The following is a 57,671-nucleotide window of genomic DNA, read 5'->3' on the forward strand; positions in this document are numbered from 1 at the left end:
CGATTTGTTAGACTTTACACAAAAGGTTGGGTGCCTTGATTTTTGAAACAGAGAAAAGGAGGAAGAAAAATGGGAAATATTCTTGAAGGTATTATTAATAAACTCAACTTTCGCAGCGCGAAAATCTGTTCAAACTCAGTCTACTACTGGATTAGGCTAAAAATATTTTGTTCATTGACAGAAAAACACCTTTCGAATTGGTAAAATGGAAGTGACCAAACAACCATAATTTCCAAAACAGAAAGGTGCGTATCTCCATGTTACAACACAACTCTCTGCCTGAACAGCATCAAAATCAGCTTTCTTTAATTTTTTCTTCCCTTAAGCTTAGTCAGCTGCTTCGAGCCGCTGGGATCCGCAAGTCCTATGGGGTTTCAAGCTTCGTTGTCTTCCAAATCATTTTCCAACTCGTTTTTCAAGGTCGAAATCTGTTTCGGCTGTTAGAAGGAAGCCGGGCAGAATCTCTTCCAGGTAAAGATGTTGTTTATCGGTTTCTCAATGACTCTCGGTATAACTGGAGGCGTTTTTACCAGTTACTCAGCCTCAAGATGGTCGGACGCTTTGAAAAGCTCACCTCTGCGCAGCGTATCCGTGTTTTTATCGTAGATGATTCTGTAATGGAGCGCGAACGAAGCAAGAAAGTTGAACTCTTAGCCCGAGTGTTTGACCATGTTTCGGGCCGCTTTGTTCGCGGTTACACCTTACTAACCTTGGGCTGGTCTGACGGGTTCAGCTTCGCACCCCTTGATTTTACATTGATGAGTTCTGCAAAAGCTAAAAATCGTCTTTGTGAAATGAGAGAGGACTTAGACAAACGCTCCGTAGGCTATAAGCGTCGCCTGGAAGCGATGAGCCCTAAACCGGACACCGTGGTTCAAATGCTTGAACGAGCTCTCAAAGCCGGATTCTCAGCGGATTACGTCCTAATGGATAGTTGGTTTACCCATGCTCCACTTTTGCAAAAGCTAAGGGATAAGGAGCTTCACGTTATTGGAATGGTTAAAGAACTTAAGCAGCGTTATCTCTTTGAAGGAAAATCACTCAGTTTACGAGAGCTCTACGCGAGAGTCCCAAAGAACCCGAAAGCAGAAATACTGGGTTCAGTGCGTGTTCATACCCCTTCAGGCTTAGCTTTAAAAGTTGTTTTCGTCCAGAATCGAAACAACCGAAGAGAGTGGTTAGCGATCTTAACCACCGATCTTTCCTTAGAAACTACTGAAGTCGTAAGAATTTACGGGATGCGTTGGAGTATCGAAACGTTTTTCAAAATGGCCAAATCGCATTTGAAGCTAGGAACTGAATTTCAGGGCCGATCCTTCGATATGATGGTTAGTCACACAACCATAGTCTTTACCCGTTACCTCATCCTGGAGTGGGAACGAAGAGAAAACAATGATGAACGCTCTCTTGGGGGACTCTTTTATCTTTTTGCTGATGAGGTTATGGATTTAGACTTGAAAACAGCACTACGTCAGTTAATGACGTTTGTTCTTAATCTACTACCCAATAAACCAGAGAATAACGAATCACTCAGTCAATTACAAAAGTGGATTGCTGCATTACCCAGTTATATCAAGGCTCTATTCCCTCAACTGGGGTGCGAAAGTTGAGTAATAAACAAATAAATCGCAGGAATTTTCTGAAGGCCAGTGCCATCGGCGCTGCCGGTTTGGCTTTACCCGGCTGTAGTTCCACGCTCACCAATGCCGGAGTTGACGCAACGGCTGACGGCAATGAGGGTCAATGGATTACGGCAGCTTGCTGGCATAACTGTGGCGGACGCTGTCTGAACAAAGCTTTAGTGGTGGATGGAGTGGTTGTTCGGCAAAAAACGGACGATACCCATGAAGATAGTCCGGACTTCCCTCAGCAAAGAGGCTGTGCCCGCGGCCGTTCTCACCGCAAAATGGTGATGGGCGCCGATCGTCTCAAATACCCTATGAAACGCAAAAACTGGGCGCCGGGGGGCGGCAACAAAGAACTTCGCGGCCAAGACGAATGGGTGCGCATTTCTTGGGATGAAGCCCTTGATATTATGGCTTCTGAATTAACGCGGATTAAGGATGCCTATGGCAACCGCGCCATTTTTGCACCTGTAGGCGGCTCCGACAGTCTTCAAGCTGTGCCCCGTCTGCTCAGTGCTTTTGGCGGTTATACGGCCCGTTGGGGAAGTGTGTCCTGGGGATCATGGCCTACAGTCTATTCCAAGGTTACCGGCCAGCCTCACAACGGAGCCAGCGACGGCAACGATCGTTTCCGCTTGAGAGAGTCCAAGCTGATCATTCTCTGGGGAGCTAATCCCGCTCAATCCAGTCAGGGTTTGCCGGCTTATAATTATCTCCAAGCGAAAAAAGCAGGGGTTAAATTTATCGTTATTGACCCGATCTACTCTGAATCGGCGAGAGTTTTGGCCGATGAATGGATTCCCATCCGTCCGGCTACAGATACAGCATTAATCTTAGGGATGGCCTACTACATCATTAAAAATAATCTGCTTGACCAAAATTTCCTGGATAACTGCACAATTGGCTTTGATGCCGATCACCTGCCGGAGGGTGCCGATCCCAAAGACAATTTCAAAGATTATGTTCTGGGAACCTATGACAATACGCCCAAGACTCCGGAGTGGGCTGCCGAAATCTGTGGTGTTCCTGCTGTCAAGATCGCCGAATTTGCCCAGGAGTATGCAACCACGAAACCGGCGGCGATTATTTCCGGCGGAGCCCCGGCCCGGATCAATAATGGCGAGCATTTGCCCCATGCCATGATGACCTTGGCCTATATGGTAGGAAACGTGGGTATTCCCGGTGCCGGTGTCAGCCCGAATATGCATAATTCGGCCACCAACGCCGGACCGGCTTTGGTTAAAGCGGGAGGCAACGGTCTGCCGAAAATAGTCAATCCCATTGATGACAGTATCAATAGCGGCGAAATGTATGACGCCATTCTTAATGGCAAATACATCAAGCAAAAAGGAGAAATCAGAGACATCAACATCCAGATGATCTGGACCTGGTTCAGCCATAACCTTAATCAAAGGGCAGGGTCCAGCCAGGGTATAGATGCGTATCGGAAGGTTGAGTTCGTGGTCGCTCAGAACATGTTTTTAACAGCTGACGCCCAATATGCCGATCTGGTGCTCCCCGTGACCTCCGAATGGGAACGGCTGGGCGGCCTCCTGACAGGCAACCGGGAAATCCTCATCCATTATCGCCAGATTGTCGAGCCCCAATATGAAGCCAAGAGTGATCTGTGGATTGTCAAGGAGATTGGCAAAAAGCTGGGCATCGATCCGACGAAAGTTTGTCCCGTATCTGAAGAACAGCAAATGTACAATCAGCTGGCAGGGGCTGAAGTCATCAAAGAAGACGGTTCAGGATATGAAAAGCTGCTCACCCTGACCGCCGAAGACATCAAGGCCTTGGGTGCCGAGGGCGAACCACAGACCGGCCGCATCACTTACCAGGAATTTAAGGAAAAGGGCATTTATCAAGTTCCCCGTCACAAAGGAGATAAGTTGGAATTTACCAGCTTTGAAGATTTTGTCGCCGATCCCGCCAATCATAAAGTGAATACTCCCAGCGGTAAATTTGAAATTTACTGCAAATCTCTGGCGGACAATATCGAAAAGGTGGGCTTCACCAGCAAATCCCCCATTCCTAAATATGAACCTTCTGTGGAAGGTTACGAAGATGGCCAGAAAAACGGCTATCCCTTCCAATTGATCACGATTCATTACTTCAGAAGATCCCACTCAACTCTGGATAATGTAACCTGGCTCAGAGAGGCTTTCAACCAGGAATGCCGCCTGAATGCCCAGGATGCGGCTGAATTGGGAATCAAAACCGGCGATATTGTCAAAGTGACCAGCCAGCATGGTTCTGTCATTCGTCCTGTCTATGTCACCGAAACCATTACCCCCGGTGTCGTATCCCTTGGGGAAGGGGCCTGGATTGATATGGATGAAGGCAATGGCGTGGATAAAGCAGGCTGTACCGGAATTCTCAACGGGCCGATTGCCACAGGTCAAGGCCACACCGGTTACAACTCCTGTAATGTGAAGGTGGAGAAATACGATAAGCCCCTTGCCCTCGATGTCAACTGGCCCCAACGGATAATTTTATAGGAGGTGTTAATCAATGGGACAGCTAGGATTTTATTATGACCAAACAGCTTGTGTAGGCTGTAAAACCTGCCAAATAGCTTGTAAAGATAGAAACAATTTGGAAGTGGGGACTCTCTTCCGCCGTGTCCACGAATTTGAAGGCGGCAAGTTTCCCAAGCCCTATGCCTATTACCTCTCCATGAGCTGCAACCACTGCAAGGAAGCCAAATGTGTTAAAGGATGCCCCACCGGAGCCATGCATTTCGGTGAAGACGGCACTGTTCAACATGATAAAGATATGTGTATTGGCTGCAAGTATTGCGTTTGGAACTGCCCTTACAGCGTCCCCCAATATTTGGAGGCCAAAAATATTGTGGGAAAATGTGATTCCTGTAAGGATTTGCGGGCAGATGGACAAAATCCCGCCTGTGTGGACGCCTGTGTCATGCGCTGTTTAAAATTCGGCGATTTGGATGAGCTGAAAGCGGAATATGGCAATGATCTGGTCAGAGAACTGCCCGTTCTTCCCAGCGCCTCTCAAACCAACCCATCCTTCTTAATTAAGCCCAAAAACGAAGCCCTCAATCAAACCTATAAGAAAAGGGAGGTGTAATCCATGGGTGAACATTTTGCTTTGACCTTGTTTTCCATCTGTATCCAAGCTGCCGTAGGCATCATGCTCTTTGTGGCCATCGGCCGGCTCATGAACAAAGAAGGGGTATTCAAAAACGCCGTGATCACAGCAGCAGGCCTGGGGATCATCGGTATGCTGGCCTCACTGCTGCACTTGGGACGTCCTTTAAGCGCCATGAATGCTCTGTTTCAATTCGGGAGCTCCTGGCTCAGCCGTGAGATCTGGTTTACGGCGATTTTCGTGGGGTTAACCGTTGTAGCGGCTGTACTCCTTTATGTTAAACCTCAAGCCTCAGGAGCCGTCACCGGCTTATCCGCAGGAGCTGCCCTGGTGGGTCTGATCGATGCCTTTGCCATGGCCAAGATTTACAGCTCGGCCAGTGTGCCGGTATGGCAAGGCGCTGCCACCACCATCGAATTCTATGCCGCCGCCTTATCCATGGGAGCCATGCTTTTCTTGGTGCTGAGCGGAAAAGAAGCGGGAAAGCTGAAGAAAATCGTGGCTTTGACTGTGGCAGCCGTGGTGACTGTTCAGGTAGCGGTGGTCGTCCCCTACTTCATCTCTTTAGGGGCCGGTACCGGCACCGCTCTGCAAGCCAGTCTGATGATTCTCGGCAGTCTGAAAACAGCCGTGGCCATCAAATGGCTGTTCATTCTTGCCGGAGCCGGATTGGTGCTTTGGCAGGCCAAGGATGAACAGAGCAAATCCGTATCCGGTGTTGTTGCCGGGGGTGCGGCCTTGATTCTGGTCGGCCAGGTGGTGGGAAGATATGTATTCTACGCCGCCATGGTGGTATCGGGAGTAGGGTTGACTTAATTTCCTTTGCCAATATGAGAACAATGAGTAAGAGCCAAAAGGAGTATCGGGAGAGATACTCCTTTTTGGCAATAAACTGCTATAATGAAACTACATTGAAACTGCCGGGGGGTGAAAAGGTTGGGCCTCAGCAATGTTCGGATCAGAACCCGCTTTGTTATATTATTGGTAGGTATTTTGGCGGTTTCGCTGCTTATGAATGTAGTCTGGATTTGGATGACTCAGCAAAAGCAAGCTGAAAGGGAAATGCATGAAAAGGCCTATGTCCTCTCCCAGCAGATGGAGGCGGCCTGGGAATTCATGGTGATCAATCAGGATGTTATTAATTATGACGCCAATGGGGAATATAATTTTAAGAAACTCCATTGTTCCCTGGTTGGCAAGAGCATTGGCAAACTATTTGGCAAAAAAACAGGGTATACTATACGCTATACGAATTTTAATCCCCGCAATAAAGCCGATATCCCTGATCAGTTTGAATTGGAAGCCCTCACCCTCTTTGCCGCTGATGTGAAGACAAGCGAATTCTATAAAGTGTCGGAATACGCGGGGAAAGGCGCTTTCCGTTATACCGCACCCATGCGTATCGAAGAAAATTGTCTGGAATGCCATGGTGAACCCGCCGGTGAGCTGGATATTCTGGGCTATCCTAAAGAGGGCTGGAAAATAGGAGACTTAGCCGGCATTGTCAGTATTGTCATGCCCACAGCTATGTATACGGAAAATATTCAATCCAATGTGGTCAAACAAGTCGGCTATATTTCCTTGCTTACCTTGAGCATTATCATGGTTATCTATTACGCCATGTCCAAGCTGGTGACCAGACCCCTCAATCAGCTGAAGGATGCCATGGGACATGTTAAAACAGGAGACTTAAAGGTTGATTTAAAAGATATTGATGCTCAGGGGGAAATCCGGGATTTGTCGGACCATTTTGAGATCATGACCCAGGAACTGCAGACCTTATATGACGACCTGGAGAACAAGGTGGAGCTGAGGACCCAGGATTTAGCCCGGGCCAACGATATTCTGGAATCCCAGCAGATCCAGCTGGAGGAAGCCAATCGGCGCTTGCGTGAAGATAATCAATATAAATCGGATTTTCTGGCCATTATCAGCCATGAGCTGCGCACTCCTTTGACTTCGATCATTGCTTTTGCCGAGGTTCTGGAAAAAGCAAGTGAAGACAAATGTCCTAAAGAACAGAAAATCACCCAGGAGATTAGAGCCAATAGCCAGGTTCTTTTGCGCATGATCAACAATATCCTGGAAATCGCCCGGATCGAAGCGGGGAAACAAGAACTGATCATCGAACCCATCGATCTCGTCGATGTGATCAACGCCGTGGAAAGTGTCATTGAGCCCTTAATCGAGAAGAAGAGTATTCAGTATTCCAGTGTCCTGCACTCGGACGTTCCTGTTATTGAGGGAGACAGGGAAGGATTAAGACGGATTGTGGAGAACCTGCTCAGCAATGCCCTGAAATTTACCCCTGAGGGCGGGGAGATCAAAGTCTGGGTGGCCTATGACCAGGAGCGGAATGAAGTGCTGATCAATGTTCAGGATAATGGCATTGGCATCCGCAAAGAGGATCAGCCCTATATCTTCGAAAAATTTGTGCAGAGCGATTCCTCCATCCACCGTCAGTATAATGGCAGTGGTTTAGGCCTGGCTTTGGCTAAAGAGTTGGCGGAACTGCACGGGGGCTGGATCAAAGTCGTCAGTGAGCTGGACAAAGGAAGCTTATTTACAGTAGGAATTCCCGCCGGGGAGGGTAAGGAAGACTGGCTTCACCTGGACTTCTAAGCACGGGTGTCCGGTTAGGATGGAGCAGAGAAAGGGGCGATAGAGGATGAAGATTATGCTGGCTGATGATGAAGAGAGCATACGTATTGTCGTGGAGCATATTGTCACAGAGGACGGCTATGATTTCTGCTATGCAGCGGATGGTGCGGAGGCCTTGGTTGTATTTGAAGCGGAAAATCCCGACCTGGTGATTCTGGATGTCATGATGCCGAAGCTCAATGGCTTTGATGTGTGCACCCAACTGCGCAAAAAGGGCAGCAATGTTCCCATCATCATTTTATCTGCCAAAGGAGATATTGTGGACAAAAGCGTGGGCTTTAAGGCGGGAGCCGATGATTATCTCGTCAAGCCCTTCAGCACTTTGGAGTTATCCCTGCGCATCGAGGCTTTGCTCCGCCGGCGGGAGCATCAAACCGGCGGAGCCGGTGAGGCAGAGAAAGAAAGCGTCAAGCTGGGGGATCTGGAGATCCTTTTCAAGCGTTATGAGGCCCGCTTGAAAGGCAAGCGTGTGGAGCTGACACCCAAAGAATTTAAGATCCTGGCCTATATGGCCGGCCATCCCGGCGAAGTGTTTACCCGGGAGCAGCTTCTGACCTATGTGTGGGGGGAAGACTATGTGGGCGAGCTGACCGGCATTGCTGTTTTTATCCGCAAGATCCGGGAGAAGATCGAGGAGGATCCCTCCAAGCCCAAATACCTGCAGACCGTCTGGGGCGTGGGCTATAAATTCGGTGAGAAAGAGTGAGCAGGATGCCAGGTCCTGACAAGTTGAAGCCGCGACAGGTGTTGAAAGTGGACAGGGAACATTATAATATAGGAAAGTAAGGACATTGTGGACTCACAGTAAGAGGATTAAGATGGATAGGTGGTATTAGAAATGAATCAACAAAATGAGGCAATCGCAATCCTGCTGGCCAACCGAAGTTATCTCTATAGATTATTGCAGCGGATCTTCGGCGGAGAACCCCAGGCCGAAGTATTAAAGGTTGTGACAGACCCCCACACCAGGGAAGCCCTGCAGCTCCTGCTTCAGGAAGATGAACACCTCTTTGACAAGCATTTTGAGGTTTTAAGTGAGGTGGCCCGGGCCTTGGCGGCTGAACCTGAGCAGACTATGGACAAACTGAAAAGTGAATATACTTATTTGTTCATTGGCCCCAACAGCCTGCCTGCCCCTCCCTGGGAATCGGTTTATCTCACCAAGGAGCGGGTTCTGTTCCAGGAAAGCACCTTAAATGTCCGCCGCGCTTATTTGAAATACAGTTTCCTGCCCTCCAACTACCCCCATGAAGCCGATGATCATCTTGGTCTGGAGCTGGATTTTATGGCTCATCTGGCTCAAGTGGCTCAGGACCATTTCGAGAATGGCCGGCTGGAGGAGATGAAAGGGATCCTCGAAGACCAGCAAGCCTTTTTGCGTGATCATCTGCTTCTCTGGATTGGGGAGTTCGCTCAGGATATTCAAAAAAGCAAGACCCATTACTTCTATCCGCCCCTGGCCGATCTGACCAAGCATATCGTCAAGATAGATGCCGAACTTTTGGAGGAGTTAATGGCACTTTAAAGTTGCGCAAATTCCCGTGATGAAAGCAGACAGCAAAGGGATCCTTTCCAAAGGAAGGGGTCCCTTTTCCTGTCTGCTTATAATCATTTACAAAAATTAATCAAAGTGAAACCTTTTTTAAATAGAATTAGGGCTTGCTATTTGTTACTATCTACACATGCAAAGCCTAGCATCATGGGTGGGATGCGATAAAAACATAAATTGAAGGAAGGCGATCCATGGTCCTTGAGGGCGAACAATGAATTTCTGACTAGTTTAAGGGAGGTTTAAAAGTGTATGGCTGATTTTGTAGGCAAAGCTGCTGGTTTAAGTATTAGCCGGAGAAATTTTATTAAAGCGAGTGCCGCGGCTGCTGCCAGTCTATCTTTAGCTGGCTGCAGCAATTCATTAAGCACTGTAGGCGTAGATGCCGCCTTGGATAATGGCGAGAAATGGGTGTCTTCTGCTTGTTGGCATAACTGCGGCGGCCGCTGCGTCAATAAGGCTCTGGTGAAAGATGGCATGGTCATCCGTCAAAAAACCGACGATACGCACCCTGACAGTCCCGAATACCCACAGCAAAGAGCCTGTTTGCGCGGCCGTTCGCAGCAGCAGGATGTTTTGGGTGCCGATCGGATCAAATATCCTTTAAAAAGAAAGAACTGGCAGCCTGGCGGCGGAGACAAGAGCCTGCGTGGCAAAGATGAATGGGAACGTATCTCCTGGGATGAAGCCCTGGACTATGTGGCGGCAGAGATCAAAAAGGCGAAGGAAAATTATGGCCCCCAATCTATTATGAGCTTTGCCCGTACCGGTTGGACGAAAAATGTGTTGTATGCGTACGGGGGAACAACGACCCATTGGGATACGACTTCCTTTGGCTCATATCGTTTCCCGTGGGAAAAGATTGGTATGGGTCAATATGATAACTATTCTGTCAATGACCGCTTTGATCTTAAGAATTCCGATACAGTTATTTTGGTAGGGGGGAATTCCGCCTGGTCTGCCCCAGGTCTGTATTCTTATTTCTTTTTGCAGGCTAAAAAGGCTGGTGCTGAATTTATCTCCGTCGGCCCCAATTATAATGCGATTGCGGCCACTTTGGATGCCAGGTGGATTCCTGTTCATGCAGGCACAGACACCGCCTTTTTATTAGCGGTTGCCCATACCTTGATTGCGGAGGATGATCCTGTCAGTAATCCTCTCATTGACTGGGACTGCCTGAACCGATGTACCTTAGGATTTGATGCCGAACATATGCCTGAGGGTGCAAAGCTTAAGGAAAACTTCAAGGACTATGTTCTTGGTGAATATGACGGAGTTCCAAAAACAGCCGCTTGGGCAAGTAAGATATGCGGCACTCCTGTTGAGGATATTCTTTTCTATGCCAGAAAGATACGTAAGGACAACAAGGTTGCCATGTACCATGATTATGCACCCGCCAGATGTATTGGAGCTGAAGACTTTCCTCATATATTTGCTACAATCGGCTTTATGACCGGGCATATGGGTAAGCCGGGCCATGCCTGTGGAAATATCCATAAAGAGCAGGTGAATGCGGGTCCCGCTTTGGTAAAAGCAGGCGGCTCAGGACTGCCCAAAATCAGCAACCCTGTCAAGGACTGCATCAATAGTCCGAGTTTATGGAAATCCATTCTTGATGGAAAATATCTTTATACAGGAAGCTTCCAATGGTTGCCCGGAGAATGGAAGGATATAGATATCCGTGTTCTTTATACGGAAGATAAAGCAGTGCTTCAGGGCCTTCCGGCCATGACCCATGGCATTGAAGTGCACCGCAAGGTAGACTTTGTTGTTACGCAAGCCTTTAATTACAATACCCAGGCTAAGTACTCCGATATTATTTTACCGGTCACCACGCAATGGGAAAGGCCGGGCATGGTGATGACTCGTGACAAAGAAGCAGTCCTTGTCTATTCCCAGGTTATCGAGCCCCTTTATGAAGCAAAGTCAGACCAATGGATTGCCGTTGAATTGGCCAAGCGTTTAGGCGTCGATGTCGAGCAGGTTTTCCCCATTGATGAAAAACAACAATTTTTTAATCAAATAGCCGGTTGCACTGTTATTTCTGAAGATGGGAAATCATACAGCCCCCTTGTAACGATCACAGCAGATGATATTGCAAAGTGGGAAGTAAAGGGTGAGCCCCAGTCCGGGAAAATTGGCTTGCAGGAACTTATCGATCGGGGCGTTTATCAGGTCGAGCGGCATGAAGGAGATAATTACGGATATTATGCCTATGAAAACTTTATAAAAGATCCGGAAAACCATCCTTTGACATCACCAAGCGGCAAGTTTGAGATTTATAGTGACTGGAAAGCGGATACCCTTAATAATACAGGTATCGCTAATATGACTTTTAAGCCTTATCCTTCCTATACGGTAGCGCCTGAATGTTATGAAGCGACCTTTAGTGATTGGGAAAATCAGGTGAAAGGTGAATACCCTTATGTCGTGACGAATCCTCATTATCTGCGGCGCACCCATTGCAACCAGGATAATGTGCCATGGCTCAGAGAGGCCTGCCATAATCCGGTATTCCTTAACAGACAGGATGCTGAGAAAAAAGGCATCAAAACAGGAGATACAGTGCTTATTTGGAACGCCCATGGCAAGACTTTGCGCCAAGCCAGTGTATCTGATACTACTATGCCCGGCATAGTGGAATTGCCTCATGGCAGATGGATCGATATGGATGAAAAAACAGGCATTGACAGGGCGGGCACGGATAATATACTATGCGGCCCGGTGGCCAGTAACATGGGTGTGAGCGGCTATAACAACTACACCTGTGATTTTAAAAAATATGATGGCGAGCCGTTGATTCCTGACCATCTGATTCCTGCTCAGACGGCGAAGGTGCTTTAAGAAAGGAGCGTGAAAGAGTATGGGAAGATTAGGATTTTATTTTGATGTGACAGCCTGTATTGGCTGCCGCACGTGTCAGATTGCTTGTAAAGACAAAAACCGCTTGGATGTAGGTATTATTTTCCGCAATGTAAGAACCTTTCAAACGGGTGCCTATCCAACGCCCTTTGTATTTCACTATTCCGGATCGTGCAATCATTGTGAAGAGGCAAAATGTGTGCGGGGATGTCCGACCGGTGCTATGCATTTTGGTGACGACGGTACCGTCCAACATGATAAAGATATGTGCATAGGCTGTCGGTATTGTGTGTGGAATTGTCCATACAGCGTTCCACAATATATCGAAGAAAAGAATGTTGTTGGTAAATGCGACTCATGCAAGGATTTGCGGGACAAAGGCGAAAATCCAGTATGCGTTGATGCCTGCCTTATGCGTTGTCTTAAATTTGGTGATTTAGATCAATTAAAAATGGAATATGGGCCCGGATTGGTGAATGAGATTCCAGTCCTGCCGCCAGCGGCTATGACAAAACCTTCTGTGCTGATTAAGCCCAAAGACTGTGCCCTTGATTCGAAATTTACTGTGATGGAGGTGTAAACAATGGACCATTTTGCCTTGACAGCGTTCTCCATCTGCATTCAGGCTGCCGTTGGGATGATACTCTTTGTAGCCATTGGCAGATTATCCACACAAAATAGTACGTTCAAACGTGCTATAATCAGCGCGGCAGGTCTAGGTACTGCCGGAATGATTGCTTCACTGCTGCACTTAGGCCGCCCCTTACATGCCATCAACGCTCTGTTTCAATTCGGTACCTCTTGGCTCAGCCGCGAAATATGGTTCACCGCAATGTTCGTCGGGTTAACCGTTCTGACTGCCGTACTCCTCTATATTAAGCCTCAAGCAAGCGGAGTCATCACCGGTTTATCGGCAACGGCTGCCCTGGTGGGTCTGATCGATGTCTTTGCTATGGCGAAGATTTACAGCTCGGCCAGTGTACCTGTATGGCAAAGTGCTACGACCACTGTAGAGTTTTATGCAGCGGCACTATCCATGGGAGCCATGCTTTTCTTCGTTCTCAGTATGAAAGAAGCGGGCAAGATGAAGAAATTCGTGGCCTTAGCGGTAGCGGTTGTTGTGGCTATTCAAGTAGCTGCTGTAGTCCCATACTTCATTTCTTTAGGGGCCAGCACCAGTACCGCATTGCAGGCCAGCCTTGTTATTCTTGGCGGCTTGAAGCCGGCCCTGGCTATTAAATGGTTGTTTATCCTTGCTGGAGCCGGATTGATTCTGTGGCTGGCTAAAGATGAACTGAGCAAATCCGTATCCGGTGCTGTTGTCGGCGGTGCAGTGTTGATTCTGGTCGGTCAAGTGATCGGAAGATATATATTTTACGCAACAATGGTTATCTCCGGAGTGGGATTGACTTAATTTTCGCTCACCCAGGCACGATGAGTACCCAAAAGGAGTATCCGCCAAGATACTCCTTTTTACAATCAGAGGGCTCAATCAAGATCATCATGAAGTGCTCATTAATGTTCGGGGTAATGGCATTGTAGAGGATCAGCCTTAGCCAAGGCAGGCTCCACCTGAATTTTTAAACCCTAGGGGATACCCGGTTAGGATGGGGCGGGGAAAGGGGCGATAGAAGATGAAGATTATGCTGGCTGATGATGAAGAGAGCATACGTATTGTCGTGGAGTATATCGTCACAGAGGACGGCTATGATTTTTGCTATGCAGCGGATGGTGCGGAGGCCTTGGCTGTTTTTGAAGCAGAGAATCCCAACCTGGTGATTTTGGACGTTATGATGCCGAAACTCAATGGCTTTGATGTGTGTGCCCAGCTTCGCAAAAAGGGCAGTAATGTCCCCATTATCATTTTATCTGCCAAAGGAGACATCGTGGACAAAAGTGTGGGCTTTAAAGCGGGAGCCGATGATTATCTCGTCAAGCCTTTCAGCTCTTTGGAATTATCTTTGCGCATCGAGGCTTTGCTGCGCCGGCGGGATCACCAGGCCGGTGAAACAGAGGAGAGAGAAAGCATCAAGCTGGGAGATTTGGAGATCTTTTTTAAGCGTTATGAGGCCCGCTTGAAAGGCAAGCGTGTGGAGCTCACACCCAAAGAGTTTAAGATCCTGGCTTATATGGCCAGCCATCCCGGCAAAGTGTATACCCGGAAGCAGCTTCTGACCTATGTGTGGGGGGAGGATTATGTGGGGGAGCTGACCGGTATTGCCGTTTTTATCTGCAAGATTCGGGAGAAGATTGAGGAGGATCCCGCCAAGCCTAAATATCTGCAGACAGTCTGGGGCGTGGGCTATAAATTCGGTGAGAAAGAGTGAGCAGGATGCCAAGTCCCGGCAAGATGAAGCCGTGACAGATGTTGAAAGTGGTCGGCGAACATTATAATATAGGCAGTAATGACAAAATTGTGGATGAACAAGGTAGGTCCATTAAGACGGCAGGTGGTATAAGAAATGAAGTGAGGGATCCTTTCCAAAATGGAGGGCTCCCTTTTTTGTCTTAATCTGTTATGCTGTTATTAATGTGTTCCATAAGCAATCCAGCGGAGGGATTTTGTGAGTGATTTCTTTGAACAAGTATATGCTATTGTCGGCAGGATTCCTTACGGCAAGGTGGTGTCATACGGCGAAATTTCCTGGATGTTGGGACGGCCTCGTTCAGCACGTGAGGTTGGGCGGGCCATGCGATTCTGTCCAGAGAAGCTGCCCTGTCACCGAGTGGTCAGAGCGGACGGCTCTATCGCGGGTGGCCCCCATGCAGAGGTAAGGAAAATACTTTTGGAAAATGAAGGAATTGTCTTCCTGCCAGGGGGGCGTGTGGACATGAAAATCCATCGCTGGTCTGGATGAAAGCTGCTTGAACTGGAAGGCATCGCTCTGTCACAATTTTTTGTTCTCCCTAAAGGTACGGCACTCTAAGGCAGAACGCAGCTGGGGTTGGCATGATATACATGAACGGCTTAACAGCTTGCCGGCAAACTTACCCATCAGCAAAGGGATCCTTTCCAAATGAAAGGGTCCCTTTTCTTGTCTTCAGAAATAAGGGGCTATGGGTGAATAAAAAGTGGCAAAAAACAAAAAATAATGCAAATATGATATTGAAAATCATTATCAATTATAGTATAGTTAGAGCAGGCTCATTAAATGACCAGTGCTGAGGATAAGGAAAAAGGAGTGTGGGATTCAATGTCGATATTACTGATTGGCGGGCTGGATCGTATGGAAAAGGATTATATACATATCGGCTCAAAACGTGGGCATAATGTAAAGGTCTATACGCAGCTGCCAACACGTTTTGAAAAAGTAATGGGGGAGCCGGATGGAATCGTACTTTTTACCGGAACCGTATCCCATGCTATGGTTAAAGTCGCCGTAAAGGTAGCCAAAAACCGCAACATTCCCATCATCCGCAGTCATAGCAGCAGTTTAAAAGCCTTGGAACGGGAATTATGTAAGTTGGAAGAATGTGCATGTTGATTAACTAAGGGATTTTTCTCAGGAGGTGGCAGGAATGAGCAAGGCCTGTGTTCATGATTTTTTCAGAGCTTTAGACCGCTTTGAAGATCGGGATTTTCTTCTTTATAAAATTCAATATGATATTGCTCCGACTTTAGCCGAGATTAAGCCATCCTCTTTGATGACCTTTGTTAACCATAAGCGGGAGATGCTGACTCTTTGGGATCGCTATAAAGAGGGAATCTGTCAACAGCTCCAGGTACGTTACTGTGAGCTGCGGCGCAAAGATGATCGGGTGATTGTTTTATTCTATCGGGATGAGACGTTGGCCAACTGTCTGGCGGTCTGGAAGAACCAAAACTTCCTTAAAGGGCAGGGTTATGCTGATCTGCCTAAGGTAGAAGACAGCCTCTGTCTGTTAAGGCAACGGTTTGAGGAGGAATGTCCTCATGAACTGGGGATTTTTCTGGGTTATCCCGTGGAAGATGTGACCGCTTTTATGGAGGGCAAGGGGGCACCCTGCCTGGCCTGCAAGTACTGGAAGGTTTATCAGGATGTGGAAAACGCCCTGAAGACCTTTGAAGCCTATGATGAAGAACGGGAAAAAGTGGTTCAGGCTGTCCTCAGCATCCAAAGAAAAAGCGCATAGAGCAAAATGAAGTTTAAGGAGGCAAATGCCTCCTTTTTTATATGCTCTCAAGTTTTTCAACGGTCTTATCGTTAATGACGTTGCCGGTGTTTAAGGTGCTTTTGGGTTCTATTAAAAGCACATGGACTTCTTCCGGGGCAACGGGCATATGCTCGGTTCCTTTTGGAATAATAATGAGTTCCCCTTCATGCAAGTGGATGTCTTTATCTTTAAATTTTATTGTTAATATACCTTTAACCACGTAGAACATTTCATCTTCATTGTCATGAACATGCCAAGTAAATTCTCCTTTAAATTTAGCAACTTTTACATAGAAATCATTGATTTCTCCGATAATTTTAGGACTCCAGTATTCATTAAAAAGTTGAAGTTTTTCTTCTAAATTGATTTTTTCCATTTTGGTACCTCCCAGTGTTAGTATAGTTGCTTCTTTATTTTCGTTGCCACCCGGCAAGGCAAGCCTGTTATTTCTGCCTATTTTACAGGATAAGTGTCAGCAATAAACTCCTACTGCTTTTGTGCAAAATAGTTTCATTGTCATATTAAGAGTTTAGAACATTTAGCCTTTATTGCGCAACCCCTGGCTGGGCCCATAGTCTTTAGAGGCCTGGAGCAAACTCCCCGCTGCACGGATTGAAGTGATTATTTCTAACAAAAAATTGCTTTATGCATAGGATAAAGGGATGGATGGAGGTGATCGATTGAATTTTGGCAAGAATTTAAGTGATTCTTTAGATAAAGCTCAAACCTATGTGTCTGAGGGTGTAGAGCAGATTTTAGCGGATAAGCTTGATCAGGACCATGGTGTTTCCCCCAGCCCCGGGGCGACGGCCTTGGCCTCCCTGGCCCTGCTGGCTCTGGGCCGGGAGTTCAAGGGGGCCCAACAGCGGGGGATTCAGTGGTTATGGCAGAATAATCGCGGGGGCTGGGGGAAGGTCCCCGGAGGCCAGCCTGATGAAGAAATCACGAAGATTGCCCGCCTGGCTCTGCAGGGGAGCCAAGGAGGATGGATGGCCAAGCTCCAGGTGCTCTCCCAGGCCAGGCAGTTTTCCCAAATGATTTTGACCTTGGGCCAGCGGGTGGTTCCCGGACTGGAAGGCCCGACCCCTGAAGAAATCATTCTTCCCAACATTCTGGAAGAAAGTGTGCTGGCCAAATTGCCCCTCTATGGCCGGCCGGTAGTGGTGGCGGCTTCCCTGCTCGCTACGGAATCCCAGGAGGGGCTGAATAGGGGAATCCGATATCTCCTCGATACTCAGATGGAGGACGGTTCCTGGTCGGAGGATATTATCGCCACCAGCCTGGCCATTCTGGGGATTATGCGTTTGGGGGGGTACCCGGAGCCATGCCAGCGGGCCGGGCGTTGGCTGATGCAGAAACAGTATGCTACCGGAGCCTGGCCGGCCTTTGATCAACTCAAGAACTGGGCTATGGGGTGGGCGGTCTGCATCGCCGGGGAAACCGGCAGGAGGTGGAGGGGTAACTCCTGGTTGGAGCCGGGAGTCGCTTGGCTGAAAGAGGCGCAGAATGCCGACGGCAGCTATGGCAGCACTCCCCCCTATACTCATCCTGATTTGGACGACACGGCAGTTGCTTTGAACGGCTTTTATCAGGTTGGAGTGGAAAATTCCCCGGGGGCCCAGCTCCTCAAAAGGCTGCAAAACAAAGACGGAAGCTGGAGTACTTTCCCCAGCTTTACCGGTATACCACCCCGGATAACCTCAGAGTTCCCTGTGTATATTCCCAGTGTCGATGTCACCATTCATGCTCTGGAAGCATTATGGCGACGGGGACGCTCCCAGGAAGACTTCGTCTATAGGGGGTTAAGATGGCTGTTATCCCAGCAGGATGCTCAAGGGGCTTTCTCCTCATCCTGGTATGAAGGGTCGGTCTACAGCACGGCCCAGGCCCTGGAACTTTTCAGCAAGTGGAAATTTAATTGGCAGCAGCTCTATATGTCCCGGGATATCCTGGAGGCGAGGCAAAAAGCCATTCAATTTATCCTGGCGTCCCAACAAGAGGACGGCGGCTGGGGCTCCACAGTTGAAACAGGATTGGCTTTGTCCGGACTGCTGAGGTATGGCGGTGCTGTTCCCCGGGAAGTGCTGGATAAGGGCTGCCTGAATCTTATGGATGCCCAGCATCCCAATGGTTCGTTTAAACCCTCCTATAAGGCCATCTATGCCAAGGGGTGGGACTATGAGGAGCCTATAAGTACGGCACTCACTGCCGTGCGGGCCTTAAGCCGGTATGAACAGCTGTTCAGGAAATGAATGTAAAAGCCAAGGGGTGTTAATAAGGAACCCCCTTGGTATTTTTCTTTTAGGCCTTTGGTTTAGCTTAGCATCTTTAGTATAATTAAGCAGGGAGGGGTCATCCGTGGAAAGGGGGCCAGCCTAATCTTTGCCTGTGAGGGGAAAACCATGAAGAAGTACATCCTTGCCTTAGACCAGGGGACAACCAGTTGCCGGGCCATCCTGTTTGATCGGGAAAGCCAAATCGTCGGCGTGGCCCAAAAGGAATTTACGCAAATTTACCCTCAGCCCGGCTGGGTAGAGCATGATCCGGAAGAGGTATGGAGCACTCAATACGGGGTCATTGCCGAGCTGCTGGCCCGCTATCAGGTAAACAGCGAAGAGATTGCCGGAATCGGCATTACCAACCAGCGGGAAACCACGGTGGTTTGGGATAAACATACAGGAAAGCCTGTAACCAATGCCATTGTCTGGCAGTGCCGCAGAACCGCGCCTCTTTGTGACGAACTGAAGCTGAAAGGGTTAGAGCCTTTGTTCAAAGAAAGAACAGGTTTAGTTCTGGACGCCTATTTTTCGGGCACGAAAATCCGCTGGATCTTAGATCAGGTGCCGGGTGCTCAGGAAAGGGCCGCCAAGGGCGAGCTGCTCTTTGGCACCATGGATACCTGGCTGGTGTGGAATCTGACCAAGGGCCGCATTCATGCCACGGATTACTCCAATGCTTCCCGCACTCTCCTTTATAATATTAAGACCCTGGCCTGGGACCCGGATCTGCTTCAGGCCCTCAATATTCCTTCAGCCATGCTCCCGGAGGTAAAGCCCTCCAGCGCTATCTACGGAGAGACAGCCGCCGAGGGGCTCTTCGGGCAGCCTATTCCGATTGCCGGGATTGCCGGGGATCAGCAGGCCGCTCTCTTCGGCCAGGCCTGCTTTGAACCGGGGATGGCCAAGAATACCTATGGCACCGGCTGCTTTATGCTGCTCAATACAGGAGAAGAACTCTATGAATCCCAGCATGGCCTCATCAGTACCATTGCCTGGGGGCTTGATGAAAAAGTAATCTATGCCTTGGAGGGCAGTGTCTTTATGGCCGGAGCGGTGATGCAATGGCTGCGGGATGAGTTAAAGCTGATCGAAACCGCCGGGGATTCAGAATACTTTGCTGGAAAGGTTGCCGACAATGGCGGAGTTTACCTGGTGCCTGCTTTTACGGGGCTGGGGGCGCCTTACTGGGATATGGACGCCCGGGGGGCCATGGTGGGTTTGACCCGCGGCAGCAATAAAAACCATCTCATTCGTGCCGCTTTGGAGTCCATGGCTTATCAGACCAGGGACATTCTGGAGGCTATGGAGGCGGACTCCCGCTTGCCTCTCCAACTGCTCAAAGTGGACGGGGGAGCGGTGGTCAACAACCTCCTGATGCAGTTTCAAGCCGATATTCTGGGTGTGGAAGTGGAACGCCCTGAGTGTATTGAAACCACAGCCCTGGGGGCGGCCTATCTGGCCGGGCTGGCCACGGGATTCTGGAGCAGCAAAGAGGAATTGAAAGGCAAGGCGAAAATCGAACGCTCCTTTAAACCCCGGATGGCGGCCGAGCTCAAAGAAAAGTACTATCAAGGCTGGCTGAAAGCCGTCAGACAGATCATGTAAAAAATATTTTTTGAAAAATATTAAAAAGGATCTTTGAACGACCGTTCTCTTTGGGGGATTCCTCAAGTGAACGGTCGTTGTTGTAACTAGGGAGTTGTGAGAACGGCAAATCCTTTAGGCAGTGGCCTGAAAGATAAACCAGCCATCCTTGACTGAAAACTGAAATACTCCGCCATGCTTTTCCACGATATGGGCCATGCTTTTGGTGCCAAAGCCATGCCCCTCTGCTTTGGATACAGGCAGGTCCTGATGAAAGACCGGTTCTGTCTGATAACGGTTGCGAATGTCAAGGCACAGCTTCGTATTCTTGGCATACACACGCAGCCGGATAAGGCGTTTGCTGCTGTCGGCTATCTGTGCGGAGGCTTGTATAGCGTTTTCCAAAGCATTGGACAAGAGGGAACAAAGCTCGGTATCGCTGAAGGGAAGGGAGTCCGGCAGCCTGGCATCCATCGTCAACAGGATGCCCCCTTGTTTTGCCTTGGTGGCAAAAGCGGACAAAATCAGATTGACGGTTTCGTTTTCGCAAAAGCGGGTGGGCGTGATGGCGTCTATGTCGGACTGGGCAGTCCGCAGATACTCCCTTAGCTCCTCTATGCGTCCCTCGGCGGCCAGCCCATGCAAAAGGGAGAAATGATGGCGCATATCGTGCCGATAGGTAGCGGCATTCTGCTGCAGCTGCCGCAGAGAAGCAAACTCAGTCTGGGCCAGCCGGAACTGCGCATCCAGCATATCCCGCTCTCTTTGTAGAGCTGCCTGTTTTTGGGTTTCGGCATAGTACAGGAGAACAAACACAAAATAGAAGGCCGCTGTCACAAAGGGCATGAACTGTACGGCCGCCCGTGTCCCGCTGTACATAAAATTGGTGTACACCGTAGCGGCATAGTCGAACAGATAGTAAAAAGCCGGCATAGCGCCAAAGAGCAGGCAGGATTCCAGAGAGCGCTCCATCAGATGCCGGACTGATTTTACAGCGTATTTTTGCAGGAAATAGTACATCAGCAAGGCACCGGCTATATAACCGGCATGGTCCATGGAAGCGCTGTCAAAAATTTCGCCGGCAACCGTGCCGATCCAACGGGGAGGCTGGCAGCACAGGAAGGAGACAAACATACTGGTTAGTGAAATGAGCCACGAACGTTTTAAGTAAAGAGCGATAAAAACAGCAACCGGTAAGTGGGAAAGGAGCGGATATATTTTGATCGTCATCTCCATGCCCCAGAGCCGCAGACTGGCCAGTTGCAGCATAAATAAAATGACGGTAAAACACCCCAGCGCCAGATGATTTTTCCGTGTACGCCCCATTCCGGCGAAACTGACTGCAACCGCCGCACCGAACAGCAGGGCAACAAAGTAACGGGAGAAGGCCACGGCAGTTTCTATCATTCCCTTATTCCCCCTCCATTTGATAACTCAGATACTGCTGCTTGATCTCCCGTGCCTTGCCCTGGGCAATAGGGACAGAGGAAAGGGTCTGCAAGGTGATCTGATGATTCTCGATGGTATCCACATACTGCATATTGACAAGATATGAACGGTGAGGCTTGATAAAACACCCATATTTGAGAAGGTTATCGCAGACAGAGGAAAAAGCTTCCGTACATTCGATGACCTTGCCGGAGCGCAGATGATAGAGTACATTTCTGCCGATGACCTCGGCAAAAGTCAAATTGGTGATCCGTATTTTTTGCAGGCCTTCAGTGCTTTTTACGATCACCGCATCCTCCTCTTTTGCCGTTTTGATCTGCTCCAGCACTTCATCAAAGGTGAAGAAGAATTTCTCTTTGGAGATGGGCTTCAGTACATAGTTGATGGCTTTCACTGCATAGCTTGCCAAAGCAAACTCAGGGGAGGAGGTGAAGAATAAGATCGGCGCGGTTTTGTCAAATCTGCGGATTTCCTTGGCCACCTCAATGCCCATAAAGCCCGGCATAATGATATCCAGACAATAGATGTCAAACCGTTTTCCTTTTTCCAAGGCCGCAACCAGCTCAAATCCGTTGGGAAAGACGGCGTATTCGCAGCTGAAATTCTTGGCTGACCGGTATAGGTTGATCAGCTGCATCATATTGGACAGTTCGTCTATATTATCGTCGCAGACCGCAATCTGCAGCATAAGCCTTCCTCCTCGCATAATAAGTCTGATTCTCCAAGCTAAGTTTACCATAAAAACCGGCGATCCGAGGCCATGATTCATGTCGAAAAAATCATGTTTCATGCAGCGGACGGTTTTTAGGGGCAGATTTTTGATAGATTGAACGCAGCGTAATAGACGTTATTTCGTCCAATCAACAATGATTAAGGAGGAACAACCGTATGAAAAGACGATTTTTAAGCATTCTGCTCACCCTGTGCATGATGCTTACCCTGCTGCCGACAACGGCGTTTGCGGTGCAGTGGACAGCACATGATACGATTATTGACGGCTGGTACCATCTACGCAGTATGAACAATTATCTCAATTTGACTGCCGAAGGGGCCGCAGAGCTGCGCAAGCTTTCTGAAAATGAAGCCTTTTATGTGGAAAGCAAGGACGGCAGCGAATATACCTTGAAAATGAAGGATGGCAGATACTTGGGGCTTGGGGATATCAGGAAAGATGGCACGCGAGTGAAAGCGGTCAATAGCCCTTATACTTGGCTTATCCATTGGGAAGCCACTAATTTTAACAAAGAAAAGGCGGACATTTTCAGTTTGCGTCCTCCCGAAGCCGCCAAAATGGTCGTTAATGCATCCGGCGAGAAAAATACGGACGGAACGCCCATTATTATATGGACACATGCGAAGTTAGATGCTCCCAATCATGCCGAATTTCGTTTTATTCCTACAGCCGTGGCAGAAGATCCTACCGGTGAGAGCTGGATAACTTATACAGAGAAGGGATTGGTAGGCTACAAAAACCAGAGCGGTAATGTGGTGATTAAGGCTCAGTTTGATGACGCGGATAAGTTTTCTCAAGGAATCGCCAGGGTTTACGATAAGTTCAAAGGTGCGGCAGCCTATATCGACACCACAGGCAAACCCATCACGCCGTTTAAATATTACTCCGCTGCAAGCGGACACATCGTTTATGACGATTTGATGCGCGTTGCCATATACGGGGATGAGGTCGTCAAGGCCATTATGAATGGGGATGGCGTATATTCCACCGAATCGGTAGGAACCAATACTGTCGTTGTGATGAAAAGCGGTAAGAAGCTTAAATATGAGCCCAAATACGGCTTTATCGATACAACGGGGAAAGAGGTAATACCACTGCAATTCGATGAAGCCTACTCTTTTCAGGACGGTCGGGCAGCGGTGCTAAAATATCAAGGCTCGCAATATGGCTTTTCTTATAGCAAGATTGGTTATATCGACCGGACAGGAAAACTGGTCATCCCGTATCAGTATGGCGGCGAAAACCTCTATGACGGGAGCGCCCTCTCCTACAAAGATGGCTTGGCGTGCTTCTTTGAGTACCTGGGCAAGGGAGGTCTGTCGGCTGACGGGTGGGTTTCATATGCCCCGGGAGGCATAATGGATAAAGCAGGCAAGGTTATCATCCCGGCCAATCCAGACAGATATTACCCCTCAGGTCAGTTTGGCCTTCTATGGAAAGATGGGGTTATTGTGAACAACTATTCCACGACAACGAATGAAAAAGGTGTACCCACAAAAAACGGTAAACACGAGTGGTCATTCACGGAGTTATACGACTATTCAGGTAAATTAATCAAAAAGCTTGATGGATACGTCTCCGCGGTGCCCCTTGGCGGCGGGTACACCCTGGCTCTGCACCAGCTGCCAACCGATGCGCCGGTGAACATTGGCGGCAATCTGCATATCCCAGGCTATTGGACTGTCTTTGACCGCAACGGCCAGATTGTGGTTGACAATGTTCAAAAGAACAACTTCTCCCTTCTTAACAGTGCTTGTGGCTATGCGAACGGATACGTCTATTTCGGCGGAGAAGGCTACAAGGCCTCTGAGACGCCAACCGCCTCCGATTCCTTAAAACGGGATTCCATCCTGACAGCGCAGGAGGGTATACGGTTAAGCGGCCCAGACAGATTTGAGACAGCCGCTCAAATCAGCAAAAATGGCTGGGCATCATCAGAAAACGTATTTTTAGCCAACAGTAACAGCTATTCCGGGGCTTTAGTCGGATCCAGCCTGGCTTATCTAAAAGACGCGCCGGTACTTTTGACAGATCCAAAATCTTTGTCCCCTGCGACGGCTGGAGAAATAAATCGATTGGGGACCAAAACAGTCTATATCATCGGAAACGAGGACGAAATATCCACCAAAGTCGAAAGTGAGCTAAGCAACAAATACAATGTGATCAGGGTTGCCGGAAGCGACCAGTTTAATACCGCCGTTAAAATTGGGGAAGAAGTAAAAAAAATCAAGACTTTTGATACCGTAGCCCTGGCAACTCAAAATGATTTTCCGGATGCCTTAGCAATTACACCGTTTTCGGCTAAAAATACCATGCCTATTCTCTTTTCGGGAAAGGACAAATTAAGGGACGACACCAGAGCAGCGCTTCAGGCTTGGGGCATTAAGCAGGTTGTGATCGCCGGAGGAAACGGTGTCATCTCCCAAGCGGTAGAAGCGGAATTAAAGAATATGGGCTTAAGCATCACCCGCTTGGCCGGTGAGGACAGGTACGACACTGCCTTAGCCATTGCCAAGCATTTTGAAAATACCCCCTACACCAAGATTACACTGGCAACAGGTTTGAATTATCCTGATGCTTTAACGGGGGCAGCATTAGCCGCCAAGAAAGGCATTCCCTTGCTGTTGGTAAAAAAAGACGATGTAAAGACAAACGTTAAAGCCTTTTTGGATGAGCATAAGTTAGAGCAGGTCTATATCTTCGGGGGAGAAGGCGTAATAGGGGAAAATATTACGGGGAAATAATTATTTATTAGTAATCACGCATACAGGCAACAAAGTGGGCAGACGGACAAAACTGTGGTCAGTCTGCCCCTTAAAAACTAAAAAAAGGAGACTTTATTATGCTGCCAACTTTCATCACCATCGCCGTAATTATCGCAGCGGTTGTTCTGTGGATTATCTCCACCCAGCGCAGACTGGTGGTGCTGGATGAGAATATCAGCAATGCCATGAGCCAGATCGGGGTGCAGCTGTCCAGCCGTTTCGATGCTCTGACGGCCCTTTTGGATTTGACAAAGGGCTATGCCAAGCACGAAAGTGAAACCCTGATTGAGACCATCAAATCCAGAAGAAGCGTCATCACGGCAAAATCCACACCGGACGATGTGCTGCGCCAGGAAGGGATTATTTCCGAAGCCCTGGGCAGGATTGCCATGGTAGCGGAGCAGTACCCCGAACTCAAGGCAGATCAGACCTATCTCAAAACCATGGACGCGGTGCAGACCTTTGAAAACATGGTGCGCACCAGCCGTCTGATCTACAACGACAGCGTCACCAAGCTGAACCGTGATATCCGCATGTTCCCGGTCTCCATGATTGCCGGGATGCTGGGATTTCGGCAAAGGGAGTATCTGGTAAAGCAGGCCGGCAAGGCAGATATGCCCAGCCTGAAATGAGGTGCTCTATGCAAAAAAAAACTTATGGCCTGATTCTGTGCATTGTCCTGCTGTTTGCTCTCCCGTTCCCCGTTTACGCGGCGAATCGGGTGGAGACCATGGATATTCAGGCTGCTATTTACGAGGACGGCTCCATGGTCGTGACACAGGTCTGGACGGGTAGTTTTGATGAGGGAACGGAAAACTACATTCCCATGAACGCGCCCGATTATCTGACCATCAGCCGGCTTAGAGTCTCCGATCAAAACGGCGGCTATGCGACGGTGCCGGATTGGAACATGGACTGGAGCTTTGCGGAAAAGGCAAGAAAATGCGGTATCCATGCCACGGACAGCGGGTATGAAATCTGCTTTGGCATCAGCCGGTACGGGCAAAACCGCTATGCCATTGAATATAAGCTGGATAATGCGGTGGGCGGTTACAGCGACAGAGACGGCATCAATTTCCGATTCGTAAACGACGGTATGAATATCACCCCTACCGATGTGAAGGTGGAGATCCGGCTGGCGGACGGCACGCCCATCACCGAGAAAAATGCCGCTGTCTGGGGCTTTGGCTATGACGGACAGGTGGAATTTTCAGAGGGTGCCCTTCTTGCCTACACGGAAAGCCCCATCACCCCTGCCAACCATGTGACGGTACTGTTTGCTCTGGATAAGGGAATTCTGTCCCCTTCACGGCAGGAACCGGGGAGCTTTGAAGAAGTGAAAGAAACCGCCTTTGCGGGCAGCGATTACGATGACACCGAATACACGGGCGAAGAGGTGTCCGCATTTGAGGCAATGGTCACGATACTGCTGTCCATCGGACTTCCCATCGGACTCATTATCTGGCTTCGCAGACTGAAAAAGAAACGTGCGGCGAAAAAACGGCAACGGTTTACAGAGGGGTTCGGGTATTTCAGGGAACTTCCTAACGGCGGCAATCTGAGCACCACTTATGCGCTGGGGCGGCTGTTTGATGTGTGTGAAGATGGTTCGATCCTCGCCACAGGAATGCTGCGGCTGATTCAGCTGGGCTGCCTGTCCCCGGTGGAAACGCAGGAAGCCGGGTTGATGGGCAGAACCAGGGAAACGGTCAGCCTGCGGCTGATGGGCGGCCAACATGACAAAATGAACGAGTATGACGAGTATCTCTATACGGTGTTGGAGAGCGCAGCCGGTTCGGACTCTACCTTGCAGGCCAAGGAGCTGGAACGCTTGGCAAGCCAGAATGACAAGCTGCTGCGTGCCTACATACAGAAATGCGACAGTGCGGGCAGAGCCAATTTGGAGCAAAAGCACTGCCTGAAACGGTGGGATACCCCTGCCAAGCTCACCGACCTGACGCCCGCTGGTGAACAGGAGTTGGGTGAGCTGATGGGGCTGAAACGGTATCTGACGGATTTTTCACTGATTGCAGAGCGCGGCGTCAAGGAAATACCGATTTGGCGGGAACTGCTGACCTATGCCATGCTGTTTGGCATCGCCGATCAGGTGGCGGGGCAGATGAAAGAGCTCTACCCGCAAATTTCCGATCAGCTGACCGATTACAGCCAAAGCATGGTGACCGCCACTTCCTATCACTATTTGCTCTATCGCAACATGAAGAAAGCCGGAGAGCGGCGCGAACAGGAAAAGCGCAGCGGCGGCGGGGGCGGATTGGCATCCCTGGGCGGGGGCGGCGGCCCCACCGGCGGCGGTTCGGGCGGCGGAACGAGATAATGAGAACAAAGGGAGGCAATGATGATGGGTCTATTTTCTAAAAAACCCCCTTGCCCCATCTGCGGCGGCAAGATTTCCTGGTTTCTGCCCACGAAAATCGAGGGCGAATACATTTGTGATACCTGCTACGGCAAGCTGGATATACAGACTGATAAAGAACTGAATTTGACCATGCAGGACTTCAAGGAATATTTGATGTTTTATGATCAAAACAAACTGCTGAAAGATCAGTTTGTGATTTCCGAACAAATCGACTTTGGCCTTTGGGATACCAAAATCATCTTTGATCACCAGAACAAGCTGTTCTGTATGAGCAAACAGCCGGATAAAACTGTGTTTGAAGGTAAACAATTGAAATCCTTTACCATCAAGGAGGACAGCACCCCTCTGTTTGAGGGTTCGGCGGCAGGCATCCGCCGTTATGCCAGCACCGTCACCGAGCGGGCCATGGCAATGGCGCCGCAAATCGCTCAGTTCGCGGCGAACAGGCGGATGGCCCGCACTCTGGACAGGCTGGACGATGGCAAGCTGAACAACTCCGCAACGGTACAGTATTTTAATAGTCCCGAACCCTTTCAGGCCTTTAATGTGGAGCTGCGGTTTGACCATCCTTACTGGACGGTGCTCCAATGCGATATGGACGGCCCCCGGTTTGATAACACCCACCCGGATGTGAACAGCTACCTCCGCTCCTATCAGCAAAGCATAAATGAAATTGAAAAGCTGGTGGCTGCGCTCAAGGCAGTGGCCTTTCCGGAGACAGCGGAGCAGTCTGCCGGCTTGGGTATGGTGGGAATGGGGGCGTTACATACCACCATGGCTCCCCCTGCCGACCCCATCGAGGAAATCAAGAAATACAAGGCGCTCATGGAGGACGGCGTACTTTCCCGGCAGGAGTTTGAGACCAAGAAAAAGCAGCTGCTGGGGATTTGAAGAAAACCAACCTATCCATGGGGCAAGGGGGGCATGACATGACTTACGCCTGCGAGGACTGCGGCTTTTTATTCCGCCGGGTGGGAGCGGTAAGGGAATGCCCCTCCTGCGAAAAAAAACATATTCGCCCGGTCACCAAAGAGGAAGCTGAGAGGTTGCAGAAACTTTTGGAACAAGGAAAAGCAGCTTTATGAATCAAGGGGGGACAGACATGATGAAAAAAATACTCAGTGTGTTTCTGATGCTGTGCATGGTGGTGACCATGCTGCCGGGGACCGCACTGGCGGAAGAATCTGGCGTGAGCAATGAAGCGGAGCTGAATACCGCCATTACGAATGTGCCGGAGGACGGCACTATCATTCTGGGAAATGACATTACCCTCACAGCTACAGTTACTATCGCCAGCGATAATACTAAAAGCTTCACCCTTGACCTGAATGGACATACCCTGGATGGCGGCAGCAAAACGGCCATCAAGCACGAGGGAACAGGTACATTGGCTATTATCGGCAGCGGAAGCGGCGGCACGGTGACCGCAGCTGGGTCCGGCATTCAGCACACAATTTATAATGCTGGCACCGGTGTCGTCAGCATTGAGGACATCACGGTGAGTGCAAGCGGAACTGATACATGCGCCATTTACAACGTCTCCTCCGGCACCGTGGATGTTTTCAGCGGTAGGGTGAGCGCAGATTATACCGCAATTTGGAACGACGACACCGGCGTTGTGAACGTTCACGACGGGATAGTGAGCGCAAGCGGGACCGATGGAGAGGCAATTTGTCAAACCGCAGCCAGTACTGTGAATATTTCGGGAGGTATCATCAGTGCCGAAAAAAGTATTGGGATTAATCATATCGGGACCACCAGCACCACCAAAATCTTAGGCGGTACGCCCATCATCGAGGGCAAAGAAAAGGCGATGAGCAAAGTCCCGGATTTGAGCGGCTACGCCGGTGTGCAGGTCAGGGCAAGCACCACCGGTATAGGAGGCAGTGGTGCAACGGTGATTACCCAAACGGAACTTGCCAGCGGTATCTCCACCTACAAATACCTCAAGTTTGAGCCTTCGGCAGCTGTCGCCCAAATCGGCGGCACAGGCTACCCCACTCTGCAAGCGGCGGTAAATGCGGTTGAGGGCGGGCAGATCATTCAGCTGCTGAATGACATCAACCTAACGGAAACGGTTACTATCCCCAGCACCAAGACAAACAACTTCACCCTTGACCTGAATGGCAAGACAATCAGCAGCAATTCTACTGTTCTGACAACGATTCAACATGACGGCAGCGGTACCCTGACGATCCAGGACAGCAGCGGCGGCGGAAATATTAAGAACACATCGATAAACGGCAACGCTTCAACGATTAAGATTGAGATTATGACTGACGGTTCGGTGACCCTCTTAAGCGGTACAATAGAAGCAGATATGAGGGCAATTGATAATCAAGGATCGGGTGATGTCATCATTTCCGGTGGAAAGGTCACATCTGCTGGTCCCGGGGGGGCGGTTAATAGCGCGGGTTCAGGCGATGTGCTTGTTTCCGGCGGAATAGTGGAATCCACAGACACCTCCGGTACGGCAATTGTCCGAGCTTACGGCGGCAGCGGCAAAATCATCATATCGGGAACAGCAAACATTGTCGCAGCGTATCGGTGTATTTTCCTGAATGGCAGCCCATCACCTGAGCCGGTTCTGGAAATCACCGGCGGAACCCTGACTCATACCGGTACTACAAAAGGCTATGTGATTGATGTTTTTTCAAAGAACACGATACTTGTGAGCGGGGGGACACTGCAGTCCATGCAGAAGTCGGTCATCGGTCACACCTATGCTTATGGAACGCCTCTCGCCGCGGTAAAAATAAATATCCCATCCGGCGGCAGTGCTACCTTCAAGGCTGGTACGAAAATGCTGGCAGACGATTATGCCCTTACCCTGGAAAACGCCGGCGTCAGCGCTGCCAGTGAGAATTTCGACGGAACGTACCCTGTTTCCGTCTACAACCCCGATGCTATCGGCACCTACAAATACTTAGAGTTTGGATCGGCGAACAAGGTCAATGACCTTGATTTGAGCGGTAAGCTGACGGCTCCGGTCAAGAATGGGACGCCTATTACAGACATAGATACAGCGCAGTACACAGGTACGGTAGCTTGGCCCGGTTCTCCCGTGAAATTCCTTGGCAGCACAATCTATACGGCAAATGTCACGCTGACGGCGAAACCGGGCTATACGTTCAGCGGCCTAGCGGAAAACAGTTTTTCATTTGCCGGTGCCTCTGTTACCCATGTCGCAGGCAGCGGGAATATCCTGTCGGTATCGGTTACCTTCCCGACCACAGCAGCGAAAGAGTTGGCATCCATTGCCGTCACCACACCACCTGCCAAGATGGGTTACAAATATGGGGAGAGTTTCATCCCTGCAGGTATGGTCGTCAAGGCCACCTACGATGACGGGACGGCAGATGCGAACTATACCGACTACACAGTGGACAAAACAGGCCCCCTCGGAATGAGCGATACCACGATCACCCTTACGGCCAACGGCACAAGCATTACCACCTCCTTCACCATCACCGTTACCAAGGCTGACGGCCCCGCCGTGCCCAGCGTCGGCTTCTCCTTTGACGGCGTAAACATCAACAAGCTCATGGATGCAACCGCTTCGATGGAATACAGCTTGGATGGCGGCAGCAACTGGGCAGACTGCACCGGAAATATAGATTTGACTACCAGCCTCGGCAGCATTACAGCGGCAAATGACATTAAGGTGCGGATAAAAGAAACCGACACCCATCATGCGGGTGTCATCCAGACCATTGATATTACCCAGCCGCTTCTGCCAACAGGCATCGGCAAAACGGACGAAACCTCAGAGCGCAATAACGGCACCATCACCGGCGTGAGCAGCCTGATGGAGTATAAAGAATCCGGTGATGAAAGCTACACCGCCATCAGCGGCAGCACAGTGACAGGCCTTGCACCCGGCGTATACCTTGTGCGCCTCAAGGCCGCCGGCACAGCGCTGGCAAGCTTGGATGCCACGGTAAACATTGCCCCCTTTACCAAGACAACACCGACTAAGGATGATTTGAATTACAACTTGGCCGCCGTGAACTTTGACGGCACCGTAAAGCCGGTATCCGTAACGGCAGGCTCCGGCAAGACTTTGGGTGCAATCACCGTCATGTATAACGGCATCACCACCGCACCACCCATCAATGCGGGCACTTATGCCGTCACCGTGAATATTGCCGGAAACGCGGAATACAACGCAGTTACAGAGCTATCTTTGGGCAGTTACACCATCAATAAAGCTGCCTATACAGGCACAACAACCGTGCCGGCAAGCGTTTTGGTAAGCGGGCAAACAGGGGCCATGGCAACCCTCCCTAACCTGCCACTAGGCGCAAGCTACGGCACGCCAACGACAGGCGGCGCCATAACGATGACCGCTATGAGCATTGCCGGCACCACATTGACTTATACCGCACCCCCCAGCACAGCAGGACAAACCGGCACCATGACGATTCCGGTAACAGGCGCCACCAACTACAGCGATTACACTATTATTGTAACGGTTACCTCCACGGCAAAGACGCCGCAGGTAATTTCCTATGCAGCCGCCGCCATAACCAAGACTTATGGTGATGCCCCGTTTACAAACCCGCTGTCACAAACAACCGTAAACGGCGAAATCACCTATGCCAGTGATAATACTTCTGTGGCAACTGTCAATCCCACCACCGGCGCGGTGATCATCATAGCTGTGGGTGACGGAAGCGCCACCATCACCGCCACCGCTGCGGAAACGGGTACCCACGCACAGGCTGCGGCAAGCTACACCGTGACCGTTGCCCCCAAGGCACTTACCCTAAAAGCAGATGATAAGGGTATGAGGAAAGGCGATGGATTACCGGCCTTTACTTATACAGCCACAGGTTTGGTAAACGGCGATGCTGTGACAACCCCGCCAGCCATGTCTACCACCGCTGACGGAACTGCCATCGGCAGCTTTGACATTACCATTAAAGACGGGATAGTGGCAAACGCCGCAAGCTATAACATTACCTATACAAAAGGCATCTTAACTGTGGCGGCGCTCCCCACCGTCACTTCGGTAACGGTGCCGGCGGACGGAACTTATTCTGCCGGAAGCAATTTGGACTTCACAGTAAACTTTACTGACAACGTCACGGTCAACACCGGCGGCACACCGTATCTCTCGCTAATTGTCGGCTCACAAACAAAACAGGCCGCTTATGTAAGCGGCGGCGGCACATCGGCACTGCTCTTCCGCTATACGGTGCGGGCTGGTGACAGCGACCCTGACGGCATCACCATCGTTTCGCCGCTGTACGCCAACGGCGGCACCATCCAAGACGCCGCAGGGAACAATGCGGCTCTGACGCTGAACAACGTGGGCAGCACGAACGGCATACTGGTAAATACAACGGTGCTTGCCCCCAACTTCTCCGTAGCGGATGTCACCTTTGACTCCGTTACCGTGGGCTATATGCCCAACAACAAGTCCATCGTCATCGTCAACAGCGGCGGCGCACAGGCGACCATCAGCGATGTGACAACTGACCGCCCATCCGTGTTTTCCATACACAACGGCTCCTCGTACGTTAACGCCCACAGCAGCATCGGCTCATGGTCAATAAAGCCTGCAGCGGGTCTTGCGGCGGGTACGCACAGCGCCACCATCACCGTCACTTATGATGACGGGCGCACTGCAACGGCAACAGTTTCCATCACCGTAAACGCAGTGGGCAGCCATACCGTCACCTTCCACCCGGATGGGGGCACGGTTAGTGAAACTTCACGCCCGGTTGCATCCGGCACGGCGGTAGGAACGCTCCCGACACCGACACGCTCCGGCGGTTACAGCTTTGACGGCTGGTATACGGCGGCAAGCGGCGGAACCCAAATCTCGGCAAGCACCATAGTCAGTGCCAATATGACCTGCTATGCCCATTGGACCTACACCGGCGGCGGTGGCGGAAACGGCGGCGGCAGTTCCTCGAATGACGACAGAAGCCCTGCCATCGTCACCCCACCCGCACCGGATAAGCCGAATTCACCCACACAAGGGGAAATCAAGGTTCCCGGCACAGTGGACGGCAAGGGCAATGTCACAGCGAGCATCACTGACAAAACCGTGACCGACGCCTTTGACAAGGCATTGGCCGAGGCCAGGAAAAAAGGCACGGAACAAAACGGCATCACGGTGGTGCTCCGTGTGGATACCGGCAGCAAGACCGGCTCCCATGTTACGGTCAATCTGCCCAAGGCCGTACAGGATACCATCATTGCCAAGGAAATCGTCAACACCATTGTGGTGGTGGACAATCCCGACATCAGAGTCGGCATGGATTTGGCCACCGTTAAAGAAATCAACAGGCAGGCAAACGCAGATGTGAACATCACCGCTGCCCGCACGGACAGCAGTAGGCTGACCGGGGGGGCCAGAAAAGCTATCGGCAGCCGTCCGGTGTTCGACCTTAAAGTGAACTATGGCAGCGGCCAGGCGGTCAGCAGCTTCGGCTCAGGCAGCATATCGTTAACCATCCCCTACACCCTGGGCACCAATGAAAAGGCCGGGAATGTGCAGGCTGTCTATGTGGACAGCGAGGGAGAGATTCACTGGCGCCTAAACTCGGTCTATGACAGTGTGGAAAAGGTCCTGCGCTTCAGCACCGATCATTTCTCCACTTACGGTATCGGCTATCAACAGGTCAACACCGCCTTTAGGGACATTGCCGGCCATTGGGCGAAGGAAGATATTGAGTTTGCGGTGAGCCGGGGATTGCTCAGCGGTACTTCCGCAACCAAATTCAGACCGAATACCGCTATGACAAGGGGGATGTTCGCCACCGCTTTGGGACGGTTGGCCCATGTCGATGTGAGCGGCTCCACCCAAAGCAGCATCGTCAACGGCCTTGGCAAGGGGATGTTTGCTCCGGATCAGCCCATCACCCGCGAGCAGATGGCGGTTATGATGAGCGACTATGCCCAGACCATCGGCTATACTCTGCCGAAGGTTCATGTGGAAAACACCTTTGCTGACCAGTCCCAAATCAGCACCAACGCCAAAGAAGTCGTAAAGCAGCTGCAGATGGCAGGAATCATCAGCGGCAAAAGCGGCAATCGCTTTGCTCCCCAGGGCAAAGCCACCAGGGCTGAGGTATCCGCTGTGCTCCGCCGCTTCGTAGAGTTGACGGTTTCCGGTGATAGGTTACAGGGCTGGCGGGTGAACGATTCCGGCAAGTGGATGTACTACGAAAACGGCAAGCCCGTCACCGTTAAGAAGGAGATTGACGGCACTGCCTATACCTTTGACCAGTACGGTGTAACGGCGGATGTGCCGGAAAACCTGGGGTACACCACCTACACTGTGCAAGAGGGTGACAGCTTCCGGAGCATCGCCCGCAAGCTGGGCTGCACCATGCGCGAGCTGGAGCAGCTGAATAACCAAAGCAGGTTTTCCCTCATCCAGCCCGGCGATGTACTCCGGGTGCCGGTGAAGTAAACAGCGAAGCAAAAGAAATAAGCGAGGTGCATCGGCACTTCGCTTATTTCTTTTGTCCGTATTCAGTTTGCTTTCCGTAAAATATCCCTATGCTACCGTGGGCTTGGCGGGAGCTATGCCTTTTTGAAGCAACTCAATCTCAGCTCTTTGCTTTCGAGGGTCTTTTCTCAAAGAGCCTTGATCTTTTTCCCCTCCTTAAGTCCGGCCAGATCCGTATCCAAAAGCACTTGTTCCCCTGGGGCAAGCCCTTCCAGAATGATGACTTCCCGGTCATTTTCCATGCCCTTAACCACCGGCCGGATCCGGGCTTTGCCCTCATGAACGGCCCACACCGCATCTCCCCCCTGATAAGGGAAAAGGGCGGTTTTGGGGATCATGAGCTGAGCCTCGGCTCTGTGGGTGATAAATTTAATATCCACCGTGCTGCCAATGATCACGGTTGATTCACTGTGCAAAAAGACGCTTACTTTAACCCGGTTTTCTTTCAAGCCCAGGGGGGAGATGCGTTCCACGGCTGAAGGGTCCACATTTTCGATGGTACCGGTGAGAAATTGATTCCCCAAATTAGTATCCTGAATGATTTCCACAGAATCCCCGGCCTTAGTGGAAGGAGCCTCTTTGGCCAGGATATAGCTTTCCACCTTATACCCTTTATCGGCAAAAACATTGAGGAGGAGTTGAGCGGCAGGGGCGAACTCTCCTGCTTTTAAATAAAGATCTTTAATTAAACCGTCTTCCGGGGCCGTTACCCTGGCCTTTTCAATCCTGTCTTCCAGCTGGCTGATTTGCGCCTGCAAGGCGTCTTTTTGACCGGCATAGATCTGTTCGCTTCCCGGTAAAGACTGCTGCTCATAGAGTAAATTCAGAGCAGCTTTTTGTTGTTCTAAAAAGTTCCGGGCCCTTTCGGACTGAAGCCGGATCTCTTCGTATTGGGTCAGGGAAATTGCCCCGGCTTCATAGAGAGCCTTCATCCGGGTGTGGTTTTGCTCAAGAGCCTGGGCATCCCTTTCAGCTTGTTCGATGAGCAGGGTTTGCTGCCGCACCAAGGCATTGATGGGTGCGCCGCTGGTCTGAAGGTGCTGCCCTTCCACACTTTGCAGCTGGGCTTTTAAAGCCGCCAGCTGATAGGCCAAATCGGTGGTATCCAGTTCCAGCAAGGTCTGCCCTTTGGTCACGGAATCACCATTTTGGACATGAACAGCCACGACTTTTCCATCTAAAGAATTATAGAGAGGCCATTCCTTAGCCGCTAAAACCTGTCCCTCTTCCGTAAATCCCCGGACAAATTCTTTCGGCTCCACAGTGAGTACGGTTCCTTCCAGGGGCTTAAGGCTCGAAGCCAGGACGGAGGCGAGCACAAGGGCGGCAATGACTCCGTAGAGAATAATTCGTCTTTTCCGGGTAGTTTTCTGGTTGTTTTTGAGGGTTCCCGGCTTCCGGCCTTTCTTAAAGAGTGAGAAGGGAAAACCCTTGGCTGGAGATGGTTCAACAGACATAGGAAGACCTCCTTAATTAGAGTAGAGTTAAGTTGTTTCAGTTACTCCTTGGTAGCTAGAATTTCCACAAAGGGCATGGCGATAATTTTTCGGTGAGCCCGTGTTTGGGCAAACCATACGGACAGGGCCGTTCCCAGCACTGCGCCGATCAGTGCCGAGAAGGGAACTCCCGTGGGGAGTGCGAAAAGATCGGAACTCAAAGATTGCCCCATCACTTCGGAGAGAGCATAAGAAAGGGGAATCCCCAGAAGAATGCCCAGGAGAGTAAGCAGCCATTGCTCCGAGGTAATCACTTTGAGAACTTCCCGGGGTGTCAGGCCGAGGACCCGCAGGGAAGCCAGCTCCCTTTGCCGTTCCGAAAGAGAGATAATACTGGAGTTATAAATCAGGGCGAAGCCGGCAATTCCGGCCAGGATGGCTAAAAAGTAGATGGTAAAGCCATAGGTGCCCATCATTTCCTCGATTTTAGCCAGGCTTTCCTTGGCCGATTCGATGGACCCCACTTGACCGGCATCCCGGTATTTGCTCTTCAAAGCAGAGACATCGTTTTCATTCATCCCGATGAGCATGGCGGTGGCGATCTCTCCTTGCTGCAGATAATCCTGCAGTGCACCGATTTCCATAAAAGCATTGAGTCCTACATACTGGGGGATGATGCCTCTGACCATCAGCATCTGCTCCTGTTCGGCAATCAGCTCACGGCTGTAAGGGCTTTTCACTTGGATGGAGTCCCCTACCTCCACTTGAAGGAGATGAGCCAGGCGCTGGGAAATCAGAATCCCATCCCGGGGCAGAGGGACTTTATTGCCTTTTTGGTCAAGGACATGATACAGGGTAGAATCCGGGGAGATCCCTAAGACGGCCACTTCTTTTTTATGCCATTGATGCTGGAGGGTGGCCGGGACTTCTAAAAGGGGTTCCAGTTCGGTGATGCCCGGCTCATGGGCCAGGGAATGCTGAAGGGGGCGGGCGGAGGCCGGACTGTTTAAAGAAATCTTTACATCATAGGTTTGCACCTGCTGGAATTGGAAGGTCGTGAGCTTATCGATCATATTTTCCATAGACCAGGATACAGACATTAAGCTGAAGACCACGGCCATGCCCACTACGGTGAACGCGCTGCGCACCGGGGCCCGAAAAACATTGCGGATTCCCATCTGGGTTTGAGACGTAAAGGCGCGCCACAGCCTGGGCAGTTTCTCCAAAGGTGTTTTCTTGGCTGAGCCTGGAGCCGCAGGGCGCATGGCCTCGGCCGGGTCCAGGCGGAGGATGTCCAGGCTCCCTTTAAGGCCGCTCAGCAAGCTGAAGATCAGGGAAAGGGCTGTTCCTAAAAAGAGATATTTCCAAGAAAAAGTGCTTGCCAGGCCGGGCAGGGCAAAAAACTCTTCATAGAGAGACGTCAAGGGAAAAGAAAGGGCAATCCCGGCCAGCCCTCCCAACAATCCTCCGACCCCGCCCACCAGAAGGGGATAGGATAAATAATGGAGGACGATTTCCTGATTGGTAAAACCGAAAGCCTTTAAGGTGCCGATGCTCCCCCGCTGTTGTTCAATGAGACGGCGCAGCATGGTATAGAGAATGATGCTGGAAACACCCAGAAAGACCATGGGCAGAGCCTGAGCCATGCCGCGCAAGCTGTTCAGCTCCCCCTCGAGGATGGCGTGGCTGGTCTGATCCTTGCGGGGAAAGATGCTTTGGAGGCCGTGGGGTTTAAGTTCCGTTTCCAGAAGTTCTTTAACATCCTCGAATTTTGTATCCGGCTCCAGGGAGAAGACGATGTCATTCACCTGGCTGGACTCCTTGACCAGCGTCTTAAGGGAGGTATAGGGCAGATAAGCCATCCCAAAGGTTTGGGGATCGGGATACAGATCCTGGGCGGAGCGCATAGCGTAGATGAATTCCGGGCTCTGAGCAGTTCCCACCACAGTAAAGGTGGAGCGCTTTCCCTCCAGAATCAGGGTGAGCTGGTCCCCCAGGGCCAATTTATTGGCAGCAAAGAATTTGGGATCCACCAGGATTTCCAGGGAATTGTCCACTGGAAAACGCCCGCTGAAGAGCAGAACCTGATTCAGCTCCGGGGGTGTTTCGAAGCCCATGGAAACCAGGCGCAGGGAGCGGTTGCTGTCGGATTGCTCTTCAAAAAGCCGGGCATCCTTGACGATGCGCCCCTCCACATGAGCGATCCCCTCAAGCTGAGCCAGCTTTTTCACCTGACTTTCGGGGTAGGCAGTCACTTTAACGAAGCCATCGGCAAAGTGAGTATCTTCATAAAACTTGCTTTGGGACCGTACTAAATTTTCCAGAACGATGGACATGGAGGTATAAGAGAGAAGTCCGATGATGATCACCACAATGCAGGCCAGATAGACCCCTTTGTTGGCTTGAATTTCCCGGAACAGTTTCTTTCTCAGCACTACCATAAAAGTTCCTCCGGCTGGAGAGGATGCTCATTGATCTGGATTTTTTCCAGCATCCCATCCTTGATAAAAAACACACGATTGGCCATCTTGGCGATCTCCCCGTTATGGGTAATGAGGATGATCGTCTTTTGGTAATCCCGGCTGAGCCTTTGTAAAGTTTTTAAGACCTGAATACCCGTTTGAATATCCAATGCACCGGTAGGCTCGTCACAAAGAAGCAAGGCAGGATTCTTGACAATAGCCCGGGCAATGGCCACCCGCTGCTGCTGCCCGCCGGAGAGCTGGGAAGGAAAATGCTCCGCCCATGGCTCCAGCCCTACATCCTGAAGGACTTCGTTTACCGACAGGGGGTCTTCAGCGATTTCAGCAGCCAGCCAAATATTCTCGGCAGCGGTGAGGTTGGGCATCAGATTGTAATGCTGAAAGACAAAGCCCACGGCCTGACGCCGGTAAAACGTCAGTTCCGCATCGCCGGCTTCATGTAAAGGCTGGCCTTGGTAATGCAATTCCCCCGTGGTGGGAGGAGTCATACCGCCGATAATGTTGAGGAGGGTGGTTTTCCCGGAGCCGCTTTGCCCAAGGATCACGATAAACTCACCGGCAAAGATTTGAAAATCCAGCCCTTTAAGAACCTCCAATTCAACTTCACCTGTTTGGTACACCTTGCGGATGCCTTTTCCTTCAAGTAAAAGCGTCATGGCAACGCCTCCTTATTTTTCAAACCATGGGCCAGGAGCTGGAGAAGATTATTGATGCTCTTCAGATAAGCGTCATCTTCAAAGACAAGGCCTGGGTTGCTTTGATCCAAGGTCAGATAGGCCTCCACCAAAGCAGCATGCATCCCCTTCATAAAATAAAGAGCGGTTGTGTAATCCACTGAAGGGTCCAGCTGCCCTAAGTCAAAGCCCCGCCGCAGCATATCGCTGTAAAAACCGGCGGACTGAAGGGCTTGTTCAGCCATCACTTCCTGACGCAGCGGGGCATTGCTCTCTTTAATAAACCGATCACCGAGAGCCAAAAGATCGGGATGCTCCCGGGCAAATTCCAGCCCTACCACAAAAACCCGCTGTAAGGTAGAGAAAAATTCAAAGCCTTCCCCATGGAGATCAGGGACTTTGGCGTCAAAATACTGGAGCTTTTTCTCCACAGAAAGGTCGAAAATGTACTTATATAAGTCCTTGAGGTTTTCGAAATACTGATAGAAGCTTCCCCGGGGGATCCCCGCTTGTTCAATGATGCGGGCAATGCTGGCCTGGTCAAAAGCATAGGCGGCAAATTCCCGGGTAGCGGCCTCAATAATGCGGTTTCTTTTTGCTTCAGGCAGATTAAAAAAGGTTTGGGTAGGCAAGGAAACCTCTCTCCTTTCGATGATACTATTTCCTATGAGGAACTTAATGAAAAAATGACACAGGTGTCATATTAAGTGTATGACACCTGTGTCATCTCGTCAAGAACAAGTAATTTTTTTATTCATGTAAGTCGGGGAGATTCACTCGCTGACACCGTAAGACTGAAGTTTGCGGTAAAGATTGCGCACGCTTATGCCCAGGATATGGGCTGTCTGAGTTTTATTGCCCTTGGCTTTCTTTAGAGTAGACAGGATATAGGCTCTTTCCACATCGTCTAAGGAAGGATAGGGATGCTCCTGAAATAGCTGCAGGAATTCTTCTTCTGAATCGGAAGCAGATGAGGGCTTGAGGGTCTGAGCGGACTTTTCCGGCCAAATGTCCCCGGGGGTGATGATGCCGTCGGCGGAGAGGATTTGCCCCCGTTCAATAAGATGGAAGAGTTCACGGGTATTGCCGGGAAAATCATAATTCAATAACTGCTCCTGGGTCTCCGGCGCTAAAGTATACCGCTCATGGAGCAACTCTTTGCGTGGGGTTTTCAGGAAGTGATGGACAAGGGGGAGGATATCCCCGCGTCGTTCCCGCAGGGGAGGAACCAGAAGGGTCAGGCCGTTTAAGCGGTAGAAGAGATCCTCACGAAACCTGCCCTGGGCTATTTCTTGCCCCAGGTCACGGTTTGTTGCCGCCACAATCCGCACATCAACTTGCCGCAGCCGGGTATCCCCCACCCGCCGGAATTCACCGCTTTCCAAAAACCGCAGCAGCTTGACTTGAATAGCTAAAGGCATTTCACCAATCTCATCGAGAAAGAGAGTGCCGTTGTCGGCCATTTCCACCAAGCCGATTTTTTGAGTTCCGGCACCGGTAAAGGCACCTTTCTCGTGCCCGAAAAGTTCGCTTTCGATCAGCGTCTCCGGGATGGCTCCGGCATTGACGGGGATGCAGGGGCGGTTGACCCGGGAGCTCCAGAAATGGATGGCCTGGGCAATCAGCTCCTTGCCGACACCGCTTTCCCCTTGGATGAGGACGGAGGTGTCGGTCTGGGCAACTTTACGGGTCACGTTCAGGAGTGACGTCATGGCTTCACTTTCGGCCACAATTTTTAATTCGGAAGCATGGCGGCTGACAACCTGGCGAAGACCGGTGTTTTCCAGCAGCAGCCTGCGTTTTTCCAGAGCTTTTTGCAGAGTGATTTCCAGCTCTGATAAATTGCAGGGCTTGGTCAGATAATCATAGGCGCCCAGTTTCATCGCTTCGATGGCGGATTCAATGGTCCCGTTCCCGGTCAGCATAATGACCTGCAGATCCGTTTGCATCTGCTTGATTTTGGGCAGCAGGAGCAGCCCGTCGCCGTCCGGCAGCTTGATATCCAACAAGACCGCATCGACTAAGGTATCGTTAAGGAAAGTCAACCCTTCACCGGCTGTGCCCGCCTCCAGGACCTCATAGCCTTTGCGCTTTAAACGCTGAGCGATAATGGCCCGCAGAGCCTCTTCATCATCAAGAATTAAAATTTTTTGACTGTGTTTCATGAGTTTTCTTCTCCTGCTTTATGGAGAGGCAGGCTGATGGTTACTTTAGTGCCCAGCCCTTCCGTACTTTCTAAGATCATGTCACCATACATCTTGACAATAATGCCATAACTCACGTATAGACCTAAACCCGTGCCCTGGCCCGGGGATTTGGTGGTGAAAAACGGGTTGAAGACCTGCTTGAGATGGCTTTGGGGAATACCCTCACCATGATCCTGGATGACAAACTGTATTTTATGATCCTCCCGGTAGCCCCGGACTTCGATGACCTTTCCTGGGGCAGAAGCATCCAGGGCATTGGTAATCAGGTTGAGCACCACTTGCTGCCACTCATTTTCATTGCCCAGGGCGAAGAGACTGTCCTCCGCGTGAAAGTGAACGCTGAGATGCTTTTGCCTCGCTTTATGCTCCAAAAGACCCAGGGTCTGAGCGCTGGCGATCCCGATATCAATAAGGTCGCTGCCTGAATCCCGTTTGCGGGCAAAACCCAGCAAGCGATCGGTGATCTGCTTGCAGCGGGCAATTTGCCCCAAAACCGTTTTAAAACCCGTCTTGATCTCTGCCTGGCTGGGGCCGGGATCCTCTTCATTTAAACGGTCAAGCAAATCTTCACTATGGGCGGCCACAATAGCTAAAGGATTGTTGATTTCATGGGCCACTCCTGAAGCCAAAAGCCCGATGGCAGCCATCTTATCCGTCTCAATCATGCGGGCTTCCATTTCCACTTCCTGGGTCACGTCATCGAGAAGCAGAAGATAAGCCGCCTGCTCCGGGTTATCCGGAGATAATTCATAATACATCTGGCGAAAATGCCGGCGTTCCCCCTGGAGAAAAACGGAGATAGTCCGGCCATTTTCCAGGAAGACGCCCTCCGTTTCCTGTCCGCCGATGACCTGCTCACAGGGGAGGTTGGCTGACGGCTGACCAAACCACTGGGCGAACTTCGCATTCCACCAGAGTATGCGCGCTTCCGCATCCAACAGGACCATTCCCGCCCCGACTCCGTCGACAACGGTGGTCAGGAGCTCCTTTTCGTTCTTTAAGTTTTCATTTTTTTGATCTAAGAAGTTGAGCAGCTGGTTAAAGGATTTGACCAGCCGGCCGATTTCATCCCAACTCTCAATGGGGATATGGGATTCCAAGTCCCCGGTCAGGATGATTTTCCTGACTTGAGACTCAAGATTTTCAATGGGGTGCACGACTTTCAAGCCAAAGGAAATACTGATAATCATCACCAGGGCCATGATCAGGATGGCAATGATAATAAGGTGAAAGGCAAATTCAAAGATGGGTTTATTTGCTTCATGTGCAGGCTGTTCGATAAATACTCCCCATTTGGGGGTATCCAGAGAAGCAAAGGCCCCAATCACCTTCACCCCGGCATAATTCTTATACTGGCTTCCGGCCGAAAAGGCTTCTCCGGCTATGAAATCCTGGATGGCAGGATTTTGGCGCAGGTCTTCCTGATGCCCATGAAGAGCGGAGTCTGTTTGTCCGATCAATGTTCCGGAGCGGTCAACCAGGAAAATATATTTTCCTTCACCTAATTGAAGATCAAAATAGCGGTCGATCACGGCTGTCAGCTCGATGGTCCCTTGCAGATACCCCAGGGGTTTTCCTTCCGTAGGGTCTTGAATAGCCACAGTAAGCTGGATTTCCGGTTGGCCCTCCTGAGAAAAATACAGATCGCTCAGGGATGAGGGCGCTTCAGAAGAGAGGCCAGGCCCCGGGGCGATGGCCGGTGCATCCGACGGGGCATCTGCCCGGCGGTTTAGTTGAGCGATACTTCTGAAGCTGGCATCATGAACCTTAAGCTCTTTAAGGGCCGGTTCTTTTTGCAGCAGGGTTTCCAAAATCAACCGGCGTGATGTATCGTCACTTCCCGTCAAGGCCTGAGCCGTAGCTGTCCTGGTAAAGGTCAGGCTGGTTTCGATAGAGGCTATAGCATCCTGAAGTTCCCGGGCCAGCACGGAGACCTGGTTATAGTTCTGCTCGTAAATATCCGTCTGGAGATTCTGCCGCACCGACGTAAAACCTAAATAGCCCAGAAAAAACAGCGGGAGAATGGACATGGCGATCCCAAATAAGAGAAAATGTACTTTTATGCGCATCCACCAGGGAATTGAGTTTTCTTTCAAGGGTTTGGCCTCCATCTCAATGCTTCATCATCGCCGCAATAAGACCTTCAGGAATGTTCAAAACGTCATGTCCCAAGCCTTTTCATGTCCCAAGCTTCTTTAAGTATATAATATACCCCTTTAATGTTCACGTCGAATTTTTTAAAACCTGTTATTGTTAGCCCCTTTCATTAGAAAAAGCCCTCCAGGTTGTGGAAGGCTTTTTCCGGATGGACTGCACCGCCCACGGTGCCTGAGGTTATTGGACCATTGCCCAGTAACCGCCCATGACGACGACAGAAAGAATATAGCCCAGAGGTACATTGACTAAAACCCCGGTGGTAAAAGCGGCAAAAGGTTTCCAGCCCACGGAAGTGAGATCTTTGAAGCGGGTGGTCAAACCGATACAGAGGAAGGTAAAGATGAAGGCCCAGTTTCTTAACTCTTTGAGGGGACCAATCACCTGCGCCGTGATATCTTTAGAAGCAGCGGGATCCGCTCCGGCCACCAAGGCAGTGATAATAATGGAAGCGACAAAAAATCCTAAAACAAATTTGGGGAAACGAGTCCAGATTTCACCGGCATTAGGTTTGGTTCCGTCCTGGCGTTTTTCCCATTTGGTGATGGAGATGAAAGCCATGATGAAGCACCAGATGCCAACGAACATATCCCGTCCCACTACCTTCATGAGGGTAAAGGTTTTGATGGCCTGTTCGTTGATGGAGGCTGCCGCAGCCATGCCTGCTGCGTCGGCGAATTCAGAGGTGCCAATCCAGGCTCCGGCAGGACCGGGAGGAATGTTTAAAGCCTTAATGAAGATAGGCAGAGCAAAGATCATGACAATAGCCCAAACGACAACCAAGGAAATAGCGATGGAAACATGCTGCTTCTCAGCCTTAACGGAACCCCCGATGGCAATGGAAGCGGAGACGCCGCAGATGGAGCCGCCGGCAGCCAAAGTAGCCGCAAAACGGTTATCTAAGCCAAAGAGGCGGGTTCCAGCCCAATAAATGGTCAGATAAGTGGTGACGGCAATAATGGTGGCCTGCAGAAAAGCCACGGGGCCGGATTGGAGAATTAAAGTGAAAGGAAGGGTAGCCCCCATCAGGACAATACCGGTTTTAACAAAGAACTCAGTCCGCAAGGAAGCATCCATAAATTTGGGAAGCTTAATAAAGTTACCGATAATCAGGCCAACGGCCAGAGCCAGCAGGGGAGCTTCCAGATTGAACTTTTTCATGACATCCCAGGAACCCAGGATGGTGACAGCGAGGCTCATAATAAAGACGACGGTAAATCCCGGAATAAATTGGCTTAATTTATGACCGAGAATTTTCACGGCAATGGAGAAGAGGACGATAAATAGCAGGTATAGAGCGATAATTCCGCCGACATGAGTGCTGATATAACTTGACGCTTTGCCGAATTCCGAATAACTCGGCACACTGATAGCCAACCATTTCATAGCAGTGCTGCCTGAAGACCAGAGTAAAATAGCCACTAAGACTACCCCTAAACCAAGCCAAACTGCCCAATAATCTTCCTTTTTCCAAAGATCGGACCAACCGCCGGAAGGAGAGGTTGGTTTTTTTGTTTCAACTTGTGCCATCTTAAAACCCTCCCAAAGTAGTTTTTAGACCTGTTTGCCAAAAGAGCTGGATCAGCCTGAGGAATGAAGTACCTGTCATCTCCTTTCGCCGTAGTTTGCTCAGGTAATATTTGATTTCGTAAACTTAATAATAAGCAATTCCTATGCCAACCAGGTTGCTCTTGTGAAAGCTAGCATAAACAGAGGGTTTCAGGGTGATTGGCCAAGCTGAGGAGGCCATAAAAAAACAGGCCAATTTGTCACAATCAGACAAATTGGCCGGACATTATGTCAGATATCAGGTCATAAAAAGGCCCAAGGACCGTCAATCGCGAGAAAGCCCTTGGGCCTTGGCGAAGATGGCAGCCTTCCGGCCTGAACCGTGGTGCTAGAGGACGCCCCATTTACGGGTATATTCAACTTTAAGGACAAATTCCTTATCCGTAAAACCATGATTCTCCAGGAGCTTGAGGGCCTCATTGAAATCATAAGTTTCCGTTTCCAAAAGGATGTACTCTTTTTTGCCCGTCATCGCCCAATCATTGTGGGCTGCGCTCAGAAGCTCCAACATAGCGGCGATCCGTTCCAAGCGGCAAGCCAAAAAGTCCTTTAAATTGCGGACAGCCTGGGGGCTGATGTGCTTAGCTTTTAAGATGTCTGCTAAGGGCGGCGTTTCCCCGGGTTCCCAGGTTTTTTCATAAAAATAGAAGAAAAATCGTGCCCTTTGTACGCAGGTTTCATTATCTGGGTGCATGCTTCTACTCTCCTTACTTTATATAAACTAGATATAAACTAGCCACAAGGCCTTGCCAGGCCAAGGTGACAGTTTTAACCATGCTGATCACTTGATTGTGGTCCAATAGTTGCCCATAATGACCACCGACAAGAGGTAACCTAAGGGGATATTCACCAGAACCCCGGCCGAAAAAGCGGCAAAAGGTTTCCAGCCCACTGAAGCCAGTTCTTTTAAACGGCTGGACAGCCCAATGGAAAGAAAGGTGAGAATGAAGGCCCAATTCCGCAATTCGATAATCGGGTTGATGACATGATCATCAATGGCTTTGGTGGTCACGGCATCAGTGGAAGCGGCCAAAATCGTAATGATAATAGAGGCGATAATAAACCCCAACACAAATTTCGGGAAGCGGAACCAGATATCCGCAGCATTGGGGGTGGTTCCCGAATAGCGTTTTTCCCAGCGGGTGATGGAGGTGAGCGCCATGACAAAACACCAGATGCCGATAAACATGTCACGGCCGACCACCTTCATCAGGGTAAAGGTTTTAATCGCTTGTTCGTTGATGGCCGCGGCGGCAGCCATTCCCGGAGCATCGGCAAATTCTGCCGTACCAATCCAGGCTCCCGCCGGCCCGGGGAGAATGGCTAAAGCTTTAATCGCTAAAGGCAGGATAAAAATCATGACAATGGAGAAAAGAATAACCAGGGAGATGGCAATGGACACATGCTGCTTTTCCGCTTTCACCGCACCGCCAATGGCGATGGAGGCCGAGACACCGCAGATGGAGCCGCCGGCAGCCAAGGTAGCCGCGAAGCGTTTATCGAGACCCAAAAAGCGTGTGCCCGTCCAGTAAATGGTGAGGAAGGTGGCCACAGCAATAATGGTGGCTTGGGCAAAGGCGGTGGAGCCGGCCTGAAGGATCAGGGTAAAAGGCAGGGAAGCACCCATGAGCACAATCCCAAACTTGACATAAAACTGAGTCTGCAGCGCAGTGCTCAGCCAATAGGGAATCCGCAGGAAGTTGCTGATTAATAGCCCTGCTAAAAGGGCCAGCAGGGGAGTCTCGATATTATAGTGCTTCATGATATCCCAGGAACCTAAAAAGGAAACCAAAATACTTAAGCCAAAAAGAAAGGTAAAGCCTACTAAGAAGCCTTTGACTTCGCCGGTTAAGACTTTGATAGCTGCCGAGCATAAAACAAGCAAAAACAGATAAAGTGCCAAAAGAGAGTTTTTATGAGTGAAGAGATAATCCAGCCCGGTATGATAATCGCTGTAGTCGGGTATTTTCAGGACGATCCAGTTCATAAAATGATTGCCGGTACTCCAAAGCAGGATAGCGAGCAGCACGATGGTCAGACCCAGCCACATGGCCCAGTAATCTTCTTGCTTCCAAAGATCAGACCAGCCGCCTGAAGGAGCCGTAGGTTTTTTGGTTGTGGATACATAGCCCAATGGTTTATCCCTCTCTTTTTCCAGCCATTTAAGCCTATTGTCACATGTTCGTTCGCTGTCGTCAACAAGGGGTGTTGCGAGGGCAAGATATGGCAAGTTTTTTTGCCCTGATGGTCAGATTGGCAGAGGAGAATTACAATTTATGGAGAAGAATACTTATGGAAAAGAATATTATAATGAGGGAAAATGAACCGCTGCCCAAGCCGCTGTTGTGAGCAGTTGAACTAAGTCTATTTTGACACGGCACCGGAACCTTTTTCAAGACGTATTGAAAATTTTGGCTACAATGTTTGGACCTCAGGTTATGGCACTGGGAATATCAATGGTAATAAGAGTAAGAATGTAAAACAGGAAAGAGGGATGAAGATGGATCATTTAAAGGATAACCTAAACAAAATGGTCGATGCCGCCAAAGAGCGCATTGACGGCGCAGTGAAAAAGACAGAAGAGTTCTTGGATAAATCTGAGGTGAAAGAAAGGGTTGAAGGGATTAAAGATTTGGCCGAGGATAAAGCTGAGGTTATAGCGGGGCGGGCGGAAGGAATTAAAGATTACATCGAAGATAAGCTGGAAGGCGTGCTGGAACGTGCCGAAGAACTAAAAGATGCGGTAGAAGACAAGGCTGAAGGAATTGCCGATAAATTAGAAGACCAAGCGGAGAAATATAAGGATAAGATTGAGGGATTGTTAAAGAAGAAACAGCCTTGAGGAGCTCACCTTTTATAAGAAAATAAGTCTATTAAAGATGCCATTTCCACCCTGATTGGGATATGGCATTTTTTTCTTTTTATTTACAAAAATATTCTTTTTCTCGCAAAGGCCGCTTTTTATTTATGTTTTTTTAGCAATAATGTAATATATTAAAGGTGAACTTTTTTTACAAATAGGCTAGCTAATCCATTAACCAAAGGATGATGCTGATGATTGACTTGCAGACCTTATTTATCATGACGATATCTGTTCATTTTGTCATTGCCATATCGATGCTAATCTACTGGAAAACCCAAAAAACCTATCCGGGATTCGGCTATTGGGCCATGTCTAATGTAGTTGCCGCAACATTGTATGTTCTCACTGCAGCCAGACCTATCTTACCTGTTTTTGTATCCATTATCGTGGGTAATATTGCAGCCATACTCGCTATAATGATTCGGTATGAAGGGGTCAGAGCCTTTACCGGCCAAACCGTTGCGACGAAGAAGAGAAATATAGTGTCTTTGCTTAGTATTTTCATCATCTTGGTTTATTTTACCTATGTGGATGATAATCCCTTAATGCGCCTGTTCTTCCTTACGATCTGGCTTATTTATTATGGAGGATGCATTGCCATTGGCATTCTTAAAGGAGGAACGATCTCTCACAAATTAACACCATGGATTATCTCCATATCCCACGTTTTTTGTGGTATTGTTTTAGTATTCCGCAATATTGTCTGGTTCTTGGATCCTTCTGCCCGCAACGCTCTTCAACCGGTATTCATTAATATTATGCTTGCTTTTACAGAGCATATCATGGACGTCATCGTGGCGATGGCCTTCCTGATGCTCAATAGTCAGAGATTGGCCCAGGAACTGTTTGAATCCCAAAAGGAGTTAGAAGATCTGGCAACAACAGATCCACTGACCGGAATTAGCAATCGTCTCAAACTTAACGAGCTTGGCAATAATGAGATGATACGTTCACGAAGATTGAATCATCCTTTTTCAGTTATTGTCTTTGATATTGACCATTTTAAAGAGGTTAACGATACCTGCGGCCACCCTATCGGTGATAAATTACTTGTTGAACTAACCCAAAAAATCAAAGCAGAGATCCGGGATATTGATTTTTTCGGCCGTCTGGGCGGGGATGAATTCGTATTGCTCTTTCCGGAAACCTCCATCCAAAAATGTCATGCTGTTGCGGAGCGATTGCGTCAGCTTACCAATGATGTTGCCCTGCAATTTGAGGATATAAAGGTACATGTAAGTATTAGTCTGGGCATTGCGGAAATGACTCTTGAAGACTCCACTATAGAGGACCTTCTGAAACGTGCCGACGAAAATCTCTATAAGGCTAAACACTCAGGCCGGAATATTACCTTTGGCAAAGACGATTCTTTGGAATTATTATCAAAAATATCTAAAGAAAAGCTGGAAAACTAAGATGTACCGCTATCTTTTATGCAAAAAAATGATATACTATGTATTGTAAAACAACACAAGGGGGCGTTTTAGACTCGCTCGGGGAAGCGGTGGCAAGAGTTGCGCGTCGAGATTCCACCTGGTCTCGTTAAACGGTGGACCTTAATAGTTAACAACGATAATTACGCTCTAGCAGCTTAATTGCCGCTAGCATCCTGCCTTCTTAGCCTACGATGAAGGGTCAGGGTGTCAAATTAGTAGGACCGCTCTAATGACAATTCTCGGAGTCATTAGCTAAGATTATCGAGATAGCCTCGGAAGGATCCTGCCTTCTGGAGCCCATGAGGCGAAGTTTAAAGAGAAGGATACACGCGTAGACGCTTTTGTGGCAGCTCTTCGATACAGGGGTGCAATTCCCCTCGCCTCCACCAAAATGAACGACGGTTGATGTTTTGAAACATTCTTTTTGGAATGTCTAAATATTAGTCGTTTTTTTATACCTCAAACCCCTTATTTACCTGGGTTGGGCTTAGCCCTGTATTGAAGACTTACCGCAAACTAATTATCCAAAAACATAAATTTGCACGCACGAATAGTGAAAAAGACGACATTCGAACATGTTTGTCTAATTTTTTTTCTGCTCCTGCTTGTCATAAAATGAGCGTTCATAGGCATTGGGTGTTCTATAGCCCAATGTAGTATGTGGACGCTCATTATTATAAAATTCCATATACTTACGGATACGCTGCTTGAATTCGCCTAGTGAATGGTAGTTAGTACGATAAAGTTCTTCCTTTTTCATAGACGAAAAGAATGATTCCATGACAGCATTATGATGAGGCCTACCCGATGGTGAAAATGATTGTTTTATATGCAAGGTCTTTAATAACTTTTGAAAAGCATGGGACGTATATTGCACTCCTCTGTCACTATGAAAAATTAATCCATCCGCCGGTTTTCGCTCTGAATAGGCCAACTTAAAGGTAGAGGTAATCAATTGCGTGCTATGCTTTTGTGAAATCTTATAAGCTATGACCTTTCTGGAATATAGATCGATGATTGAACAGATATAATATAATTTGTTTTCAAGTTTAAAGCAGGTTACATCACTGACCCATACCTGATTGGGAGCCTTTACCGAAAAGACCATTTTCAAAGAATCCTTTTTCTTTTCATAATTAAAGCGGGTATAGTTCTTTTTAGCCTCCGTTCGAATGCTATATAGGTTCATCTCCTGCATTAACTCGGCAACCATTTTATCGCTGACAACCTCACCTTGATTGGCTAAAATAGCTTTGATTTTTTTGGCACCAAAAATCTGATTACTCTCTTCATATATTTGCTTGATTCGTTCACTCAGCTGAGTTCTGCGGATTTGATAACTATTGTTGTCCTTCTTGTTGCGAAAAATGTGATTGTAAAATGTGCTCCTTGGAACATCTAGAGCTTCACAAAGCACATGAACGCTATATTGTCCATAAAGTAAGGAAAGCTCGCGCAGCTTTTCCTTGAGCGGAGAGGATACTGTGCAGTTTACTTCTGCAATACTTCTATTTTTTGCTCGAGTTTTTCCAGGTGCTGTTTCATTTTTATAAACTCAGCAGCACTAACCCTATAGCCTGTGTCGGTATGGGTAGCTTTATAAGGTTTTAACCAAGTGTAGAATGTACTTCTGGCGACACCGGTCTCAATGCAAATATTCGTCGCTGATTCGCCGTTGTGATATCTTGCAACCAATTGATGTTTTTCTTCTGTAACAAATTTCAATTTTAATTCCTCCTAGATTTTTTGGATTTATTTTTGATTAAAATAGACTTTACTTTAGTAGCTTATCGGCAAGTTCGTGATGCACAAGCCATATTAATGTTTATAATGCTGCTTTCACTAGAATATTGAAGATTCAGGTGATATTTGGTATAATTGGGCAACAATTGATCGTATACTCGTGCATTTAAAGACAGGTGCTCGATTGTGATATTACGGACATTATGAAAATTACCGATGATAAGTGATGTATGTACACAAGAGGTGAACTGGTTGATTTCCACCAGGCAGGTTTGAATCAACAACGGCTTTTACGGTGGGATAAGGACTCCTACGATAACATTAAATCAGATATAATGGCTGGCATCCAACGAGGTGAGAAAATCAACCGACAATTGGCCAAGGTGGGATGAACGGTCATTCGAATTTGGGAAGGCGATACTATAAAGGACATGGTGCGATGTTTGGCAAAATTCTTGAGATTTAGATTCACAACGCGGTTGCCACAATAGAAGGGTGCCGAGACCAATCTAGTCATGGGAGAATAAACGTTATAAATTGTGCACGGACAATCGGGAATTTTGTATGTAAAACACCCAGCGCCTGAGAGGGGGATAAAGATGGCAGGCAACACGCATGTGCCAGATAAGTTACATGGATATACACTTCAAGTAAGACATATGATGTGTGAGCTAATATCTCTTGACTTGGAGAGAATAGTTAGCGTTGAAGCATTAGAAGATGTAGCGATTGAATCCGAAGATGGTGTTGTTGTCGAGCAAATTAAAAGCGTCCAATCAGGCAATAATCCTATTGCCGATCGATCTGAAGTATTTTGGAAATCACTATATAATTGGTTTCAATACATAAAAAATGGTGATTTCTCATTGGATAAGACAACATTTCGATTTGTAGTTATTTCTAATAGAAACGTTACTACTGGTGTAATTCCTGAAGCTTTTCATTCGGCACATACCGATGAAGATGCAAAAGCCGCTCTTAAAGCTGCCCAAGATGCTCTCTGGGGAACCGAAAATGAGTTGAGAGCACAGGTTCCTAGTGGGTATAGTTCATATTTAGATAGTCTCTTTAATGCTGGAAATTCAGCCATTGTAACGCAAATAATCAAGGCCATGGAGATAGAGACTCACCCATCTAATTATGATAACAGTTTTTATAAAAAGTTTTGTAGTCAGCCGATTCCGCCTGAATATTCTGAAGAACTTTTTACCTACATGTTAGGGTGGGTATATGAACGAGTTAATGCACAGACAAAGCATGGTTTGCCTGCTTATATTAAATGCCAGGATTTTAGAGATACACTGCAATCACAAATCAGGAGATACAATCAAAATGGAATTCTCGCTTCTGTAGCGACACGACCCGGCGAACATGAAACGCAAAAGGAACTGGATAGACAAGACATTTATATAAAGCAATTAGGATTAATTGAACTGGATGTTTCGGATAAACTCAAAGCAGCTAATGATTTTCTACGGACAAGCGCTGAAAAAACAGCGTGGGCAGAACGCGGTATTGTCGCTCCACAAAGTTTTGACGATTATCATGATGGTTTGATTAGAATATGGAGTACTCAATCACGTCTCATGTCTTTTACACCATCTCCTACCGATATACAAAGCGGACAAAGACTGTATCTTATATGTCAAGATGCTGTTCGCACTGCCAAAGTGCAAGGAAATGATACGCCGGAATTCTTTGGCGCGGGATCACTTCACGTGCTTGCGAATGAACCATCTCAAGAGCCTTTGATTGGGTGGCATCCTATGTATAAGAATTTGTTAAAGGCAAGTGGTGGCACAAAATGAGTAATAAATTGAATCGAGAAATATATCTTGTTCAAAACCCTTCGATTGGGGCTGCTATACTCTGGCGTTTCATTTGTGGTTACTATAGTAAAGAAAATAAGGACGCGCCATTTCCTTTACTATTCCTTGTTTTGCCGATTATTTTTAGGCAGGATTTGTGCGAAGTAATAAAAAGTACACAGAAAAAATCAGGGCTCGTAAAGGTTTCTGAAAAGCTTTTTAGTGGTCGTAAAAATGATCAACTTTATTATATTCATAATGCGGCAGAGCAATATAAGCAGCTTACTTTGTCATCAATAAGTATTGGGATAAGTGCCAAGCTGTTCATTATTGACACAAAGACCGCATTCGTGCTTCCATTAACACAATCAAATAAGACTAGTATTATACAATCCGCAAAATACCTGTTAGATGCCGCAGAAAAGCTTGGGATATGGTGCTCAGAGTTAACATTACATGAAATTAGCACTCTCCTGAAAGTGAGGTTTTGATATGAAGTTTTTGCTGAATTCAATTATTCTGTGGCCTAAGAAAAAGGAATTCGCTTATAGACAAATCCCGTTTGAATCTGACAAAGTGAATATTATCACAGGTTCATCACGAACAGGAAAGTCTGCAATTATACCTATTATTGATTATTGTCTAGGTGCAGATAAATGCACAATTCCTGTTGATATAATAAGAAACGCATGTGAATGGTTTGGCGTCTTATTTGAGCTTGATAATGAACAAATTTTGTTATGTCGAAAAGAACCTGGAGTACATAACTCTACAAATGAAATGTATTTTTCCAGAGGTATGACAGTCGAAATTCCGGATAATATCGAAGCAAACGTGACCACACCACAAGTTAAAAATATACTAAATGAACTTTTTTCAATGTCCTTTCTTGATCTCGATCCTGCAACCAGTAATTTTTCAGCACGCCCATCTTACCGTGATTTTATGGCGTTTATTTTTCAGCCGCAAAATATAGTTGCTAATGCGGATGTTCTTTTCTATAAAGCGGATACGAGTGAGCATCGGCAAAAGCTTATCAATATCTTTCCATATGCATTAGGGGCTGTTACTCCCCATGTTCTAGCTGCCAGACAAGAGATAGAGCGTTTGCGTAAGGAAAAAGATAAATTAACACGGGACTTAAATAACATTAAAGATGTAGCGGAGAATTGGAAGCAAGAAGTGCATTCTTGGATTGCTCGTGCACGTGAATTAGGCTTAACTAAATATACATGGAATGGCGAGGATAGTTTTGAACAACAGATTCATCAGTTGCGACTGATTGTCCAGAAAAGTGAAGAAGAGTCCATTATATCCTCTAATAATGTGAAAGATGTATCAGAAGAACTTACTCTGCTGCGTAAGGAAGAGCAAGAAGTATCTTCAAGGTTGTTTGCATCTCAGAAGCGATATTCGGAAATGAGGCAACTGTCGAACTCTGTTGGTCAATATGATCACTCTTTACAAATACAGTTGAATAGATTGGATATATCAACATGGCTTCGAACAATGGCGACAACAGACGAAAGCGCATGTCCCATCTGCGGTAATGTACATAGTGATGCCATATCAGTTTTAGATGATCTCTGCGATGCAATCGCGGAGATTGAAAAAACCGCTGGTGATATGAAGGTTGTTCCAGCAGCATTTGAGAGAGAATTGCAGATAGTTGATGAGGAGATTCAGTATCTCTCTGAGAAGATATCGGCAATACGGCGTCGGATAAATGAGGAGAGCGGAAAATATCAGGACAACGCGGATAGAAAATATACTTTAAATAATGTAGCGCGTTTTCTTGGTAGAATGGAAATAGCAATCCAAACTTACGATAGGATAGGCTCTGATAGCGAGTTAGAGCAAAAAATCCAAGAAATAGATGCTCGTTTATCTGAACTCCGAAAGATAGTAAATGAAAATGAAATCGAAAGGAGGATTAAGGCCGCTTTACGATATATTGAAAGCGAAGCAAACAAAATTGTATCTGGGCTAGATGCTGAACGCCCGGGTGATCCTATAGAATTCATAATTAAAGACCTAACAATATGTGTCAAGAATGCTTCTGGACGTAGCGACTACCTATGGGAGATAGGGAGTGCCTCTAACTGGTTAGCTTATCATATTGCTCTTAGCCTAGCGTTTCAAAAATTCTTCCAAGAGCGCGGAACGATATCAATGCCTAGTTTTTTGGTGTTTGATCAGCCTAGTCAGGTCTATTTTCCACAGAAACTGGCTCGCAGAAACGAGGAGAATAGCATAGATGATCAAGTGAACTTGAAAGATGAAGATAAAGAGGCAGTACAAAAGATATTTACTACGCTCTCGAAATATATTGTGGATACAAAGGCAAAAGTGCAGATTTTAGTGATGGAACATGCTGACGAGGATGTATGGGGTGAAATCAAAAACATTCATCTAGTTAAAAGATGGCGTGGTAATAATGAAAAGCTTGTTCCAGTAGAGTGGGTGAATTAACTAATCGAGAAGAAAATGTGTTATTTGTTGATAGCCTTGGTATATTGGAGCTTAATAATAAAATTATAGCCTTTGTCAAAGAATGGATGTCTCTTTCATTAAGATGGAGGAAATATAAGGAGTTGCTTATGAGGCTCATCAGTTTTTCAGTGACTAATTTCCGCAGTATTACAACAGCGCATAGGATTAAAATGAGTAATATGACAGTGCTTGTTGGAAAGAACAATGAAGGAAAATCAAACATTTTACGAGCGTTGTCATTGGGAATGGATATAATGAGATTTTATTCGGAAAATCCTCGAATGGCGCATATATCTATTCGTTCATTGAGAGTACGTTATAATTGGGATATGGATTTCCCAATTTCTTTGCAAGAGCGGAAACCAAATGGAATGTCATCAGTTGATTTTACATTTGATTTGACAGACGATGAACTCCAAATTATTAGAAACACAACAGGCATTCGTTTAAACAGCTACTTGCCAGTTCGGGTATCAATGGGTAAAATTGATGCGAAAATTGATATCCCCAAACGAGGCACACCCGCATTTGCTAACGCAGCTAATAAGCAACGGATAATCGAATTTGTTTGTAATAAAATTGATTTTAACTTTATTCCTGCAGTAAGAACTGACAGCGATGCTATTAAAGTAGTCGAAAGACTTATTGATAGAGAGTTATCTGCCTTAGAAGAAACTCCAGAATACGCAACGGCAACCTCTACTATTGATAGGCTACAACAACAAATTTTAGATGACATATCGGGTAGAATTGTGGAACCTTTACAGACCTTTCTTCCTTCAGTCAGAGCTATACAAATTCATATTCAAAAAGCTCAACGAAGAGCAGCCTTACGTCGTAATATTGAGGTTGTTATAGATGATGGTACTGCAACAACGATTCAATCAAAAGGAGATGGAATAAAAAGTTTAACGGCTCTTGCAATGCTTAATATTTCGAATAGACCTGATAGAGTTTCCGTTGTTGCGATTGAAGAACCGGAATCGCATTTGCATCCTGAAGCAGCAAGGCAGTTATATAAAACAATATCAGATTTGTCAGAGAATTATCAAGTAATACTAACAACGCATAGTCCTTTGTTTGTCAATAGGACAAACCTACAAGAGAACATCATAGTAGACGGAGGTAAAGCAATCCCAGTAAAACGAATAAAGGAAATTCGCGAAGTATTGGGTACTATTATTTCAGATAATTTGATTAACGCCGAAAGCGTTTTAGTGGTTGAGGGAGAGGAAGACAAAATTATCCTTGAAAAGCTATTGCCTCATATGAGTGATAAAATTAAGAGAGCGCTAAATAATGGTACTTTTATTATTGATTATATTGGAGGTGCTGGTAATCTCTCGTATAAACTCTCCTTGCATAGAAATATTCAATGTAAATATCATATTCTCTTAGATGACGATGATGCAGGCAGAAATGCGGGTGAGCAAGCGATAACCCAAGATTTTGCAACAATTAGAAATATTACCTATACAAAATGTAATGGTTCTCCAAATGCCGAGTTGGAAGATTGTTTTAATAAAGACGCATATAAACAAGCAGTATTTGATGAATTTGGAGTAACACTGGATGTAGGTAATTTTAATAGTAAAGAAAAATGGTCAAAGAGGGTTGCCGCTTGTTTTATGTCTCAAGGCAAACAATGGGGAGAAAGAATTGAAACAAAAGTGAAATTAGCAGTAGCCAATGCAATGCCTATCGATGCGGGCGTAGCATTGAATCCGCATAAATGCACTTCAATAAATGCACTGGTTACTGCCTTAGAAGCAATGATTCAATAATAAATAAAAATAAGTTCTGGCAATAAGGAGGAATTATTAGATTGACTTGGTGGGATTCGAACGGCCGTTAAGTCACCGCTCCTTATCCTCTCCATAGCATCGCGTCTTTTCATCTCCACCAAAATTTTAGGCAGTAAAAAGATACCATGCGGGCAAATCCGCATGGTATCAGACTTTTGAGGGCATTGACAGATTGACTTTCATTGCATAGAATGATATTATAATGGCAAAAATACAGGGTATAATTTATTGTCGTAATATCATTTTAGGGAGTGAGAATATGGAACAGGCAGGATATGGGGAACACATTGCCCATACAGTCAGAAATGTGCCTTATGAAGCGGCAATCCAAACCGAGGATATCGCCGGAGAGCTGGCTAAGAAGTTTGCGATTCCATACAATCAGGCAAAGACCATAACC

At 48.2% G+C, this 57,671-nt stretch carries 43 protein-coding genes and 1 other RNA gene (1 of these 44 cut by a window edge); 30 read left to right on the top strand and 14 right to left on the bottom strand.

The genetic code is table 11. The features are described from left to right. The first annotated feature begins 257 nt into the window (after positions 1–257). From DESLBE_RS18735 to DESLBE_RS18800, 14 genes are all read left to right on the top strand, one after another. A complete protein-coding gene (locus tag DESLBE_RS18735; protein ID WP_005808317.1) occupies positions 258–1,610 on the top strand; it encodes an IS4-like element ISDha5 family transposase in 1,353 nt (450 codons plus the stop codon). Then, on the top strand, positions 1,598–4,126 hold the full coding sequence (locus DESLBE_RS18740; protein ID WP_144677876.1) for a dimethyl sulfoxide reductase subunit A: 2,529 nt from the start codon (positions 1,598–1,600) through the stop codon (positions 4,124–4,126). Before DESLBE_RS18735 ends, DESLBE_RS18740 begins: the two co-directional genes overlap by 13 nt. A gap of 13 nt (positions 4,127–4,139) precedes the next feature. Continuing rightward, complete coding sequence (locus DESLBE_RS18745; RefSeq protein WP_005815699.1) at positions 4,140–4,718, top strand: DMSO/selenate family reductase complex B subunit; 579 nt, start codon at positions 4,140–4,142, stop codon at positions 4,716–4,718. Between the two features lie 3 nt (positions 4,719–4,721). Further along, entirely contained in the window at positions 4,722–5,555 is an 834-nt protein-coding gene (locus DESLBE_RS18750) for a DmsC/YnfH family molybdoenzyme membrane anchor subunit (protein WP_144677877.1), read from the top strand. A gap of 111 nt (positions 5,556–5,666) precedes the next feature. Continuing rightward, positions 5,667–7,361 carry a DUF3365 domain-containing protein gene (locus DESLBE_RS18755; protein ID WP_018212149.1) on the top strand — a complete coding sequence of 565 codons (1,695 nt, stop codon included), beginning with the start codon at positions 5,667–5,669 and terminating at the stop codon, positions 7,359–7,361. A 46-nt stretch (positions 7,362–7,407) separates the two neighbouring features. After that, on the top strand, positions 7,408–8,106 hold the full coding sequence (locus DESLBE_RS18760; protein ID WP_018305408.1) for a response regulator transcription factor: 699 nt from the start codon (positions 7,408–7,410) through the stop codon (positions 8,104–8,106). Between the two features lie 132 nt (positions 8,107–8,238). After that, complete coding sequence (locus DESLBE_RS18765) at positions 8,239–8,925, top strand: molecular chaperone TorD family protein (protein ID WP_018212151.1); 687 nt, start codon at positions 8,239–8,241, stop codon at positions 8,923–8,925. Between the two features lie 276 nt (positions 8,926–9,201). Then, on the top strand, positions 9,202–11,793 hold the full coding sequence (locus DESLBE_RS18770; RefSeq protein WP_144677878.1) for a molybdopterin-dependent oxidoreductase: 2,592 nt from the start codon (positions 9,202–9,204) through the stop codon (positions 11,791–11,793). A gap of 19 nt (positions 11,794–11,812) precedes the next feature. Beyond that, a complete protein-coding gene (locus DESLBE_RS18775) occupies positions 11,813–12,391 on the top strand; it encodes a 4Fe-4S dicluster domain-containing protein (RefSeq protein WP_144677879.1) in 579 nt (192 codons plus the stop codon). A gap of 3 nt (positions 12,392–12,394) precedes the next feature. Then, on the top strand, positions 12,395–13,225 hold the full coding sequence (locus DESLBE_RS18780; RefSeq protein ID WP_144677880.1) for a DmsC/YnfH family molybdoenzyme membrane anchor subunit: 831 nt from the start codon (positions 12,395–12,397) through the stop codon (positions 13,223–13,225). 220 nt (positions 13,226–13,445) lie between these two features. Further along, positions 13,446–14,138 carry a response regulator transcription factor gene (locus tag DESLBE_RS18785; protein ID WP_018305411.1) on the top strand — a complete coding sequence of 231 codons (693 nt, stop codon included), beginning with the start codon at positions 13,446–13,448 and terminating at the stop codon, positions 14,136–14,138. 237 nt (positions 14,139–14,375) lie between these two features. Further along, complete coding sequence (locus DESLBE_RS18790; RefSeq protein WP_005815723.1) at positions 14,376–14,669, top strand: MGMT family protein; 294 nt, start codon at positions 14,376–14,378, stop codon at positions 14,667–14,669. A 336-nt stretch (positions 14,670–15,005) separates the two neighbouring features. After that, entirely contained in the window at positions 15,006–15,296 is a 291-nt protein-coding gene (locus DESLBE_RS18795) for a DUF2325 domain-containing protein (protein WP_026183905.1), read from the top strand. A 34-nt stretch (positions 15,297–15,330) separates the two neighbouring features. Next, positions 15,331–15,924: a DUF3793 family protein gene (locus DESLBE_RS18800; protein WP_144677881.1), complete on the top strand. Its 594-nt coding sequence runs from the start codon at positions 15,331–15,333 to the stop codon at positions 15,922–15,924. 37 nt (positions 15,925–15,961) lie between these two features. Here DESLBE_RS18800 and DESLBE_RS18805 read toward each other — a convergent pair whose 3' ends face one another. Continuing rightward, the gene (locus DESLBE_RS18805; protein WP_144677882.1) at positions 15,962–16,321 is read right to left on the bottom strand and encodes a cupin domain-containing protein; all 360 of its coding nucleotides are present in this window, start codon (positions 16,319–16,321) and stop codon (positions 15,962–15,964) included. A gap of 286 nt (positions 16,322–16,607) precedes the next feature. Here DESLBE_RS18805 and DESLBE_RS18810 point away from each other — a divergent pair, with 286 nt between their 5' ends. Both DESLBE_RS18810 and glpK read left to right on the top strand, forming a co-directional pair. Further along, on the top strand, positions 16,608–18,197 hold the full coding sequence (locus DESLBE_RS18810) for a prenyltransferase/squalene oxidase repeat-containing protein (protein ID WP_144677883.1): 1,590 nt from the start codon (positions 16,608–16,610) through the stop codon (positions 18,195–18,197). Between the two features lie 150 nt (positions 18,198–18,347). Continuing rightward, the gene (gene glpK, locus DESLBE_RS18815; RefSeq protein WP_144677884.1) at positions 18,348–19,829 is read left to right on the top strand and encodes a glycerol kinase GlpK; all 1,482 of its coding nucleotides are present in this window, start codon (positions 18,348–18,350) and stop codon (positions 19,827–19,829) included. A 114-nt stretch (positions 19,830–19,943) separates the two neighbouring features. Here glpK and DESLBE_RS18820 read toward each other — a convergent pair whose 3' ends face one another. Then, positions 19,944–21,215: a sensor histidine kinase gene (locus DESLBE_RS18820; protein WP_144677885.1), complete on the bottom strand. Its 1,272-nt coding sequence runs from the start codon at positions 21,213–21,215 to the stop codon at positions 19,944–19,946. Between the two features lie 4 nt (positions 21,216–21,219). Further along, positions 21,220–21,945 (bottom strand): LytTR family DNA-binding domain-containing protein, encoded by a 726-nt coding sequence (locus DESLBE_RS18825; RefSeq protein ID WP_144677886.1) that lies wholly within the window; start codon positions 21,943–21,945, stop codon positions 21,220–21,222. A gap of 200 nt (positions 21,946–22,145) precedes the next feature. Between DESLBE_RS18825 and DESLBE_RS18830 the strand changes: the two genes are divergently transcribed. The 6 genes from DESLBE_RS18830 to DESLBE_RS18850 all read left to right on the top strand — a co-directional run bounded on the left by DESLBE_RS18830 (position 22,146) and on the right by DESLBE_RS18850 (position 34,561). Next, on the top strand, positions 22,146–24,734 hold the full coding sequence (locus DESLBE_RS18830) for a cell wall-binding repeat-containing protein (RefSeq protein ID WP_144677887.1): 2,589 nt from the start codon (positions 22,146–22,148) through the stop codon (positions 24,732–24,734). Between the two features lie 98 nt (positions 24,735–24,832). Further along, on the top strand, positions 24,833–25,387 hold the full coding sequence (locus DESLBE_RS18835; protein WP_144677888.1) for a LemA family protein: 555 nt from the start codon (positions 24,833–24,835) through the stop codon (positions 25,385–25,387). Between the two features lie 8 nt (positions 25,388–25,395). After that, a complete protein-coding gene (locus DESLBE_RS18840; protein ID WP_144677889.1) occupies positions 25,396–27,090 on the top strand; it encodes a DUF2207 domain-containing protein in 1,695 nt (564 codons plus the stop codon). Between the two features lie 24 nt (positions 27,091–27,114). Then, entirely contained in the window at positions 27,115–28,023 is a 909-nt protein-coding gene (locus DESLBE_RS18845; RefSeq protein WP_144678689.1) for a DUF4428 domain-containing protein, read from the top strand. A gap of 38 nt (positions 28,024–28,061) precedes the next feature. Next, on the top strand, positions 28,062–28,217 hold the full coding sequence (locus tag DESLBE_RS26645) for a hypothetical protein (protein WP_172625453.1): 156 nt from the start codon (positions 28,062–28,064) through the stop codon (positions 28,215–28,217). A 17-nt stretch (positions 28,218–28,234) separates the two neighbouring features. After that, entirely contained in the window at positions 28,235–34,561 is a 6,327-nt protein-coding gene (locus tag DESLBE_RS18850; RefSeq protein WP_243131348.1) for an S-layer homology domain-containing protein, read from the top strand. A gap of 167 nt (positions 34,562–34,728) precedes the next feature. On the opposite strand, the gene DESLBE_RS18855 is transcribed toward DESLBE_RS18850, so the two are convergent. The 9 genes from DESLBE_RS18855 to DESLBE_RS18895 all read right to left on the bottom strand — a co-directional run bounded on the left by DESLBE_RS18855 (position 34,729) and on the right by DESLBE_RS18895 (position 47,257). Further along, entirely contained in the window at positions 34,729–36,057 is a 1,329-nt protein-coding gene (locus DESLBE_RS18855) for an HlyD family efflux transporter periplasmic adaptor subunit (protein WP_144677891.1), read from the bottom strand. A gap of 41 nt (positions 36,058–36,098) precedes the next feature. After that, a complete protein-coding gene (locus DESLBE_RS18860) occupies positions 36,099–38,477 on the bottom strand; it encodes an ABC transporter permease (protein ID WP_144677892.1) in 2,379 nt (792 codons plus the stop codon). Then, a complete protein-coding gene (locus tag DESLBE_RS18865; protein ID WP_144677893.1) occupies positions 38,471–39,175 on the bottom strand; it encodes an ABC transporter ATP-binding protein in 705 nt (234 codons plus the stop codon). The genes DESLBE_RS18860 and DESLBE_RS18865 overlap by 7 nt, the downstream gene beginning before the upstream one ends. After that, the gene (locus tag DESLBE_RS18870) at positions 39,172–39,825 is read right to left on the bottom strand and encodes a TetR/AcrR family transcriptional regulator (protein WP_144677894.1); all 654 of its coding nucleotides are present in this window, start codon (positions 39,823–39,825) and stop codon (positions 39,172–39,174) included. The genes DESLBE_RS18865 and DESLBE_RS18870 overlap by 4 nt, the downstream gene beginning before the upstream one ends. 141 nt (positions 39,826–39,966) lie before the next feature. Further along, complete coding sequence (locus DESLBE_RS18875) at positions 39,967–41,358, bottom strand: sigma-54 dependent transcriptional regulator (protein WP_144677895.1); 1,392 nt, start codon at positions 41,356–41,358, stop codon at positions 39,967–39,969. After that, a complete protein-coding gene (locus tag DESLBE_RS18880) occupies positions 41,355–43,511 on the bottom strand; it encodes an ATP-binding protein (RefSeq protein WP_172625454.1) in 2,157 nt (718 codons plus the stop codon). The genes DESLBE_RS18875 and DESLBE_RS18880 overlap by 4 nt, the downstream gene beginning before the upstream one ends. A gap of 223 nt (positions 43,512–43,734) precedes the next feature. Further along, positions 43,735–45,084 carry a putative sulfate exporter family transporter gene (locus DESLBE_RS18885; RefSeq protein WP_144677897.1) on the bottom strand — a complete coding sequence of 450 codons (1,350 nt, stop codon included), beginning with the start codon at positions 45,082–45,084 and terminating at the stop codon, positions 43,735–43,737. Positions 45,085–45,451: 367 nt separating this feature from the next. After that, positions 45,452–45,817 (bottom strand): hypothetical protein, encoded by a 366-nt coding sequence (locus DESLBE_RS18890; RefSeq protein ID WP_144677898.1) that lies wholly within the window; start codon positions 45,815–45,817, stop codon positions 45,452–45,454. An 87-nt stretch (positions 45,818–45,904) separates the two neighbouring features. Then, entirely contained in the window at positions 45,905–47,257 is a 1,353-nt protein-coding gene (locus DESLBE_RS18895; protein ID WP_144678690.1) for a putative sulfate exporter family transporter, read from the bottom strand. A 360-nt stretch (positions 47,258–47,617) separates the two neighbouring features. On the opposite strand from DESLBE_RS18895, the gene DESLBE_RS18900 reads away from it, so the two are divergent. The 3 genes from DESLBE_RS18900 (at position 47,618) to ssrA (ending at position 49,811) form a co-directional block, all read left to right on the top strand. Next, positions 47,618–47,965 carry a hypothetical protein gene (locus DESLBE_RS18900; protein WP_005815757.1) on the top strand — a complete coding sequence of 116 codons (348 nt, stop codon included), beginning with the start codon at positions 47,618–47,620 and terminating at the stop codon, positions 47,963–47,965. Positions 47,966–48,177: 212 nt separating this feature from the next. Further along, positions 48,178–49,401 carry a GGDEF domain-containing protein gene (locus tag DESLBE_RS18905; RefSeq protein ID WP_144677899.1) on the top strand — a complete coding sequence of 408 codons (1,224 nt, stop codon included), beginning with the start codon at positions 48,178–48,180 and terminating at the stop codon, positions 49,399–49,401. A gap of 59 nt (positions 49,402–49,460) precedes the next feature. After that, positions 49,461–49,811: a transfer-messenger RNA gene (ssrA, locus tag DESLBE_RS18910) on the top strand. 194 nt (positions 49,812–50,005) lie between these two features. Here the strand turns inward: ssrA and DESLBE_RS18915 are convergent. Both DESLBE_RS18915 and DESLBE_RS27130 read right to left on the bottom strand, forming a co-directional pair. Beyond that, a complete protein-coding gene (locus tag DESLBE_RS18915) occupies positions 50,006–50,926 on the bottom strand; it encodes an IS3 family transposase (protein WP_243131406.1) in 921 nt (306 codons plus the stop codon). After that, the gene (locus DESLBE_RS27130; RefSeq protein ID WP_243131349.1) at positions 50,914–51,147 is read right to left on the bottom strand and encodes a helix-turn-helix domain-containing protein; all 234 of its coding nucleotides are present in this window, start codon (positions 51,145–51,147) and stop codon (positions 50,914–50,916) included. The genes DESLBE_RS18915 and DESLBE_RS27130 overlap by 13 nt, the downstream gene beginning before the upstream one ends. A gap of 617 nt (positions 51,148–51,764) precedes the next feature. Here DESLBE_RS27130 and DESLBE_RS18920 point away from each other — a divergent pair. From DESLBE_RS18920 to DESLBE_RS18940, 5 genes are all read left to right on the top strand, one after another. Continuing rightward, positions 51,765–52,973 carry an ABC-three component system protein gene (locus DESLBE_RS18920; RefSeq protein ID WP_144677900.1) on the top strand — a complete coding sequence of 403 codons (1,209 nt, stop codon included), beginning with the start codon at positions 51,765–51,767 and terminating at the stop codon, positions 52,971–52,973. Further along, positions 52,970–53,464 carry a three component ABC system middle component gene (locus DESLBE_RS18925; RefSeq protein ID WP_144677901.1) on the top strand — a complete coding sequence of 165 codons (495 nt, stop codon included), beginning with the start codon at positions 52,970–52,972 and terminating at the stop codon, positions 53,462–53,464. The genes DESLBE_RS18920 and DESLBE_RS18925 overlap by 4 nt, the downstream gene beginning before the upstream one ends. Position 53,465: 1 nt before the next feature. Next, positions 53,466–55,445, top strand: coding sequence for a DUF3732 domain-containing protein (locus DESLBE_RS18930; RefSeq protein WP_144677902.1), 1,980 nt, complete (start codon positions 53,466–53,468; stop codon positions 55,443–55,445). Next, positions 55,433–57,250: an ATP-binding protein gene (locus DESLBE_RS18935; RefSeq protein WP_144677903.1), complete on the top strand. Its 1,818-nt coding sequence runs from the start codon at positions 55,433–55,435 to the stop codon at positions 57,248–57,250. Before DESLBE_RS18930 ends, DESLBE_RS18935 begins: the two co-directional genes overlap by 13 nt. Positions 57,251–57,530: 280 nt before the next feature. Beyond that, positions 57,531–57,671, top strand: partial view of a DUF6088 family protein gene (locus DESLBE_RS18940; protein ID WP_172625455.1) — the 5' portion only. 528 nt of this gene lie beyond the right edge of the window; the window shows 141 of its 669 coding nt (coding positions 1–141); it begins with the start codon at positions 57,531–57,533; its stop codon lies beyond the right edge, outside the window.

Source organism: Desulfitobacterium sp. LBE, assembly GCF_007830365.1.
Lineage (GTDB): Bacteria > Bacillota > Desulfitobacteriia > Desulfitobacteriales > Desulfitobacteriaceae > Desulfitobacterium > Desulfitobacterium hafniense.

Bases quoted from the DNA above. Each gene is read 5' to 3' on its own strand.
- DESLBE_RS18735 (WP_005808317.1), top strand. From the start codon at position 258: ATGTTACAACACAACTCTCTGCCTGAACAGCATCAAAATCAGCTTTCT.
- DESLBE_RS18745 (WP_005815699.1), top strand. From the start codon at position 4,140: ATGGGACAGCTAGGATTTTATTATGACCAAACAGCTTGTGTAGGCTGT.
- DESLBE_RS18750 (WP_144677877.1), top strand. From the start codon at position 4,722: ATGGGTGAACATTTTGCTTTGACCTTGTTTTCCATCTGTATCCAAGCT.
- DESLBE_RS18760 (WP_018305408.1), top strand. From the start codon at position 7,408: ATGAAGATTATGCTGGCTGATGATGAAGAGAGCATACGTATTGTCGTG.
- DESLBE_RS18765 (WP_018212151.1), top strand. From the start codon at position 8,239: ATGAATCAACAAAATGAGGCAATCGCAATCCTGCTGGCCAACCGAAGT.
- DESLBE_RS18770 (WP_144677878.1), top strand. From the start codon at position 9,202: ATGGCTGATTTTGTAGGCAAAGCTGCTGGTTTAAGTATTAGCCGGAGA.
- DESLBE_RS18775 (WP_144677879.1), top strand. From the start codon at position 11,813: ATGGGAAGATTAGGATTTTATTTTGATGTGACAGCCTGTATTGGCTGC.
- DESLBE_RS18780 (WP_144677880.1), top strand. From the start codon at position 12,395: ATGGACCATTTTGCCTTGACAGCGTTCTCCATCTGCATTCAGGCTGCC.
- DESLBE_RS18785 (WP_018305411.1), top strand. From the start codon at position 13,446: ATGAAGATTATGCTGGCTGATGATGAAGAGAGCATACGTATTGTCGTG.
- DESLBE_RS18795 (WP_026183905.1), top strand. From the start codon at position 15,006: ATGTCGATATTACTGATTGGCGGGCTGGATCGTATGGAAAAGGATTAT.
- DESLBE_RS18800 (WP_144677881.1), top strand. From the start codon at position 15,331: ATGAGCAAGGCCTGTGTTCATGATTTTTTCAGAGCTTTAGACCGCTTT.
- DESLBE_RS18805 (WP_144677882.1), bottom strand. From the start codon at position 16,321: ATGGAAAAAATCAATTTAGAAGAAAAACTTCAACTTTTTAATGAATAC.
- DESLBE_RS18810 (WP_144677883.1), top strand. From the start codon at position 16,608: ATGGATGGAGGTGATCGATTGAATTTTGGCAAGAATTTAAGTGATTCT.
- glpK (WP_144677884.1), top strand. From the start codon at position 18,348: ATGAAGAAGTACATCCTTGCCTTAGACCAGGGGACAACCAGTTGCCGG.
- DESLBE_RS18820 (WP_144677885.1), bottom strand. From the start codon at position 21,215: ATGATAGAAACTGCCGTGGCCTTCTCCCGTTACTTTGTTGCCCTGCTG.
- DESLBE_RS18825 (WP_144677886.1), bottom strand. From the start codon at position 21,945: ATGCTGCAGATTGCGGTCTGCGACGATAATATAGACGAACTGTCCAAT.
- DESLBE_RS18830 (WP_144677887.1), top strand. From the start codon at position 22,146: ATGAAAAGACGATTTTTAAGCATTCTGCTCACCCTGTGCATGATGCTT.
- DESLBE_RS18835 (WP_144677888.1), top strand. From the start codon at position 24,833: ATGCTGCCAACTTTCATCACCATCGCCGTAATTATCGCAGCGGTTGTT.
- DESLBE_RS18840 (WP_144677889.1), top strand. From the start codon at position 25,396: ATGCAAAAAAAAACTTATGGCCTGATTCTGTGCATTGTCCTGCTGTTT.
- DESLBE_RS18845 (WP_144678689.1), top strand. From the start codon at position 27,115: ATGGGTCTATTTTCTAAAAAACCCCCTTGCCCCATCTGCGGCGGCAAG.
- DESLBE_RS26645 (WP_172625453.1), top strand. From the start codon at position 28,062: ATGACTTACGCCTGCGAGGACTGCGGCTTTTTATTCCGCCGGGTGGGA.
- DESLBE_RS18850 (WP_243131348.1), top strand. From the start codon at position 28,235: ATGATGAAAAAAATACTCAGTGTGTTTCTGATGCTGTGCATGGTGGTG.
- DESLBE_RS18855 (WP_144677891.1), bottom strand. From the start codon at position 36,057: ATGTCTGTTGAACCATCTCCAGCCAAGGGTTTTCCCTTCTCACTCTTT.
- DESLBE_RS18860 (WP_144677892.1), bottom strand. From the start codon at position 38,477: ATGGTAGTGCTGAGAAAGAAACTGTTCCGGGAAATTCAAGCCAACAAA.
- DESLBE_RS18865 (WP_144677893.1), bottom strand. From the start codon at position 39,175: ATGACGCTTTTACTTGAAGGAAAAGGCATCCGCAAGGTGTACCAAACA.
- DESLBE_RS18875 (WP_144677895.1), bottom strand. From the start codon at position 41,358: ATGAAACACAGTCAAAAAATTTTAATTCTTGATGATGAAGAGGCTCTG.
- DESLBE_RS18880 (WP_172625454.1), bottom strand. From the start codon at position 43,511: ATGGAGGCCAAACCCTTGAAAGAAAACTCAATTCCCTGGTGGATGCGC.
- DESLBE_RS18885 (WP_144677897.1), bottom strand. From the start codon at position 45,084: ATGGCACAAGTTGAAACAAAAAAACCAACCTCTCCTTCCGGCGGTTGG.
- DESLBE_RS18890 (WP_144677898.1), bottom strand. From the start codon at position 45,817: ATGCACCCAGATAATGAAACCTGCGTACAAAGGGCACGATTTTTCTTC.
- DESLBE_RS18900 (WP_005815757.1), top strand. From the start codon at position 47,618: ATGAAGATGGATCATTTAAAGGATAACCTAAACAAAATGGTCGATGCC.
- DESLBE_RS18905 (WP_144677899.1), top strand. From the start codon at position 48,178: ATGATTGACTTGCAGACCTTATTTATCATGACGATATCTGTTCATTTT.
- DESLBE_RS18920 (WP_144677900.1), top strand. From the start codon at position 51,765: ATGGCAGGCAACACGCATGTGCCAGATAAGTTACATGGATATACACTT.
- DESLBE_RS18925 (WP_144677901.1), top strand. From the start codon at position 52,970: ATGAGTAATAAATTGAATCGAGAAATATATCTTGTTCAAAACCCTTCG.
- DESLBE_RS18930 (WP_144677902.1), top strand. From the start codon at position 53,466: ATGAAGTTTTTGCTGAATTCAATTATTCTGTGGCCTAAGAAAAAGGAA.